Here is a 55652-nt window from a genome sequence, read left to right as displayed (position 1 = left end):
GGCCATGCTGGCGGTGCCGGCGCTGGGCGTACCCGTGCTGGCGGTGCCGTCCGTGCTGGTTCGGGCCGTGCTGGTCGGGGCGGAGGTGGTGGTGTCCCTGCGGGTGCTGCGTCCACCGCTCGTGCCCGTCGCGGTGGGGGCGGTCGGCGCGTCGGCTGCGGGACCATCTGTCGGGGTCGCGCGCCCGGCCGTGGTGCTGGTCGGGCTGCTGGCGGCGGGGGAGATCGGTGCGGACATCGCGGCGGTCTCCGCCGGAGAGGTGACGTCGTCCCGGCTCGCCGTGGGCGTCGGCCTCCCGGCGGTGAACTCACCTGTCGGATCGGTCAGCCAGGTCGCCGAGGTCGCCGGAGCGGCAGGCGTCGCACCGTGCTGGCCGCTCGCGGTGGTCGTCGGCCAGTCCCAGTGGGCCGGCACGGTGCGGACGCCGTCGGAGCCGTCTGCGGCACGCGGACCTGGGGTGGTGTCGGCCACCTTTCCGCCTACCAGTACCCCGCCGGCTGGCGACCCGCCGGCCGAGGGCGCGTCGGTCCGCTCGGCGGCGTCCGGGTCGTGCTCCCGACTCGGCGACGCGGCGTTGGGCAGGGCCGGGCCGGTGGGGAGCGGGCGCAGGATGGCGCTGGGTTCGATCGCCTGCGAATCCGGGGTGCGAGCGCGTGTCGGCCAGCGCAGCAGCGCGGCGGCGGCTGCGCCGAGCGCGCCGGCGAGGATCGCGATCAGCGAGCCGTAGTAGGGATTCACCTGGTAGCGGTCGACGGAGTCGCCGGGGCCGGCGGTCAGGTAGGCGAACGCCACCAGCACCGGACCGGCCACCCCGGTCGCCCCGCTGATCAGGGGCTCCTGCCCCCGCCAGCGAGCCAGCCCGGCGGTCGCGGCCCCGGCCAGCAGCGCCACGATGGGCAGCAGGAGCAGCGCCAGCCGCTGGGCGGCAGAGTCGCTCAGCCAGCTTGGCTCGAGCACACCGAGCCGGACGGTCGGCAGCGGGCCGGCCGTGCCGAGCGACGGCAGGACGGAGATCAGTGCCAGCAGCCAGACCACGCCGGCCACCGCCGTCATGTTCCAGCCCAGCTCGGGCCGGAGCAGCACCGCGATCGCGGCGCCCGCCCCGATCACCGCGCCCAGTACGGCGCAGATGCCCACCGCCCAGACCGGGTCGACGGAGATCAACTCCGCGGCGCGGGCGGGCTGCATGCAGAGCGGGGCGATGACGGTGGCGCCGAGCGCCGCCGCGCCGCCGATCGCCAACTGTCGGCCGGTGCTGGCCGCGGGTGCATCGCTGCGCGCGAGGCGTCCGGTCAGGACAGCACCGACGACGGCGGCGTTCGCGGCGAACCAGCCCACCCAGACGAGCTGGGCGGGCCACTGGTTGACGGTCGTACCGGTGAAGGCGCCGGTCAGCCGGACGATGCCGAAACCGTACGCGACGCCGAGCTGGCCGGCCCCGGCCAGCACGCTCACCCCGAGCGCCGTGAGCAGCAGTCTGCCCCAGGTCCGAAAGGCCATGTCCGGCACGTTACGCACCCCGTACACCCGACCGCCACCGGCGCGCCGCGCGGCGCGTCGGCTCGCCGCTCGGCGGGTCTACTTGAGTTCGACCAGTCGGGCCAGGTAAGTCGTGTCTCCGACATTGGTGAGCATGTGTACGGCTCCGGGGTCGCGGTAGACGACTCCACCGGTGGGCTCGTCGGCGTCGATGCGCGTGCCGTCGATGGTCTGCACGACGTTCTTCGCGCCCTCGATCGCCACCACCAGGTACGGGTGGTCATGCCTGTGCAGCGGTTGGCGCTCACCCGGCTCGAGCCGGATGTGCCAGACCCGGACCCGGTCGTTCTCGTACACGATCTCCTGGCCCACCGGCCCGAGTTCGGTTCCGTCGATCACGTCGGTCATCGTTCTCCGTCCAGTTGGGGGAGCACCTCGGCGGCGATCAGCTCAAGGTGGTCGAGGTCTGCGAAGTCGATCAGGCGCAGGTGGACGCGGGTGGCGCCGATCGCGGCGAACTCGCCGATCCGCTGCGCGAGTTGCGCGGGGGAGCCGACCACCGGGTCCTCCGGCGGCAGCGCGCTCTTCTCGTGCAGAGGCGCGGCCCGACGCTGGGCCTCGGCGTCGGTGCGGCCGATGGCCACGACGAGCCCGGCGGAGAGCACCAGCGGCGGACGACCGGACTCCGTCCGACCGGTGCGCTCGCACGCCTCACGTACCCGGTCGAACGCGGTGGCGGTGTCCGCCACGGACTTGAACGGCATGTTGAACTCGTCGGCGTACCGGGCGGCCAGCTCGGGGGTGCGCTTCGGGCCGCGTCCGCCCACGATGATCGGCGGTCCGGGCGCCTGCACCGGCTTGGGTAGGGCCGGCGCGTCCACCAGGCGGTAGTGGTCGCCGCTGAAGCTGTAGGTCTCCCCGGCCGGGGTCTGCCACAGCCCGGTGATCACCTCAAGTTGCTCGGCCAGCCGGTCGAAGCGCTCGCCGACCGGCGGGAACGGGATGCCGTACGAGGTGTGCTCGCGTTCGTACCAGCCGGCGCCGATGCCCAGGTCGACCCGGCCGCCGCTCATCTGGTCGACCTGCGCGACCATCACCGCGAGCGGGCCGGGCAGGCGGAAGGTGGCCGACGTCACCAGGGTGCCGAGCCGGATCCGCTCGGTCTCCCGGGCCAGCGCGGCGAGGGTCAGCCAGGCGTCCGTCGGGCCGGGCAGTCCCGGGTCGGCGCCCATCGACTGGTAGTGGTCGGCGCGGAGGAAGCCCTCGTACCCGCAGGCCTCGACCAGTCGGGCGAACCGGAGCTGCGTGTCGTAGCTGGCGCCACGGTTCGGCTCGGTGAAGACCGACACCCGCATGGTCATCGTCCTTCCGCGCCGGCCGTGGCCGGCTGGTCGCGTTCCATCAGCAGCTCGTGCAGGTCGGCGCTGACGCGTGCGACATCGGCCAGGTGGGCGTTGCGGCCCAGGGTGCGCGGCCGGGGGATGGTGACGTCCACCACCTTGCGGATCCGGCCGGGGCGGGGGCTCAGCACGACCACCCGGTCGGCGAGCAGCACCGCCTCGTCGATCGAGTGGGTGACGAAGACGATCGTCGGCTTGTTCTCCATGTGGACCCGCTGGAGTTCGCCGGAGAGTTCCTCGCGGGTGAGCGCGTCCAGCGCGGAGAACGGCTCGTCCATCAGCATCACCCGGGGCTCGCCGATCAACGAGCGGCACAGCGACACCCGCTGCTGCATGCCGCCGGAGAGTTCGTGCGGCAGCCGCTTCTCGAACCCGGCCAGCCCGGCCACGTCGAGCAGTTGCCGGGCGCGCTCGCGGTGCTTGGCGCGGCTCCAGCCGAAGATCTCCACCGGCAGCATGACGTTGTCCAGCACGGTGCGCCAGGGCAGCAGCGCCGGCTTCTGGAACAGCATGGCGATGTCCTGGCGGGGACGGGAGATCGGCGTGCCGGCCACGGTGATCTCACCGGCGGTCAGCGGGAGCAGCCCGGCGATCAGGCGCAGCAGTGTGGACTTACCGCAGCCGGAGCGGCCGAGCACGGCGACGAACTCACCCTCGGCGACGTCGAGGTCGATGCCACGCAGCGCTTCGACCCGGCCTGATCGGCCTTCGAAGGTACGGGACACCCCCGCCAGTTGGATCATCTCCGGCGTACCTCCGCTGAGTGGACGGTCAGGAATCCGGCAAAGGCTAGCTGGCCTGCCCTCGTATCGCACTGTCCGGGGTGGTCATGAGGTTGTTTCCGTTCCGCAACCCGATACGCCTGGCGTCGCAACTGTGGCTTTCTCGTACGCTGTGCCCGCGAAGAGTCCCCCCACGACGGCGGCGCCCGGCTTCCACCCCTCCCGCCGGCCCGTCATGACAACCCCCTCCGGCGGCCTGTCGGCCCCGGCTGGAAAGGACATGGTGCTACTGATGAGAAGGCTGACCCGTACGGTCGCGACGGCCGCGCTGGCCACTGCCCTCGCTCTCGTTTCCGCCTGCAGCAGCGGGTCGGACTCGTCTGACGCCAAGGGCGGCAAGGGTGGGGAGCTGGAGAAGGTGATCTACCTCACCTCCTTCGGCAACTTCGGCCGTGACTCCTACGCCTGGGTGGCGAAGGAGAAGGGCTTCTTCAAGGACGCCGGCTTCGACGTCGAGATCAAGCCTGGTCAGGGCACCGGTGGCGTGATCCAGACCATCGTCGGTGGCCAGGCCCAGTTCGGCCCGGTCGACCTCACCGGCAGTCTGCTCCAGGTCGGCAACGGCCAGGCGAAGGACTTCACCGTGGTGGCCGCGATCCAGCAGCGCACCATGGCCGGCATCGCCTCGGTCGAGGGCAAGAGCATCGCCACGCCGAAGGACCTGGAGGGCAAGAAGCTCGCCGACACGCCCGGGTCCGTGGTCCGCAACCTCTTCCCGACGTACGCCCGGCTCGCCGGTGTGGATGCGAGCAAGGTGACCTGGGTCAACGGTGAGGCGCAGGCCCTGATCGGCACGCTCGCCTCCGGCGCGGTGGACGGCATCGGCCAGTTCGTCGTCGGCCAGCCGACCATCGAGGTGGTGGCCAAGAAGAAGGCAGTCATGCTGCCGTACAGCAACGTGATGCAGGACCTCTACGGCAACGTGCTGATCACCTCCTCCAAGATCGCCAAGGAGAAGCCCGAGATGGTGAAGAAGTTCACCGCGGCGCTGCTCAAGGGCCTGGATTACAGCCTGGCCAACTCCAAGGAGGCCGGCGAGATCCTGAAGAAGAACGTCGACGCCGCCAACCCGGTCGCCGCCGCCGCCGAGCTGGAACTGATGGCCGCGTACGTCCGCTCCGGCAACACCGGTACCGCGATCGGCACCCTGGACAGCGGTCGGGTCGCCAAGAGCATCGCCATCCTGCAGGGCGCGGGCGCGCTCAAGCAGAACATCACCCCCGAGCAGATCATCGACTTCAGCCTCGCGCCGAAGGCCTGATCGTCCGGTCGTCACCAGGGGGTGCGTCCCGCCGGTCTCCGGTGGGGCGTACCCCCGTCGCTCGTCGGCCCCCGGGGGGCCGTGGGACTTCGAGGAGGACAAGATGACCGACGTCCGGTCGGTGGACCCGGCGGTGGCGACATCCCCACCCATGGGTGTCGGACCCGAGGCGGGGCGGGCGGGTCGAGGTGCCGGTCTCCGCGCCGGGGCCGGGGCGGCGCTGCTGCCCGCGGCCGGCCTCCTGGTCGCCCTGGCGGCGTGGTGGCTGATCGCCCGGCTGGAACTGGTCCATCCGGCGGCGCTGCCACCGCCTGGCGATGTGCTCACCGCGTTCGTCGACAAGCCCGCCCAGATGCTGGAGCACACCTGGGACACCCTGCTGGAGATCCTGATCGGCTTCGCGCTCTCGGCGGCGGCCGGCATCCTGATCGGACTATCCCTGGCCAGTTCCGGCACGGTGGAGCGGATGTTCACTCCGCTGCTGGTCGCGGTGAACGCGGTGCCGAAGATCACGTTGGGCCCGTTGCTGGTGGTGGCGCTCGGTTGGGGTCAGAAGCCGATCCTGACCATGGTGTTCCTGCTCTGCTTCTTTCCGATCGTGCTCTCGACCGCGACCGGGCTGACCACCACGCCCGCTGATCTGGCCGAACTGGTGCGTTCCTGGAACGCCTCCCGCTGGCAGGCGTTCCGCAAGGTGCGCTTCCCGGCCGCGCTGCCGCAGATCTTCGTGGGGCTCAAGGTGGCCATGCCGCTGGCCGCGATCGGCGCGGTGATCGGTGAGTTCCAGGCCGGCGAGAGTGGCCTCGGCTACGTCATCACGCAGTACGCCGGCGTCGGCGACACCGCCACCGCGTGGGCGGCGATCATGTTGGTGGCGTTGGTGAGCATTCTGCTCTACTCGGCGCTTCTGTTGATCGAACGGTTCGCGCTGCCCTGGGTGCGCGAAACCACGAGCAGCCGCTGACCCAGGCGACAAGATCAAGATTGGCAATGCGCAGGGCCGGCCTCCCGTCGGGGAGGCCGGCCCTTTTTGGTGGTCGACTCGGTTAGAGCGAGATTGATGACGCCGAGTTGATCATGCGTCAACCGGTGGCCCGGCGGTCGTCACCCGGCCAGGCGCCAACGGCCGTTACGAGCGACGAGCGTGGTGAGCGCCTGCGGCATCAGCCCGCTGTGGTTGTCCGGCGTCATTCGGATCGGGCCCGACAGGCCGTCCATCTGGGACGTTTCGAGCACGTTCCGAATGCCGTCACGGTCCACCTTCCCGATGTCACCACCGGCCCGAAGTTCCGCGTCGGCGATCAACTGGACGGCGTCCGCCGCAAAGGACGAGGACCCGTTGTAGCCACCGAAGCGCGCGGTGTAGTCCTGGAACCACTGCCGCCGCGCCGCCTTGGCCGGTGTGGTCGCGATGACGTCGTCGATCACCATCGTCTGGGTGTAGATCAGCGTGGCCCGTTCGGTCGCCCTGGCCGCCGCCCCGAGGAAGAGGTCGCCAGCCGCACCCGCGTCGAAGTAGAGCGACCCGCGGAAGGCGGTCTGCGAAGCGCTGGTGGCAGCCAGTGTCGCCTGCTCCGGCGGGGTCCAGAAGATCAGCGCGTCGGGCTTGCCCGAGGCGAGCTCTCGGATCTGCTGGCTGACGTCCGTGTCGGTGGTCTTGACCCGCTGTTCACGGAACGTGATGTTGGCCTTGTCCAACTCGCTCTTGAGCGCGGTCGCGCCCTCCTGGCCGTAGGCGTTGTCGCTGACGAGCACGCCCACCTTGCGCATGTTGTTGCGACGCAGTTCGGTGGTCAGTGCGGCCGCGCTGTCCGGGGCGTTGGGGCCGAGCTTGAACATGTAACGCCGTTCCGCGACCGGGCTGGTTATGGCGCCGGAAGCGGCGAGCGCAATGGTGGGAATCCTCTTCTCGTTGATGGTTCCGACCGCACCGACGGCGCATTCGTTGCAGCCACCCATGATGATGGCGCTGACCTTGGAATCGCTGCTGGCGTCGACGATGTTGCGAAGTGACTCGGCCGAGTCGGAACGGTTGTCCATCACTCGCAGTACGATCTTCCGGTTGTTCAGTGCTCCGGAAGAGTTCAACTGGTCCCTCTTGAGTTCCAGTGCGCGCTTGTACGCCTGCCCGACGGGGGCGGCGGCGCCGGAGAGTTCGAGGTCGGCGGCGATCACGATCGGACTCGTGTCCTGCTCCGCCCCGCCGAACTGGCAGCCGGTGAGCGTGGTGGCCACTACGGCCGATGCGAGCGCCGCGATGGTCGCGGAGCGGATGGGGCTCAACTCAGTCCTCCAGGTGCGGGCGCGGGCGCTGCCCGGTCACCGCCGCTAATCCGTCCTCAGTGGAAGACGGGATCTCCTCTGCCGTACGGTGTGCGCGAAGCCTGCAAAACCTTGCCAATGGCCGGCGCTGTGGTCAAGCGCGGACCCCGGTAGCATTTTCGGGACGGTCATCCCACATGCTGGGGTAACGCAATGTTTGCAAAAGCTCACTTTGCATACACGCGTGACCACTCAGGAGTTACATGCCCTGTTCAGGGGCTTGCGGAAATGAAGGTATCAGTTGCCCGGATCACGGGATGCGCTCCATCCGACCGTTTCCTACCTCACTGCGGCTTCCCAAACCCGATCTTCTCTGATGAAATCGCGGCCGTGCCGCGCGTGGTCCCCTCCGCTTACGGCATGGCTCGGTGGGTCAGGCGGGGAAGAAACGACGGAGGCGATGTCGTGAGCACCGGACCGACGACCCTGCCCGCGCTCGGTGACAGCGCTGGGCGTACGCCCCGGCGAGTGCCGAGGCTGCGGGACACCCGGATCCGGTCCAAACTGGCGATGATCCTGGTCGTCCCGGTGGCGGCCGTGATCGCGCTGGCCACGGTCCGGTTGGTCTCCGTCGGCGAGGGTGCCTTCGACGCCACCCGCGCCCGGGCACTGACGGCCCTCGCCGTCGACGTCAGCGCGCTGACCCAGGACCTCCAGGCCGAGCGAATGGCCGCGGCGGCCCACCTGGCCAATCCGCAGCAGCCGGCCGACGCGTACAACCTGCGGGTCCGCCAGACGCAGCAGCAGGTGGACGAGTACCGCGCCGAGCGGGGCCGGGTCGGCGGAGTGCCGGCGGCCCTGCGGGACCGGCTGACCGCCATCGACGACCACCTGACCACTCTGGACGTCACTCGGCAGAAGGTGCTGGACCGTCGGCAGATGGCGGTGGCCGAGGCCGTCCTCCGCTACGGCGTCATCCTCACCGACCTGGTCGGCTACGGCGACGGGCTGGCCCAGCTGCCCGGTGACGAGAGTCTGGCGGACAGCCGCCGCGCGGTCGCCGCCTTCGCCCGCGCCAAGGCTTCCGTCGCCGAGGAGGAGGCGGTCGCGTTCACCGCGCTGACGGCGGGCCAACTCGACTCGGAGCAGTTCTCCTCCTTCGTGGCCACGCTGACCAGCCAGCAGGAGGCCCTGGTCTCCTTCTCGCTGGCCGCCGACCCGGTGCAGCGTGCCCTGGTCGACAGCACCGTCTCCGGTGACGCGGTCGGCCTGGCCGACCGGGTCGCCAACGACATCACCCGGTCGGTGGGACAGCGCCCGCTGGTCACCGCACAGGACGCCACCGCCGCCATCGGCGCCGTGAACGACCTGATGCGCTGGGCCGAGATCCAACTGCAGGACCGACTGCTCCAGGAGGCCGACGAGGCACAGTCGGATGTCATCCGCCAGGCCGTGATCGAGTCGATCCTGGTGCTGCTGACCCTGATCATCGCCGTGTCGCTGGCCGTGGTGCTGGCCCGCTCGCTCAACCATTCGCTGCGCCGGCTGCGTGAGGGCGCCCTCTCGGTGGCCAACCACGACCTGCCCGACGCGGTGCGGCGGCTGCAGAACATGGGCAGCGTGGGCGACGGCGGGGTGGACGAGATCGTCCGCCAGGTTCGGGACCCGATCCAGCTCAACAGCCGCGACGAGGTCGGCCAGGTGGCGTTGGCCTTCAACGTCGTCCACCGGGAGGCGGTGCGCGTCGCCGCCGAGCAGGCCGCGCTGCGTACCAGCGTCTCGGCGATGTTCCTCAACCTGGCCCGCCGCAGTCAGACCCTGGTCGACCGGATGATCGGCGAGCTGGACGCGATCGAGCGCGGCGAGGAGGACCCGAAGCGGCTCGCGCAGCTCTTCGAGCTCGACCACCTGGCCACCCGAATGCGCCGCAACGACGAGAACCTGCTGGTCCTGGCCGGCGCCGACTCCGCCGTGCCGCGTCGCGACGACGCGCTGGTCGTGGACGTGCTGCGCGCCGCCCAGTCCGAGGTGGAGCTGTACAACCGCATCGAGTTCGGGACGGTGGACACCGACATCTCGGTCGCCGCCCACGCCGTCAACGACGTGGTCCGTCTCGTCGCCGAACTGCTCGACAACGCCACCCGCTTCTCACCGCCGAACACCACGGTGGTCGCCGACGGCCGCCGGATCCGCGACTACGTCCTGATCCAGATCGAGGACCGCGGGCTCGGCCTCACCGACGAGCAGCTCGACTCGCTCAACCGTCGGCTGGCCGCCCCGCCGAGCGTCGACGTCGCCGCGTTCCGGCTGATGGGTCTGGCCGTGGTCAGTCGGCTCGCCTCCCGCTACGGCATCCGGGTGGAGCTGCGCCGCAACGTCGAGGGTGGCACCGTCGCCCAGGTGACGTTGCCCGCCGCCACCGTGGTGCTGCCCAGCAACCGAGGCCGCGAGCAGGTGCTCACCCGGCCGCGTCAGCCCATGGCCGTGGAACAGACGCCGCTCACCCCGGCCGGTCACACCGAACAGTTCGCCGGTGCCGCGACCTCGGCGGCGACGCTGCCCGACCAGTGGCGCACCAGCACGCCGGCCCCCGCCCAGTGGCAGTCGCCGCTGGAGTCGCGGGACACCACCCCGGCCGTACAGGCGGGCGGCTACGGCGCTGCCCGCCCGACGGCGCCGCCCGCGCCCGCCCCGGCACCTGTCACCCCGGTCCCACCGGCGCGACCCGCGTACAGCACGAGCGCGGCCGCCTCGTCGGGCGGCCCGACGGTGGCCTACCCGACGATCGACCCGCTGCCCCGGCGCGGCTCGACCGCGGACGCCGCCGACGGCCGCAACGCACCGGGTCTGCCGGTCGGGCCGGTTGCCGGCGCCGGCGCGGTGGCACCGCCTCCCGCGCCGTCGGTGCCCGCCGCACCGGTCAGCACCCGGCCCGAGTTCCCCGCCGAGGCGCCGATCTTCCGGGAGATGGAGGCGGTCTGGTTCCGGTCGCACGGCGACGACGCCACCGCGATCTTCACCCGGCCCACGTTCGACGAGCCGCCACCGCCCGCCACCGCGCCTCCGGCCGACGCGGGACCGCGCGCTCAGCCGAGCGCCGCCCCCGCGCCGACCAGGGCACCGGCCCGACCGCCCCTGCCGACCCGCACGCCGGGCAGCTCCAACACCGACAGCGCCACCGCGCCGGGCTCCTCGGGCCGGGGTGGCGCGACCACCGGTGTGCCGGCGACGCCGCCGTCGTACACCTCGCCGCCGGCCGCCCGGCCGGCCCCTCCCGCACCTCCCGTCGCACCCGCCGCTCCGCCCGTGGACCCGAACGCCTGGCGGACGGCCGCGGACGAGGGCTGGTCCCGGGCCAGCCGGGCCGCCGAGCCGGCTCCGGCCGGGACCACCCGCTCCGGCCTGCCCAAGCGGGTGCCGCAGGCGCAGCTCGTGCCGGGTGGCATCGAACAAAAGAGCGGACGGGACCGCAGCCGGCGGACCCCCGATGAAGTACGCGGTCTGTTGTCGGCCTACCACCGCGGTGTACAACGTGGTCGGACGGCCGGAACGGACCTGAACAGCACCTCGACCAAGGAGAGCCGATGAACAGGCCAGCTGCCATGCAGGACATGGGTTGGCTGCTCACCAACTTCGCCGACAGCGTGGCGGGCATCGCCCACGTGGTGGCGGTGTCCGCCGACGGGCTCCTGCTCGCGTCCTCCCGGGATCTGCCGGGGGACCGGGCCGACCAGCTCGCCGCGATCACCTCCGGTGTGGTGAGCCTGACCGAGGGCGCTGCCCGGATGTTCAGCGCGGGTGGGGTGTTGCAGACAGTCATCGAGATGGACAGCGGGTACCTCTTCCTGATGTCGATCAGCGACGGTTCGTCGATGGCCGTGCTGGCCGCTCGCAGTTGCGACGTGGGCCAGGTCGGTTACGAGATGGCGCTGCTGGTCGAGCGGGTGGGTGCCGCGCTGGTGCCGCTGCCGCGGGACGCAGTCCGCTCGTAGCACCACGGGGCGGCGCTCGGACCAGGCGCCGAGTCAGGGACGGGAGGCGGCACACACCGGCTCCACCGGTAACGAGGAGGTGATCAGGGATGGACCAACGACGCGCTGACCCGCGCGGCGCACTGGTGCGTCCGTACGCGGTCACCCGTGGTCGGACCGAACCTCGTCAGGACATCGCCCTCGAGGCAGTCCTCACCGCGTCTCTCACTCAGGTCGCCGAGTCCCGCTTCGCCGGGCACGACAAGCACCGCATCGCCACGGTCTGTGAGGGCCGAGCACAGTCGCTGGCGGAGATCGCCGCGTACACCCGGATGCCGCTTGGCGTCGCCCGGGTGTTGGTCGCCGACATGGTGGCCGAGAGCCTGCTGACGTTACACACTGCTGCTCCCGCCGAGGGGTTCGAGGAGCGGATGGAACTGCTTGGAAGGGTGCTAAGTGGACTTCGCAGGCTATGACCCCGCTGGGGGGCGGCCAGGCCGGGGAATCGTCTCCGCGAAGATCGTCGTCGCGGGCGGCTTCGGCGTCGGCAAGACGACACTGGTCGGGGCGATCTCCGAGATCACACCGCTGACCACCGAGGCGTTGATGACCGCGGCAGGTGTCGGCATCGACGATCCGTCCAAGGTCCCGGGCAAGGAGACCACCACGGTCGCCATGGACTTCGGCCGGATCACGATGGCCCAGGACCTGATCCTGTACCTCTTCGGTACACCCGGTCAGACCCGGTTCTGGTTCATGTGGGACGAGATCATCCGAGGTGCGGTCGGTGCCGCCGTGCTCGTGGACACGCGCCGGATCACCGACGCCTTCGCCCCACTCGACTACTTCGAGAACCGCAACCTGCCGTACGTGGTGGCGCTGAACCGGTTCGACGGCGCTCCCCAGTACGAGCTGGAGGAGGTCCGCGAGGCGCTGGCCATCTCACCGCAGGTGCCGTTGGTGATGACCGACGCCCGGCACCGGGATTCGGTCAAGCAGGTGCTGGTGACGGTCGTCGAGCACGCGATGCTGCGGCTCCAGTCCGAGCACGGGCGGGGCTTCCCCACGCCGGTCGGCTGATGCGTCGTGTCACGGCCGGCGCACACCGGCCGGCCGTGACACACGCCCTAGTCGACCCGGAGCCGGTAGCCGCGCTTCACGATGGTCTGCACCACGCGCGGCGCGCGTAGGCCGGCCCGGAGGCGGGCCACCGCCATCTCCACCGCGTGTTCGTCCGCGCCCCGGGGCAGCGTCCGCAGCAGTGCCGTGCGGGACAGCACCCGGCCGGGAGACTGGGCGAGTGCCCGTAACACCGCCATCGGGGCGGGGGCGAGCGGCCGTAACTCGCCGTCGATCACGGCGGCGTGCCCGCGCAGGGTGAGCAGGTGCCCTCCGGCCTTGAACGTCATGGTCCTGCGGGGCAGCTCGTCGACGATGGTCCGCACCAGCGCGCCCAGCCGGGCCCGGGCCGGCGCGCTCACCGGCACTCCGTGGCGCAGCAGCGGCTCGGCGGTCACCGCGCCGACGCAACTGGCCAGGACGTCACCGCGCAACGCGGACAACACCGCGTCGCTACGGTCCCCGGCCGCCCGGAGGAGGGCCTCCACCGCGGGTGCCGAGGTGAAGGTCACCGCGTCCACCAACCGGCCGGTGATCAGGTCGATCAACCGGTGCAGCGGCGCCGGGTCGGTCGGCGGCGCCCACCGGTAGACCGGCACCTCGATCACCGTGGCGCCGGCCGCCTCCAACGCGAGCGTGCAGTCGGGCTGCCGCTCACCGTGCAGCTGCATGGCGATCACCTGCCCGGCCACGCCGCGCCGGCGCAGGTGGTCGACGACCTCGTCGCAGCTCTCCGAGACCGGCGACCACTGGTCGTGCAGCCCGGCCGCACGAATCGCACCGCGTGCCTTCGGGCCGCGGGCCACCACGTACGAGCTGGCCAGCACCGAGCGCAGCGGCTCGGCCAGCCCCCAGCCCTCGGCCGCCTCCAGCCACCCGCGCATGCCGATGCCGGTGTTGGCCATCAGAATGTCCGGCGGCTGGTTGAGGCAGGCGCGGGTCGCCTCGCGCAGCTCGGTGTCGTCGGACAGCGGCACGATCCGCAGCGCGGGGGCGAGCACCACCCGGGCGCCCCGCCGCTCGAGCAGCGCCGCCAACTCGTCGCGCCGCCGGTCGGCGGTCACCCCGATGGTGAAGCCCGCCAATTCTTCCCGCATCAACCCTCCTGTCGCAGCCGCACCTCGACCAGCCCGTCGCGGCAGCGCACGTCGTGCCGCCGCACGGTCACCTCCGGCAGGTCGAGACAGTCGCCGCTGCGCAGGTCGTACACCTGCTTGTGCAGGGGCGAGGCGACCGTCGGCACCCCGCCGCGGCTGCCCACGATGCCCCGCGACAGCACGTACGCCCCGGAGACCGGATCGCGGTTGTCGATCGCGAACAGCCCGTCCGTGGTTCGGAACAGGGCGACCTGCACCCCGTCGACCAGGGCGGCGACGCCCCGGTCCGGTTCCAACCGGTCGAGGAGACAGACGGGGGTCCAGGTCAGCGTGATGGTCTGGGTCATCGCCGTACCTCCGGTAGGCCGAGGGTGACCGGTTGCCGACGGCGACCGTTTGTCGGCTCGGATCCGGTCGGGGTTTGGTCGCGTACGGGCACCGGCTGGCCGCGTTCGCGACCGAAGGTGATCGACGGGTCGGGCACGTCGGGGGCGTTGACGAAGGAGGTGTAGCGGCGCAGCCGATCCGGGTCGTCGAGCACGTCGCGCCACTCGTCGGAGTACGTCGCCACGTGTCGGGCCATCGTCGCGTCCAGCTCGGCGCAGAGCCCCAGCGAGTCGTCCACGATCACCGCGCGCAGGTGGTCCAGGCCGCCGTCCATCGCCTCGATCCAGCCGGCGGTGCGTTGCAGTCGGTCGGCGGTGCGGATGTAGTAGATGAGGAACCTGTCGATCAGCGTGATCAGGGTTTCTGTCGACAGATCGGTGGCGAACAGGTCGGCGTGCCGGGGCCGGAAGCCGCCGTTGCCGCCGACGTAGAGGTTCCAGCCGGTCTCGGTGGCGATGATGCCGAAGTCCTTGCTGCGGGCCTCGGCGCACTCGCGGGCACAACCGGAGACCGCTGACTTGATCTTGTGGGGCGCGCGCAGGCCGCGATAGCGCAACTCCAGCGCCACGGCCAACCCCACCGAGTCCTGCACCCCGTACCGGCACCAGGTCTCGCCCACGCAGGACTTCACGGTTCGCAGCGCCTTGCCGTACGCGTGGCCGGACTCGAAGCCCGCGTCCACCAGCCGCTGCCAGATCTGCGGCAACTGCTCCACCCGCGCCCCGAACAGGTCGATCCGCTGCCCACCGGTGATCTTGGTGTAGAGCCGGAAGTCCCGGGCCACCTCACCGATCACGATCAGCTTCTCCGGGGTGATCTCACCGCCCGGAATCCGGGGCACCACCGAGTAGCTGCCGTCGCGTTGCAGGTTGGCCAGGAAGTGGTCGTTGGTGTCCTGCAACGACGCCTGCTCACCGTCGAGCACGTGCCCGCTGCCCAGCGACGCGAGGATCGACGCCACCACCGGCTTGCAGATGTCGCAGCCGCGCCCCCGGCCGTGCTCGGCGATGAGCTGGGAAAAGGTGCGGATGCCGCGTACGCGGACGATCTCGAACAGCTCTCGCCGGCTGACGTCGAAGTGCTCGCAGAGCGCAGTGGACTGCACCACCCCGGCCGCGTCCAGGAGCTGCTTGAGCATCGGCACGCAGGAGCCGCAACTGGTGCCGGCCCTGGTGCACGCCTTCAACGCCGGCACGTCAGCGCAGCCGTCGGCGATGGCGGCGTCCACGTCGCCCCGCGTCACCGCGTTGCAGGAGCAGACCTGGGCGGTGGCGGGCAACGCGCCGGCGTCCGCGCCGCCGCCCTCCGGCGCGAGCAACGCCAGGGGCGCGGCCGGCAGTGGACCACCCACGCTGGCCCGCAGCGTCGGGTACGCGCTGGCATCGCCGACCAGCACCCCGCCGAGCAGGGTGTGCGCGTCGTCGGAGAGGACCAGCTTCGCGTAGACGCGGGTGGCCGGGTCGGTGAACGTGACGTCCAGGCAGCCCGGGGTCGTGCCGTGCGCGTCACCGAACGAGGCCACGTCGACGCCGAGCAGCTTGAGTTTCGTGGCGGTGTCCGCGCCCGGGAACGTCGCCGCGCCGCCGACCAGCCGGTCGGCCACCACCTCGGCCGTCGCGTACCCGGGTGCGACCAGGCCGTGGCAGGTGCCGTCGACAGCCGCGCACTCACCGACCGCCCAGATCCGCTCGTCGGCGCTGCGGCACGTCTCGTCGACAAGCACCCCACCGCGCGGACCCACCGGCAGACCGGCCGTCCGGGCCAGCTCGTCGCGTGGCCGGATGCCGGCGGCCACCACCACCAGCTCGGCGTCGACCGCGTTGCCGTCGGACAGTTCCAGCGCGGCGACCGCGCCGTCCGGGCCGGACCGGATCGCCGTGGTGGCCACCCCGAGATGGGTACGGACGCCGAGGTCGTCGACGTAGCGGCGGAGCATCGCACCGCCGGCCTGGTCCACCTGCACCGGCATCAGCCGGGGCGCGAACTCGACCACGTCGGTGCTCAGGCCGAGCAGCCGCAGGGCGTTCGCCGCCTCCAAGCCGAGCAGCCCGCCGCCGATCACCGCGCCGACCCGCCGGCCCCGCGCGTACTCCCGGATCGCCGCCAGATCGTCCAGGGTGCGGTAGACGAAGACGCCGGGCAGGTCGGCGCCGGGCACCGGCGGCACGAACGGGTACGACCCGGTGGCCAGCACCAGCGCGTCGTAGTGGTACTCGCCCACGGCGGTGGTCACCACCTGCCGCTCCCGGTCGAGGGCGGTGACCGGCTCACCGAGGCGCAGCCGCACCCCCTCGTGTGGGGTGTGCACGTTGAGCTCGTCCTCGCTCACCCCGTCGAAGTACGCCGAGAGCCGCACCCGGTCGTACGCCGGACGCCCCTCCTCGGCCAGCACGGTCACCCGCCAGCACCCCTGCGGGTCGCGGGCGCGCAGCGCGTCGACGAAACGCTGCCCGACCATGCCGTTGCCGATGACGACCAGTTCGCCGCCGTTCATCGCGTCACCTCCACCGATTCCGCTTGGCTCAGCCAATCGACGATGCCGCCCACCGCGTCGCGGCAACCGCCACAACCGGTGCCGGCCCGGGTCGCGGCCACCACCGCGTCGACCGTTCGGGCCCCGGAGCGCCAACTGCGCACCAGCGCGCCCTTGCTCACCGAGTTGCACTGACAGACCGTGACCCCGTCCGGCATCAGTGCCGGTGACGCGGCCGGTGCCGCGGCAACCGTGCCGAGTGCCCGGCCCAGCAGGAGCGCCCGCCGGTCGGTGGGCACCGGGTGGCCGCGGTCGAAGAGCTGGATCACCGTGCCGACGGCCGGGTTGTCGCCGAGCAGGATCGCGCCGACCAGTCGCTCATCCTTGATCCGCAGCCGGGCGTACGTGCCCCGGCTCGGATCGGTGAAGGTCAGCTCCTCACCCGGCCCGCCGCCCACCGGGTCGCCCATCGAGGCCAGGTCGATCCCGGCGGCCTTGAGCCGGGTCACCACCGGCCGGGGCCGGTACCGGGCCAGCGGGTCCGTCCCGGTCAGCACGTCGGCGAGCACCCGGGCCTGGGCCCAGGCGGGGGCGACCAGCCCGGTGAGCACACCGTCGTGTTCGGCGCAGTCGCCGATCGCCGAGATGGCCCGGTCGCTGGTACGGAGCCGGTCGTCCACGATCACGCCACGGCCGACGCTCAGCCCGGCCGCCTGCGCGAGGGCGGTGTCCGGGCGTACACCGCAGGAGAGCACCAGCAGGTCGGCGTGCAGCGTCTGGCCGTCGGCCAGGTCGAGGCGTACGCCGGTGGCATCGGTGGCCACGCCGACCGCCGGCACCGCCAGGTGGCTGGTGACGCCGAGACCGGCGAGCGTGCCGGCGAGCACCGCACCGGCCGCCGGGTCGAGCTGCCGTTCCATCAGGTGCCCGCGTGGGTGCACCACGGTGGTGCTGAGCCCTCGGGTGGCAAGACCGCGGGCGGCCTCCAACCCGAGCAGGCCACCGCCGAGCACCAGCGCGCTGCGCGCTCCGTCGGCCGCGGCGAGGATCCGTCGACAGTCGTCCAGGGTCCGGAAGGGGACCACCCGCTCCGGCAGGTCGGCCGAGTCGAGGCCGGGCAGTGGCGGCACCACCGCCCGCGCCCCGGTGGCCAGCACCAGGTGGTCGTAGCCGATGCGTTCGCCGTCGGCGGTGTGGACCTCCCGGGCGGACCGGTCGACCCCGGTCACCGGTACGCCGGTGCGCAGGTCGATACCGTGCCCGGCGGCCTCGGTCAGCTCCACGTCCGGCTCGTCGACCCGGCCGGCCAGCAGGGTGGAGAGCATGATCCGGTTGTACGCCCGGTGCGGTTCCGCCCCGAGCACGGTGACCTTCCGGTCGCCCTCCCGGGCGTGCAGCTCGCCGGCGAGGCGAGCACCCGCCATCCCGTTGCCGACGATGACCACCCGGGCGGTCATGCCTTCTCCACCCGGACCGCGCAGATCTTGAACTCGGGCATCCCGGAGATCGGGTCCACCGCGTCGTTCGTCACCGAGTTGGCCCGCCCGGCCCCGGCGTAGTGGAACGGGGCGAACACCGTGTCCGGTCGGATCCCGGCGCTGAGCCGGGCCGGGGCGCACAACTCACCCCGGCGCGAGGTGACCCGCACCGGGTCTCCGTCATCCACGCCGAGCCGGGCGGCCAGGTCGGGGTGCAGCTCGACGAATGCCTCACCGGCAGCGCGGCGTAGCGCGGCCACCCGGCGGGTCTGGGTGCCGGACTGGTACTGAGCCAGCACCCGGCCGGTGGTGAAGTGCAGCGGGTACGCGGCGCTGACCTCCTCGGCGGCCGGCCGGTGGTCGACGGGGTGGAACCGGGCTCGGCCGTCCGGGGTGGCGAACCGGTCGGCGAAGAGCCGTGGGGTGTCCGGCCCGTCCTCGGTCGGGCAGGGCCAGTAGACGCCGTCGGCGGCGTCGATCCGGGCCCAGCTGATGCCGGCGTAGTCGGCGGCCCCGCCTGCCGAGGCGCGGCGCAACTCGGCGAACACGGCGGCCGGGTCGGCCGGGAATCGCGCCGCCGCACGGGCACTCGGTAGCGAGGTGTCCGGCTCGACTCCCGCTGGTTCGGTGCCGAACGCGCCGGTGGTGCCGGTGGCGGCGACGGCGGCGGTGACGGGTGCCTCGGCGGCGGCCAGCCTCGCCGCGAGGGCGGAGATGATGGCCAGGTCGGTCCGGACGTCCGCCGGGGGCGGGCGGAGCGCGCGCCGGCGCAGCACCCGACCCTCCAGGTTGGTCATGGTGCCGTCCTCCTCGGCCCACTGCGCCGTGGGCAGCACCACGTCCGCCAGCGCGGCCGTCTCGGAGAGCAGCAGGTCGGCGACGACCAGCAGGTCGAGGTCGCGCAGCCGGCTCTCGATCCGCGCCGCCCGGGGAGCGGAGATCACCGGGTTCGAACCGAACACCAGCAGGGCGCGGGGGCCGTCCGGTGTGCCGAGCGAGTCGAGCAGTTGGTAGGCCGGCACACCCGGGCCGGGCAACTCGTCGGCCGGCACCCCCCAGACACCGGCCACGTGTTCGCGGGCCACCGGGTCGTCGATCTTGCGATAGCCGGGGAGTTGGTCGGCCTTCTGCCCGTGCTCCCGACCGCCCTGGCCGTTGCCCTGGCCGGTGAGGCAGCCGTACCCCGAACCGTCGCGGCCGGGCAGGCCCAGGGCGAGGGCGAGATTGACGTACGCGGTGACCGTGTCCACTCCCTTGGCGTGCTGCTCGGCGCCACGAGCGGTAAGGATGATCACCCGACCGCCGGTGCCGAGCGCGCGGGCGGTCGCCTCCAGGTCGGCCACCGGCACTCCGGAGAGCTGCTCCGCGCGGGCCGGCCACCAGGCGGCGACGCTGCGGCGGACCGCCTCGAAGCCGGAGGTGCGGTCGGCCACGTACGCCCGGTCGACCCAACCCTCGGTGAGCGCGATGTGCAGCAGTGCGTTGGCCACCGCGAGGTCGGTGCCGGGCAGTGGTTGCAGGTGCAGGTCGGCCTGACGGGCGGTGGCGGTGACCCGGGGGTCGACGACGATCAGTTGGCCTCCGTTGCCGCGTTGCTCGGTGAGCCAGCGGACCAGCGGCGGCATGGTCTCCGCCGGGTTCGCGCCGACCAGCAGCAGCGTGTCGGCCCGGCCCAGGTCGGAGAGGGGGAACGGCAACCCTCGGTCGATGCCGAAGGCACGCATCCCGGCGGCGGCCGCCGAGGACATGCAGAACCGTCCGTTGTAGTCGATGTGTCGGGTGCGCAGCCCGATCCGGGCGAACTTCCCCAGCGCGTACGCCTTCTCGTTGGTCAGGCCGCCGCCACCGAAGACGGCGACCGCGTCCCGGCCGGCGTCGTCCTGGACGGCGCGGATGCCGTCGACGATCCGATCGAGGGCGACGTCCCAGCTCGCCGGGCGCAGCGCACCGGTGGCGGGGTCGCGCACCAGGGGAGTGGTCAGCCGCTCCGGGTGGTCGAGCAGTTCGGCGGCGGTCCAACCCTTCTGGCAGAGCCCGCCTCGGTTCGTGGGGAACTGGCGGGGGTGGACCGTCACCCCGGAGTCGTCCTCGCGTAGCACCATGCCGCACTGAAGCGCGCAGTACGGACAGTGCGTCGCCACCTGCCGGGGTGTGCGCCCCGGTCGAGTCGCGGACCATGCACCGTCTGTCATGTCGGCAAAGCGTGCCGCCGGGCAGTTTCCAGTCCGGGTCCCTTCTGTTTCGGTCCTGTCAAGTGGGGCTCACACCGCACGGGGGCAGTGGACGTGGCGGATGGGTGGTGTCGGCGCGGCGATGGCGGCCTTCACCTCACGGTCAGCGCACGTTGGCGCGGTGTGGTCGGCGGGTCAGGGACAGCCAGCCCAGGAACCGGGCGTGAAGTGCTCGTGGGTCAGGACGAACGCCGAGGGAGTACAGGTCGCCGACCGCGTCATGCATGTTCGCTGCCAGATAGAACGCCAGGGCGATCGAATGGCCGTAGAACTCGGTCGCGAGGTGAAGCTGAGCCGGTGCGCACGGCCAGGGGGCGGCGCAGTTACGGCAGAGCCACGCCGGACGCATCGGATGGTGTGGGCGAGGACGGCGGGTCATCCGACCCTCACCGAACCGCCCTTCACGCGCGTGCGCGTGGTTGGCCGACGACGGGCTGCCGGGGCGGGCGGGTCCGGCCAGATCAGGCCCGCGAGCATCACGAACAGGGACCGGCGTACGACCGCGTCGCCGTTCGCGGCCAGCTCGTAACCGTCAATCCACAACCAGCCGTCGTACGTCGGCCAGTCGAGGACCCGAATCACGCGGACGAAGATCGGGCGCAGGAACTGAACACTCGCGGCGCGGGTCAGGTGCAGGACGTCACCCGTGTGCGGCTTCCGTAGGTGGGGCGTCGACTGGGGTTTCCGATCGGGCAGCTCGTCCGGCACGGCGCTCTCTCCTCGTCGTCACGTGGGGAGGGACCGCCCCATGCGTGCTCGCTCGTGGAGATCTTGGACAGTTTCCGATCTCGCGTAACGGAAACTGTCCAAGATCTGTGGCAGGCCAAGGGCGGCCCCGATACGAACGCGTCCGCCGGGTTCCGTGCTCCCTACCGGCCGCGCCGTCTACAGCGCAGCCTCTCTCAGGGTTGTGGGACGCATACACTCCGTAGCAACATTCCTCTGGGACGTTCGGGACGTCGAGGAGGGATTAGGAGTGAATCAGGTACTCATCGCGGCTATGGCCGAGGTCGGGGAGACCGCTGAAAGTCTCGCTGGTCAGATCGGGGTCGATCCGAAGACTGCCGCGCGGTGGGCCAATCCAGGACGCATCCCGCGCAGCCGGCATCGCGTCGAGGTCGCCAGGCTGCTCGGCCGGGAGGTGGGCGACCTCTGGCCGGACGTCCTCACCCGACGGGAACCAGCATGGTTCCGGCCGTGGATCGACATCGAGCGCGAGGCGGTCGCGTTGCGGTGGTTCGAGCTGGCATGGGTGCCCGGCCTCCTTCAGACCGAGGCGTACGCGCGGGCGACGCTCGCCATGGAATCGCTGACCTCCGAAGAGATCGAGGACCGGGTGTCCGCGCGGATGCTGCGACACGCGATCCTGCACCGCCCTCGCCCGCCGCTGGTCGTCGCCGTGCTCGACGAGGCAGTGCTACGGCGACGGGCCGGGCGCAGCGCCGCGCTGATGCGCGAGCAGTGCGAACACATCGCGACGTGCGCCGCATTGCCGCATGTGCAGGTGCACGTCGTACCGGCTGACACGCCGATGTATCTCGGCCTCGGCGGGCCGTTCACCATGGCCGAGATGCCTGACGGCGCGCAGGTTGCGCATGTGGACGGCCAGGTCAGAGCTCAGATCATCGACGAAACGACGGAAATTGCTACCCTTGGACGAAGGTGGGCGCGCATAGTTGGCGATGCCCTACCCAGGGCGCAGTCTCTCGATCTCGTCAGGAAAGCGGCGGCAGCATGGACATGACCGGCGTGCAGTGGCGCAAGAGCACCCGCAGCGGCAGCAACGGCGGTAACTGCGTCGAGGTTGCCGGCAACCTCCCCGGCGTCGTGCTCGTCCGTGACACCAAAGACCGCGACGGCGGGACGCTGACCTTCGGACCGGCGGCATGGGCTGGCTTCGTCGACCTGGCGAAGGCGATCGGCCCCGTCGGCTAACCAACGCAGCACGAACGGCCCCCGGCTCCTGGAATCCAAGGAAATCGCCGGGGGCCTCTCGCGTGTCCGCGGTCGACCACCCCGCCAGGCAGCGCAGGCGTAGCCAGACCGACCACCTGGACCGCCCGCAGCGCCGGTTCCACTGCTGCGGAAGCCGCGGTGACCTCGCGTGCAGCGGGAGGTGAGCCGAACGCCCCTGGAGCTGAATCGCTGACGACATCAGCGTCGCTGTCTGATGCGGCGCGCCTATAATATGGGATATCTGTCTCAAAGCATGGGAGCGCTCGATGAGTGTGACGGACGTCTTCGACGCTGTGGCCGGCACCTACGACGAGGAGCGTCGGCGGCTGATCCCCTGCTTCGACGCCTTCTACGGCACCGCCGTGCAGGTGGCCACACCGCCGCTGCGCGCGGCGCTGGCGGCCGGTCGTACTCCCGAGGTGTTGGATCTCGGGGCGGGCACCGGCCTGCTCTCGCTGCTGTTGGCCACGGCGGTGCCCGGAGTCCGGCTGACCCTTGTCGACGGGGCGCCGGCGATGCTCGCCCGCGCCACCGAGCAACTGCGCGACCGGTCCGTGCCGCACCGGTCGGTGCGGGCCGACCTGTCCGACGAGCTGCCGCCCGGCCGGTACGACGCGGTGGTCAGCGCACTGGCCATCCACCACCTGGACGACGCCGGCAAGCGGGCGCTCTACCGGCGGGCCGCCGCCGCGCTGGCGCCGGGCGGGGTGTTCGTCAACGCCGAGCAGGTCGCCGGGCCGACCCCGGAGCTGGAGCGGCGCTATGACGAGGTGTGGATGGAGCGGATCACCGAGCTGGGCGCGTCCCCCGAGGAGATCGCCGGCTCCCGGGGCCGGATGCGGCACGACCGGCCGGCGACCGTGGCCGACCAGTGTCGCTGGCTCGCCGAGGCCGGCCTGGTCGACGTCGACTGTTACTTCAAGGAGTGGCGCTTCGCGGTGTTCGGTGGTCGGGTTCGGTGACAGTCGCCGGAATGGGCGTTTCGACGCCGGTACGCGAGCCGGTCGCCGCCGGGATGACTGGTGGTCATACCGCTGGGTAGTCTCAGCGACATGACTGCCAAGGTGACTCTGTCGTTTACCGACGAGACGATCGAGGAGGCGCGGCGGTTCGCCAAGCGCGAGGGGTTGTCGCTCTCCGCGTGGATGGACCAGGCCGCCCGCGAGAAGGCGCTGCGCGAGGTCTTCACCGCGCACGCCGCCGCCGTGGGCCGCGCCGGCCTGGACCTGGAGTCCGCCGCTCTCGCCGACGCCCGCGAGGTGGGCATGGTCAACGACCTGCTCTCCGGCGGACGACCGCGTGCTGCGTAGGGGAGAGGTCTGGCGCATCGAGGGCGCCCGGGAACGCCTCGGTCTGGTGGTCAGCTCGGACGTCTACAACTCCACCGACGTGCCCATCGTGATCGTGGTCGAGGTGGTCGAGGAGTCACTGCTGCGCGACTCGCCGCTCGCCGTGTCGATGGGCCGGTACGTGGTGATGCCCGACCGCATCTCCTCGCCGATGAAGAAGTGGTTCACCGGCTGCGTGGACGTCGCCGACACCGACACGATGCTCCGGGTCGGCCGCGCGCTGCGCATCCTGCAACAGCTCTGAGCACCGACCTCACCACCGCCGCCGGCCCGTGGTGCGATCCCCGTTTCCCGGCCGACCCAGGACGGGCACTGCCAGGTAATCAGGCGTTCCTAGCGTTTCTCCTCGTCACACCGACGAGAAGGAGCCGCCGTGAGCACGCTCACCAGCACCGCAGTCACCGCCGCGAAGCCGGCCGCCACCGCGCGTGGGCGCCGGCTCGACGACTGGCGTCCCGAGGACCCCGACTTCTGGGAGGCGACGGGCGCGCCGATCGCCCGGCGCAACCTCTGGGTCTCGATCTTCGCCGAGCACGTCGGCTTCTCGGTGTGGAGCCTCTGGTCGGTGACCGTGCTCTTCCTCGGCCCCGCGTACGGCATCGACCCGGCCGGGAAGTTCCTGCTCACCGCCGTACCGGCGGCGCTGGGAGCGGTCCTGCGGCTGCCGTACACGCTGGCGGTGGCCCGGTTCGGCGGGCGACGCTGGACGATCATCAGCGCCCTGCTGCTGCTGGTGCCCACGGTGCCGATGACGGTGTTGCTGGAACCCGGGGTCTCCTACTCCACCCTGATGGTGCTCGCCTGCCTCACCGGCGTCGGTGGCGGCAACTTCGCCTCCTCGATGGCGAACATCAACCTGTTCTACCCGCAGCGGCTCAAGGGACGGGCCCTCGGGCTCAACGCCGGCGGCGGCAACCTCGGCGTACCCGCGGTGCAGCTGGTCGGGCTGGCGGTCCTCGCCACCGCCGGTGCCGCGTACCCCCGGTTGGTCCCGGCGGTCTACCTGCCGCTGATCGTGCTGGCCGCGCTGGCCGCGGCCCGCTGGTTGGACACCGTGCCCGGGGCGCGCAACGAGCCGGGAGCGCTGCGTGAGGCGGCCCGCGACCCGCACACCTGGGTCATGTCGCTGCTCTACATCGGCACCTTCGGGTCGTTCATCGGGTTCGGGTTCGCCTTCGGTCAGGTGCTCCAACTCCAGTTCGCCGAGCGGTTCCCCACCCCGGTCGACGCCGCCTGGCTGACCTTCCTCGGCCCGCTTGTCGGCTCGCTGATCCGGCCGCTGGGCGGGCACCTCGCCGACCGGCTGGGCGGATCCCGGGTGACCTTCTGGAACTTCGTCGCGATGGCGGCCGGCGCGGGCATCGTGCTGTACGCGGCCCGGGAGCGCTCGTTCGGGCTCTACCTGGCCGGGTTCATCGCCCTCTTCGTGTTCTCCGGCATCGGCAACGGCTCCACGTACAAGATGATCCCGGCGATCTTCCGGGCCCGGGCGGCGGACGCGGTGGCCGACGGTCGCCGCGATCCGGAGGCCGCCGCCCGCTGGGCGCGGCGGATGACCGGCGCGTTGATCGGCATCGCGGGCGCGATCGGCGCCTCCGGTGGGGTGCTGGTCAACGTCGCGTTCCGCCAGTCGTTCCTCAGCTCCGGTAACGCCGACGCCGCCTACCTGGCCTTCATCGGCTGGTACGCCCTCTGCTTCGCGGTCACCTGGGTGGTCTACCGCCGTCCGGGCGCCGCCGATCGGCTCGCCGGCGTGTGAGCTGGGCCACCCCCGGCGCGTCGCCGTGCGGAACGGCACCCCCGTTTTGACCTGCGGACACCGCGCCGGGTATCGTTGCCTGCTGTTGTACGACATCCAGAGGCGTGCCCTATCAGGTACGCTTGGTCGTTCGTGCGCGCTGGTCCGGCCTGCTAGATCTGGTCACCTCGGCGCGCGACCCCAGACCGACGACGAGACAAGGTAGACCTGTGCGTACGTACAGCCCGAAGCCGGGTGAGATCGAGCGTCAGTGGCACGTCATCGACGCCTCTGATGTCGTGCTGGGCCGCCTGGCCACCCACGCCGCCACGTTGCTGCGTGGTAAGCACAAGCCGACTTTCGCGCCGCACGTCGACACGGGCGACTTTGTCGTCATCGTGAACGCGGGCAAGGTTGCGTTGACCGGCAACAAGCGTCAGACCAAGGTTGCTTACCGCCACTCCGGTTACCCGGGTGGTCTGAAGCAGATCGGCTATGACGAGCTGCTGACCAAGCGCCCCGAGCGGGCCATCGAGCTGGCTGTGAAGGGGATGCTCCCGCACAACAAGCTCGGCCGTCAGCTGATCAAGAAGCTGAAGGTGTACGCCGGTGCCGAGCACCCGCACCTCGCGCAGCAGCCGGTGCCGTTCGAGATCAAGCAGATCGCGCAGTGAGCGCGGGCGAAGGAAGCAGCATGACCGACATCATCGAGACCGAGGTCGCCGTCGCCCCGGAAACCCCCGAGGCCACCGAGGCACCGGCGCCCGTCGCCCGCGCGCCTCGTGGTGACCGGCCGATCCAGACCGTGGGCCGCCGCAAGGAGGCCATCGTCCGGGTCCGCATCGTCCCGGGCACCGGCAAGATCACCTGCAACGGCCAGGACCTCGAGGCGTACTTCCCGAGCAAGGTGCACCAGCAGCTCATCAAGGACCCGCTGGTCACCGCCGAGAAGCTTGAGGCGTTCGACGTCATCGCCAACCTGCGTGGCGGCGGCACCACCGGCCAGGCCGGTGCGCTCCGGCTGGGCATCGCCCGCGCGTTGATCATCAACGAGCCGGACGACCGCCCGGCCCTGAAGAAGGCCGGCTTCCTCACCCGGGACGCCCGGGTCAAGGAGAGCAAGAAGTACGGCCTCAAGAAGGCCCGTAAGGCTCCCCAGTACTCGAAGCGCTGATCTTTTCCAGCGCGTTGTACTTCTGACGGACGGCCGGTTCGCCTCCCCCGACTCGGGGGAGGCGGCCGGCCGTTTCGCTTTCTCCACATCGGCAGCGCACCACGGAGGTTGGCGGGTATGGGTCGGTTGTTCGGCACGGACGGCGTACGCGGGCGGGCAAACGCGGATCTCACCCCGGAACTGGCACTGGCGCTCGCGGTGGCCGCCGCGCACACGCTCGCCGAGACGGACCGCAGCCACCCGCCGCTGGCCGTCGTCGGCCGGGACACCCGGGCCAGTGGCGAGATGCTGGAGGCCGCCGTGGTCGCCGGCCTGACCAGCGCCGGTGCCAACGTGGTGCGGGTCGGCGTGCTGCCCACCCCCGCGGTGGCGTTCCTCACCGCCGAGGCCAAGGCCGACCTCGGCGTGGTGCTCTCCGCGTCGCACAACCCGATGCCCGACAACGGCATCAAGCTCTTCGCCGCCGGCGGGCACAAGCTGCCCGACGAGATCGAGATGAAGATCGAGGCCGCCGTGGAGGCCAACGCCACCACCGCCTGGGACCGGCCGACCGGCGCCGGCATCGGCCGGGTGCACGACCTGCTCGACGGTGCCGACCACTACGTCCAGCACCTGGTCGGAGCCGTGCCGCACCGGCTGGACGGGATCAAGGTCGTGGTCGACTGCGCCAACGGCGCTGCCGCCGAGGTCGCCCCGGTCGCCTACCGGGAAGCCGGCGCGGAGGTCGTCGCGATCCACGCCGAACCGAACGGCCTGAACATCAACGACGAGTGCGGCTCCAACCACATCGAGGCGCTGCGCGAGGCCGTGGTCCAGCACGGCGCCCACCTGGGCATCGCCCACGACGGCGACGCCGACCGGATCGTGGCGGTCAGCGCCGACGGCGACGAGGTCGACGGCGACCAGGTGATGGCGATCCTCGCGCTGGCCATGAGGGATGCCGGCACGCTCACCCAGGACACCCTGGTCGCGACCGTGATGAGCAACCTCGGCCTACGGTTGGCCATGTCCGCACAGGGCATCCGGCTGATCGAGACCAAGGTCGGCGACCGGTACGTCCTGGAGGCCCTGCGCGCCTCCGGGCTGGCGCTCGGCGGTGAGCAGAGCGGTCACATCGTCATGCCGGCGCATGCCACCACCGGCGACGGAGTGCTCACCGGCCTGCACCTGATGGCCCGGATGGCCGCCACCGGCCAGTCCCTCGCCGAGCTGGCCTCGGTGGTCACCAAACTGCCCCAGGTGCTGATCAACGTGCCGGTCGGCGACCGGACCGTCGGCGCCGCCGCACCGGCCGTCCGCGCCGAGGTCGAGCGGGCCGAGGCGGAGCTGGGTGAGACCGGGCGGGTGCTGCTGCGCCCGTCGGGCACCGAGCCGCTGGTCCGGGTGATGGTCGAGGCCGCCACCGAGCAGACCGCGCGCGACGTCGCCGAGCGGATCGCCGAACTGGTCCGCACCGCCAGCCCCGCCGCGTCGTAGGTCAGTCGGACGCTGTGGAGCTGAATCGTTCACGACAGCAGCTCCACAGCCTCCGGCACAGCCGGGGCCGCCGGATCAGCGCAGAGCGCGCAGCCGGTTGACCGCCTCGGTCAGCACCTCTGGGCGCTTGCAGAACGCGAACCGGACCAACCGTCGGCCCGCCTCGACGTCGTCGTAGAAGACCTGCGTCGGCACGGCCACCACGCCGCAACGCTCCGGCAGCGAGCGGCAGAACTCCACCCCGTCGGAGCCGCCGAGGGCGGTGATGTCGGCGGTGACGAAGTATGTCCCCTCCGAGTCGAGCACCTCGAACCCAGCGTCGGTGAGACCGCCGACGAGCTGGTCCCGCCGCTGCTGGAGGCCGTCCCGGAAGCCGGTGTAGTAGTCGTCCGGCAGGGCCAGCGCCACGGCGACCGCCGGTTGCAGCGGGGCCGCGTTGACGTAGGTGAGGAACTGCTTCACCCGCAGCACCGCCGAGACCAGCGCCGCCGGGCCGCTCGCCCAGCCGATCTTCCAACCCGTGCAGGAGAACGTCTTGCCGGCCGACGAGATGCGCAGCGTCCGCTCCCACATCCCGGGCAGGGTGGCCAGTGGCACGTGCGGATTCGCCGCGTCGGTGAAGACCAGGTGCTCGTACACCTCGTCGGTGACCGCGTACGTGTCGTACTCCTGGCACAGCTCGGCGATCAGCGCCAGTTCGGCCGGGGTGAAGACCTTGCCGGTCGGGTTGTGCGGCGAGTTGAGCAGCACCAGCCGGGTCCGTGGGCCGAACGCCGCGCGGAGCGCCGTCGGGTCGAAGGCGTACCGGCCCTCGGCCGCGGGGCGCAGCGTCACCGGCCGCCGGATCGCGCCGGCAAGCGCGATCGAGGCGGCGTACGAGTCGTAGTACGGCTCGAAGCAGACCACCTCGTCGCCCGGTTCGCAGAGGGCGAGGATGCTCGCCGCGACCGCCTCCGTCGCGCCGGCGGTGATGACGATCTCGCCGTCCGGGTCGTACGTCAGGTCGTGGAACCGCAGTTGGTGGGCCGCGACCGCCGCGCGCAGAGCGGGAATCCCCGGGCCGGGCGGGTACTGGTTCTGCCCCCCGCGAAGCGCCTCGGCGGCGGCGGCCAGCATCTCCGGAGGGCCGTCGGTGTCGGGGAAGCCCTGGCCGAGGTTGACCGCGCCGGTCCGCACGGCGAGGGCGGACATCTCGGCGAAGATCGTCGTGCCGAACGGCCGCATCCGGGCCACCAGCGGGTCGATATCGGTGCTCGTCACCTGCGCCAGCCTACGGGTGCCGGTGGCTGAACCCCAGCCTCACGTGAGCGCACCGTGCTCCATGATCAAACCAGGCAGGTCACTCGGGAGTGGGTGGTCCGGCGGTGGGTGCGGTCCAGTCGTCGTCGGGATTGACGTACGGGCCCTCGACCGCTGGGTCGGAACCGTTCGTGTCGACCAGCAGACCAGCCACGCAGAGGCAGCCACAAACGAGCAGGAACAGCGCCACGACGACAGCGACGGCGATCCCGATGACCCGGCCGTTGTTCCTCGGTGAGCTACCGCCGGCCGGTGGATAGCCGGGGTAGGCGTACGGCGGCGGATACCCCGGCGGCGGCCAGCCCGGGTACTGCGGCTGGCCCGGCTGCTGGGGCCACCCCGCTGGCGGCGATCCGGCCGGCGTGGGCCACCCCGGCGGCGGTGATCCGGCCGGCGGCGCGCCGGAGGCGTCGGCCGGAGCCGGCGACCAGGGGGACGTCTGTGCGTCGGGCGTCCACGGCGCCGCGGGCGGCTGGGGCGTCCACCGGGTGTCGGGCGGGGTCGGCGCCCAGGGCTCGGTCGGCGGAGATGGCGACCACGGCGACGGTGTCCATGGGGCCTGGGGCGCCCACGGCTGAACCGGAGCCAGCGGGTCGGGGGCCGGGATCGGCGCCGAGGAGGGCGACGCCGTCGGCTCGGGCGGGGGCGCGGAGGGGGTCGGCTCCGATGCGGGTGAGGGCGACGGGTCGGGCGAGGGCGCGTCGGTCATGGCTGCTCCGGGCGGGAGTGGGTAGGACGTACGGGCCGTGGACGGGAGCACCAAACCCGTCGAGAGACTTTCGCACCCGCTGGCGCGCCGCAACCCTGCCCTCCGGGGTGGGGCACGAACGGGCCTGCGACGCTCGTCCCGTTGTGGCCGCCCAGACCCCGATCGCTCAGATTCCGTGATTGATAACCCGACTTTCGAGCACCCATCATGAGTGAAACTGGGTTAGGCTGCGGGCCATGTGTGGAATCGTGGGATACGCGGGCGCGCGCCCCGCTCTCGGCATCGTCCTCGACGGGCTGCGGCGGCTGGAATACCGCGGCTACGACTCGGCGGGCGTGGCAATCGTCTGCGACGACCAGCTGCTGACCGAGAAGAAGGCCGGCAAGCTGGCCAACCTGGAGAAGATGCTCTCCGAGCGGGCCGCCGAGGACCCGGCCTCCTGCGCGGCCAGCCCGATCGGGATCGGTGACGGCACCACCGGCATCGGGCACACGCGGTGGGCCACCCACGGTGGCCCGACCGACCGCAACGCCCACCCGCACGTCGCCGGCGACGGACGGGTCGCGGTCATCCACAACGGCATCATCGAAAACTTCGCCAGGCTCCGCGCCGAGCTGGAGGCCGACGGCGTCCAGTTCGCCAGCGACACCGACACCGAGTGCGCCGCGCACCTGCTCGCCGCCGCGCTTGCCGACCTGCGTGCCGCCGGCCAGCCGGACGGCCCGCAGTTGCTCGCCGCCGGCATGCGCGTCGTCTGCCAGCGGCTGGAAGGCGCCTTCACGCTGCTCGCCGTCGACGCCTCGGTGCCCGGCGCGGTCGTCGGCGCCCGGCGCAACTCGCCGCTCGTCGTCGGCCGGGGCGACGGCGAGAACTACCTGGCCAGCGACGTGGCCGCGTTCATCGAGCACACCCGGGAAGCAGTCGAGCTGGGCCAGGACCAGATCGTGCTGATCACCGCCGACAGCATCGAGATCACCGACTTCGACGGTCAGCCCGCCACCGGCAAGGACTTCCACATCGACTGGGACTCCTCGTCGGCCGAGAAGGGCGGCTACGACTGGTTCATGCTCAAGGAGATCGAGGAGCAGCCGCAGGCCATCGCCGACACGCTGCTCGGCCGGCTCACCGAGACCGGTGAGATCGCCCTCGACGAGGTCCGCCTCAGCGACCAGGACCTGCGCGACGTCGACAAGATCTTCATCGTGGCCTGCGGCACGGCGTACCACGCCGGCATGGTCGCCAAGTACGCCATCGAGCACTGGACGCGGATCCCCTGCGAGGTGGAGCTGGCCAGCGAGTTCCGCTATCGCGACCCGGTGCTCGACCGGTCCACGCTGATCGTGGTGATCTCCCAGTCCGGCGAGACGATGGACACCCTGATGGCGCTGCGCCACGCCAAGGAGCAGAAGGCCCGGGTGCTGGCCATCTGCAACACCAACGGCTCGACGATCCCCCGCGAGTCGGACGCGGTGCTCTACACCCACGGCGGGCCGGAGATCGCCGTCGCGTCCACCAAGGCGTTCCTCACCCAGGTCGTCGCCTGCTACCTGATCGGCCTGCACCTGGCCCAGGTGCGCGGGATCAAGTTCGCCGACGAGGTGGGCGCGGTGGTCGCGCAGTTGCAGGAGATCCCGGGCAAGTTGCGGGAGCTGCTCGACCGGATCGAGCCCGTCCGTGAGCTGGCCCGGGAGTTGAAGTCCGAGCCAACCGTGCTGTTCATCGGCCGGCACGTGGGCTACCCGGTGGCCCTGGAGGGCGCGCTGAAGCTCAAGGAGTTGGCGTACATGCACGCCGAGGGCTTCGCGGCCGGCGAGCTGAAGCACGGCCCGATCGCCCTGATCGACAAGGGCACACCGGTGATCTGCGTGGTGCCCTCGCCGGTCGGCCGGGGCATGCTGCACGACAAGGTCGTCTCCAACATCCAGGAGGTCCGGGCCCGTGGCGCGCGGACCATTGTGATCGCCGAAGAGGGCGACGAGGCCGTCGTCCGGTACGCCGACCACCTGATCTACGTGCCGCGTACGCCGACGCTGCTGGCCCCGCTCGTCACCACGGTGCCGTTGCAGGTGCTCGCCGCCGAGATCGCCGACGCCCGTGGGCACGACGTGGACCAGCCCCGCAACCTGGCCAAGTCGGTCACCGTCGAATAGGCCTCAACGCCCCAGCACGACCCGGGCCATCCCGTCCAGCGCGGGATTGCCCGGGTCCCAGTAACCGGTGTGCCCGCCTCGCCCGCTGCCGAAGACCCGACCGCCGAACCCCGGATCCGACGGGTCGTGACCGAACCACAGCTCGTGCCCGCTCCGGTCGGGCCAGCCCAGCACCGCGGCCAGTGAAGCCGGGCCGAGCAGGGCGCGCCGGGCGAACTCGTCAACCGGGCGGGCGACGCGGATCACGTCGTCCGGGGCGCGGCTGGCCCAGACCTCACCGGGTGGCACGCCCAGCTCGGCGGCGTGCGACGCGCCGACCCCGGGCGAACCGACGAAGACCAGCGCGTCGGCGGCCAGCCCGTGCTCCCGCGCGGCCGTCCCCACCACCAGTGACCCGTAGCTGTGCCCGAGCACGGTCTGCCGGGCCGGTGGCCCCTCGTGGCTGGCCCGCAGCCCCTCCTGGAAGCGGTGCAGCGCCGGGCCGGCGTCGTTTGCCTGGCCCGCCGACGCCGCTGCGGTCACGAAGTCCGGAGCGTCGTAGTCCAACCAGAGCACGGCCGCGCTGCGCTCACCCGGGGCGAGGGTGGCGCACCGGTCCAGCACCCGCGCCGCCCTGCCCAACTCACCGGGAGCGTCGTCCAGCCCGGAACCCATCCCCGGCACGTAGGTGAGCACCCGGTCGGCCTGGTCCGGGTTGCCGAGCGTCAGCACCACCCGGCCCTCACCGGCCGTGTCCAGCCGCAGCAGGTACGCCCGCGGCTCCCCGTCCGCCGCCAGCCGCCCGGCCAACGCGTCCAGGCCGGCCAACCGCCCGGCCACCCCGTGCAGGCGGAGCGTCGTGAGCGGCCCCGGCGGCACCCGGGTCAGCAACCGCTGCCGTTCAGCCAGCAACTCCGCGCGCCAGACCCCGAGCCGCAGCCGGTTGGCCTGGTCCCGGGCGGCGACCGGCACCCCGTCCAAACGGCCGACCAGCGCACTCTCGTGCCCGATCAGCCACCGTCGCTGCGTCGGGGTCAACCCTGCCCACCAGGCGCGCACAAGCGTTGGTGCGGCACCGGCCGCCGGCCGACCCGGCGGTGGCGGGGACGCCCACCCCGAGCCGGCGGCCCGGGTCAGCTCGTCCAGCCGGTCCGCGGCGACCCGATCCGCCGCCCCGGCTCCGTCGAGCGCGTCGCGCAGGGCCGCCGCCACCGAAGCGGCCACGACGCTGGTCCGTTCGGTGGGCCGAACCCGGGTGGGATCGACGTGCACCCCGCCCGCGCGGTCCACCACCAGCCCGGCCGCGTCCGCCCGGTTGACCGCCTCCGCGAGCCGGGCCTTCGCGACCGTCAGCCGGCCCGCCAGCTCGGCCAGCACCTGGTCGACCTCGATCAGTGCGGGTGTGACCGAGGCCAGCTCGGCACCGAGACCGGCGAGCCGGGCATCCGCCGCGGTGGCTGCCGCACCGGACCAACCGCTGCGCAGGCGCGTGCCGGCCGCCCCCAACTCGCCGACCTGTCGGTCGACCGGCCCGGTCAGCCCGGCCCAGGCCACCCCGGCGGTCCGCCAGCCGCCCGGATCGGCCGCCCACAGCTGCCGGTAGCCGACGCCGCTCACCGGGGGAGCGCGGCGAACCGGCCGGCGGCCCGGTCGTCGACCGTCTCGTACGCCTCGGCCGCCGCCCGGACTCCACCGGAGGTCGCCGCGACCCGAGCACCCAGCCGGCAGAACCAGGCGTGCCCGGCCGCCTCCAGCCCGGCCAGAGCCGCGCCGGCCCTCCACTCGGGCGCGACCACCAGCAGCTCCGGCACCCTTGCGAGGCCCAACGCCAGCCGGTACGCCTCGTCGTCGAGCGTGCCGGCGACCGCCCGCAGCTCCTCGGGCCGGACGGCGAACAGCTCATCGGTCATGACCACACCCCCGTGGACGATCGGCATCGACGCGCTGACGCTAGGCGGGCGTGGAGGGCACCGGAGTGCCCTGTGGACAGCGGGCGGTGGGTCGTACCCCGGCCTGTCCACAGGCGTTGCCCACCGTGGCCCCGACGGCTAATCTCCGGCCCCGGCCGCCGGTAGGGTGTGATCGTGATCGTCGCTGTCGGCATCGACGTGGTCCTGGTCGACCGGTTCGCCCGGGCCCTGGCACGGACGCCGCTGCTCGCCGACCGACTCTTCACCAGCGCCGAGCGGCACACCCGCTCCGGCGGCCCGCGCCCGCCGGAGTCGCTCGCCGCCCGGTTCGCCGCCAAGGAGGCCGTGGCCAAGGCGCTCGGCGCCCCGGCCGGGCTGAGCTGGCACGACTGCGAGATCAGGGCCGACCCGGACGGCCGTCCCTGGCTGGCTGTCGCCGGCACCGTCGCGGCGGCGGCCGAGGCGCGCGGGGTCAACCACTGGCATCTCTCGTTGTCGCACGACGGGGGGATCGCGTCGGCGATGGTGGTCGCGGAACGGTGACGTCGACCGGGCGGGCCGGTCGGGTCCACCCGTGAACTGATGGGGAGACGGTGGCATGAGAGCGGTGTGGCGGGTGGCCGACGTGCGGGCGGCCGAGGCGGGGCTGATGGGCACGCTGCCGGAGGGGACGCTCATGCAGCGCGCCGCCGCCGGGCTGGCCCGCCGGGCCGCACTGCTGCTCGCCGAGCGCGGCGGCGTCTACGGCGGCCGGGTGCTGCTGCTCGTCGGTTCCGGCGACAACGGCGGCGACGCGTTGTACGCGGGGGAGCGACTGGCCCGCCGGGGTGTCCAGGTGTCCGTCCTGCTCCTCACTCCCGGGCGGGCGCACGAGGCGGGACTGGCCGCGCTGCGAGCGGCCGGCGGTCGGCTGGTCGACCAGCCCACCGGCCCGGTCGACCTGGTACTCGACGGCATCGTCGGCATCGGTGGCACCGGGGGGCTGCGGACCGGCGCGGACTCGGTGGCGCAACGGCTCGGTGAGCTGCGCGGACGTGACGGTGACCGGGCCACCGTGCTGGCGGTGGACGTGCCGAGCGGCGTCGCGGTGGACACCGGGGACGTGCCGCTGGCCCCGTCCGGCCGACCGAACGCGGTGCACGCCGACGTGACGGTGGCGTTCGGCGCGTTGAAGCCCGCCCTGGTGGTCGGGCCGGCCGCCTCCCTGGCCGGCCAGGTGGAGCTCGTCGACATCGGGCTGCGGCCCTGGTTGCGGGGCACCCCGGCGCTGCGGGTCACCGAGTGGTCCGACGTCATCGACTGGTGGCCGGAGCTGGGTCCGGCGTCGGAGAAGTACACGCGGGGTGTGGTCGGGGTGGCGACCGGCTCGGCGACCTACCCGGGTGCGGCGGTGCTCTCCGTGGGCGGTGCGCTGGCCGGGCCGACCGGCCTGGTCCGCTACGCCGGCAGCGCCCGCGCCGAGGTGCTGCACCAGCACCCCTCGGTGATCGCCAGTGGGCGGGTCGCCGACGCGGGTCGGGTGCAGGCCTGGGTCTGTGGCTCCGGGCTGGGCACCGGTGCCGACGCGGCGGCCGAGCTGCGCGCCGTGCTGGCCGCCCCGGTGCCCGTGGTGCTCGACGCCGACGCGTTGACCCTGCTGGTGGACGGGTCGCTCGCCGACCAGCTCCGCGGTCGGGACGCGCCGATCGTGGTCACCCCGCACGACCGCGAGTTCACCCGACTCTGCGGTGAGGACCCCGGCGCCGACCGGGTCGGCGCCGCGCTGCGGCTGGCCGCCTGGATGAAGGCGGTGGTGCTGCTCAAGGGCGACCGCACGGTGATCGGCACACCTGACGGTCGGGCGTACGTCAACCCGACCGGTTCCCCGGCACTGGCCACCGGCGGCACCGGCGATGTGCTGGCCGGGCTGCTGGGCTCACTCCTGGCGGCCGGTGTGCCCGCCGATCGGGCCGCGGCCGCGGCCGCGTACCTGCACGGGCTCGCCGGCCGGGAGGCGGCCCGGAGCGGGCCGGTGACCGCGCCCGACGTGGTGACCGCGCTGCGCCCGGTCGTCGCCCGCCTGGGCTGATCGGGCCGGTTCCGGGCGGAACGACCGGATCGGCCGTGCGGGGCGTGCGTCGCCGCCCGCGCTGATCTCCACGGAAAGTAGGCTGGGCGCATGTGGCAGGCCGAGGTACGCGTCGATCTTGACGCGATCCGCGAGAACGTGAGCAGGCTCCGCTCCGGCACCACCGCCGAGTTGATGGCGGTGGTCAAGGGCGACGGGTACGGCCACGGGATGCTCCCGGCCGCTCGCGCGGCGCTCGACGCCGGCGCGGACTGGCTCGGTGTCTGCACCCTCGACGAGGCGCTCACCCTGCGGCGGGCCGGAGTGACCGAGCCGGTGCTGGCCTGGCTGCTCGCGCCCGGCCTACCGCTGCACGAGGGGGTCGGCGCCGGGGTGGACCTGAGCGCGGCCAGCCTGTCCCAACTGGACGAGATGATCGAGGCGAGCCGGCTCGCCGGGCGCCCCGTCCGCCTGCACCTGAAGATCGACACTGGGTTGTCCCGGGGCGGGGCGACCGTCGCCGACTGGCCGGCGCTGCTGGACGCCGCCGCGAAGGCGCAGGCCGACGGCCTGGTCGAGGTGGTCGGCGTGTGGAGCCACTTCGTCTACGCGGACCTGCCCGGCCACCCCACCATCGACCGTCAACTGGCCGTCTTCCACGAGGGGCTGGCCATGGTCGAGCGGGCCGGTCTGCGACCGCGCTGGCGGCACCTCGCCAACTCGGCGGCCACCCTGACCCGCCCGGACACCCACTTCGACCTGGTCCGCCCCGGTCTGGCCATCTACGGGCTCTCCCCGGTGGCCGGCGAGACGTACGGTCTGCGACCGGCGATGACCGCGCGCGCCCGGGTGATGCTCACCAAGCGGGTTCCCGCCGGCACCGGAGTCTCCTACGGGCACACCTACACCACGGAATCCGACGCGAATCTCGCCGTGGTCCCACTCGGGTACGCCGACGGGGTTCCCCGGCACGCCTCCAACGCCGGTCCGGTGCAGCTCGGTGGCGTCCGGCGGACGATCTCGGGGCGGGTCTGCATGGACCAGTTCGTGCTCGACTGCGGCGACGACCGGGTGGCGGACGGCGACGTGGCGACGCTCTTCGGCAGCGGCGCGGACGGCGAGCCGACAGCCGACGACTGGGCCGAGGCCGCCGGCACGATCAACTACGAGATCGTGACCCGGTTCGGCAGCACGCGGGTGCCGCGGGTCTACGACGGCGAGCGGCCGTGAGCGCGAGGAGTGAGCCGGGGTTGCGAGCCCCGCAGTCGCGAACCGAGGTGACGCCGTGAGCTACCGCATTCCGCGTCCGCGGACCGCGGTGGGCCGGGTCGCGGGGATCGTCGGCGCCGCGGTGGGCGTTGCCGCCGCGGGCCTGGCGGCCGGGGTCGCGACCGAGCGCACCCTGGTCCGCCGGCTCAAGGCCGACCCGGCCGACCGCTACGCGCACGAGATGTTCGGCGAGCAACGGTACGACGAGGCGTTCCGCCTGGAGTTGCCGGACGGCACCGACATCCACGTCGAGGTGGTCGAGCCGACCAGGCCGGTGCCGGGGCACCCCACGGTGGTGCTGGTGCACGGCTTCTGCCTGGACATGGGTACGTTCCACTTCCAGCGCCAGATGCTCGCCGCCCGCGGTGACTACCGCGTCGTCGCGTACGACCAACCCGGGCACGGTCGGTCCGGCCGGCTGGAGACCGGCGAGTACGACCTCACGGTGCTCGGCCGGACGTTGCGCCAGGTGATCGACCGCACCGCCCCGGACGGGCCACTGGTGCTGGTCGGCCACTCGATGGGCGGCATGACCATCATGGCGTTCGCCGAACTGTTTCCGGAGCTGTTCGGTGACCGGGTGGTGGGCACCGTCCTGATGGCCACCTCGGGCGGGCTCGTCGCGGAGACCAAGCTGGTCGCGCCCGCGCTGCTCGGCCGGGTTGGCGGCCCGGTGCTCTACATGGTCAGCAACGCCACCCGCTACGGCGGGCCGGTGATCGACAAGGCCCGCAAGTCGACGTCGAACGTGGCCTGGCTGCTGACCCGCAAGTACGGCTTCGGCACCCGCAAGCCCAGCCCCACTCTGGTCTCGTACGTCGAGATGATGAACTCCCGGACGTCGGCCGACACGGTGACCCGCTACCTGCGGACCCTGGCCACGCACTCCCGCTTCCCGGCCCTCGCGGCGTTGGCCGCGACGCCGGTGCTGGTGGTGGTCGGCGACAAGGACATGATCACCCCGGTGGTCCATTCCGAGGAGATCGTCCGGCGGCTGCCACACGCCGAGTTCGTCAAGATCAAGGACAGCGGTCACGTGGTGATGTTGGAGCATGCTGACGAGGTCAACGCCGCGCTCGCGCGGTTCCTCGAATCACTTGGAAAGTCGGAGGAACGGTGAGTCACGTCGTCAAGCTGCCGACCGTCGAGGACACCCGGGAGTTCGGCCGGCGCCTGGCCGGGCTGCTGCGGGCCGGTGACCTGGTGCTGTTGACCGGTCCGCTGGGCGCCGGTAAGACCGCGCTCACGCAGGGCGTCGGCGCCGGGCTCGGTGTGGTCGGCGACATCACCTCGCCGACCTTCGTGATCGCCCGGGTGCACCGCCCCGATCCGGCCCGAGGTGGCCGGGTCGCCCTGGTGCACGCGGACGCGTACCGGTTGGGTGACGCCACCGATCCGCGCGCCGAGATCGACGACCTGGACCTCGACGCCTCGGTGGACGACTCGGTGACGGTGGTGGAGTGGGGCGAGGGACTGGTGGAGCAGTTGGTCGACGCGCACCTACGGGTCCGCATCGACCGCCGCGACGACGACACCCGGATCGTCGAGCTGGACCCGATCGGTGGCGACTGGGCCCGGCGGCTCGCCGACCTGGGTTAGGCCGGCCGCTGTCGTACCGGATGCCTAGAGTGCGGGGGACCGACCCGAGCTGTGAGAGGTTCCTGATGCCCGACGATGCCCCCGCCCTTGACCTGCTGGCCCTGTTGCCGGAGCAGTGGCGTGCCGTGCTCACCCCGCACCTGGACGCGGCCCGCACCGCCGCGTTGGCCGAGTTCGTCGCCCGGGAATACGCCACGCAGACCGTCTTCCCGCCTCTCGAGGACCTGTTCTCGGCGTACCGGCTCTGCCCGCCGCAGGGCACCCGGGTGCTGACCCTCGGGCAGGACCCGTACCACCGGGCCGGGCAGGCACACGGGTTGAGCTTCAGCGTCCGGGACGGGGTGACAGTGCCCCCGTCGTTGCGCAACGTCTTCAAGGAGTTGGGCGAGGACGTCGGCGTCCCCAAGCCGCGCAGCGGCAACCTCGACGGGTGGGCCGCCCAGGGTGTGCTGCTGCTCAACGCGGTGCTGACCGTCCGCCAGGCCACCCCGGGCTCGCACGCCAACGCCGGCTGGGAGGAGTTCACCGACGCGACCATCCGGGCGCTGGACGCCTCGCCGGACCGGGTGGTCTTCCTGCTCTGGGGTGGCTACGCCCGCAAGAAGGCGGCGCTGGTCACCAATCCGCAGCACGTGGTGCTGGAGGCCGGCCACCCCAGCCCGATGAACCCGCGTGGCTTCCTCGGCAGCCGTCCGTTCAGCGCGGCCAACAAGGCGCTCGCCGACGCCGGCCTGCCCACCATCGACTGGGAGCGCACCGCAGGCTGAGCTGGCACCAGGCCGCGCGCGCTGCCCGCAGGTCGGCCGGCGGTTGGTTCAGCCGCCGCTGGCCGATTGCCGGTCCCGGTAACGGCGTAGCAGATCGGCGGCGCGCGGCTCGGTCAGCTCCAGCTCGACAAGCGGCACCACCTGGTAACTCCGGTCGCCGTGGCGCACCTCGATCGTCTCGGGGAGCTCGTCGCACATCGTGGCCCTGATCTCCCCGTACCGGGTCGACCAGCGGTGTTCGCCGGGCTCCTCGGGCTCCAACCACACCCCGCCGAACTCGCCCCAGCGAGCGTTCCACCGCTGGCTGTAGTTCCTCTCCAGCCAGCGGGTCAACACCTTCGAGTCCTGCCATCGCACGGCGATCTCCAGCGCCTCCACCGGCACCGGCGCGCCCTGCAACAGCGCAGCCGTACTCCCGGTGAGCACCTGGGGTAGATCGCTGAGCCGGTCCAGCAACCGATCCAGGTCCAGCTCGTCGATCCGCTCAGCGATCGGCTGAGCAGCCAGGGCGTCCATCCGGGCGTCAAGGTGCGCGTCCAGCGGCTCCACCCCGACGGTCAGCTGCACATCCATCGCAGCGAGCATCCGTTCCAGCACCGGGATGGTCGGCGCACGCTCGCCACGTTCGATCCTGGCCACCGCAGCCTGGCTGACCCCGGCCAGCGCGGCCAACTGACGCTGGCTCAGCTCGCGCAGGTGTCGTTGCTGCCGCACGGTAGCGCCGAGAAGGGTGACAAGGCGAGTGGATGGCATCCCGGCATGGTGGACCAAGGCCGAATGCCGGCGATACCTCTGCGGCATATTGACGACTCGCCGCTGATCCGGCCGAGGACCGCCCCGGTCGATGGCCTGGCGGCGGGCGGTGGGCCTCATCGCAGTGAGCGTGATGCCTGTGAGTCATCAAGATGACTCACAGGCATCACGCTCAAAAGGAGATGTGGCGTTGTCCCTCCCGGCCGCTTCGCTCCCCGGCCGCTTCCGGCCGCTCCCGGCCGCTTCGCCGCCCGGCGGGGCCGCGGGGTGCGGGTGGACGGGGCGTCCCGAGGACCGTGGCGGGGCGGGGCGTGACCGGGGGCGGTGGCGGGGCGGCTAGGCTGGCTTACCGTGCTCGTACTCGTGGTGGACAGCTCGACCCCCGCGGTGACCGCGGCGCTGGTGGAGGTCTCGGCGGATGGCGTGGCGTCGCGGGCGTACCGGTGCACGGTCGACGCCCGCGCGCACGGCGAACTGCTCGCGCCCCAGGTGGACGCGGTCCTCGCCGATGTCGACGCGCGCCCGCGTGACCTGGCCGCCATCGTTGCCGGGCTCGGCCCGGGGCCGTTCACCGGGTTGCGGGTCGGCCTCGTCACGGCCGCGACGATGGGCCAGGTGCTCGGCATCCCCACGTACGGCGTGTGCTCGCTCGACGGCATCGGCTACCCGGCGGCGTCCGGTGAGCCGGTGTTGGCCGCCAGCGACGCCCGGCGCAAGGAGCTGTACTGGGCCGTCTACGACGGTGCCGGGGAGCGGATCGTCGGCCCCGAGGTGTCCACGCCGGCGGTCGCCGCCGCGCGCGCCCGGGAGTTGGGCGCGACGATCGCGGTGGGCGATGGGGCGCACCGGTACGCCGAGGCCCTGGAGTTGCCCGTCCGGGTCGAGCCGCGGTACCCGGACGCCACCGTGCTGGCGCTGCTTGCCGCCGAACGGATCCGAGCAGGTGCGGCCAGTGAGCGGCTCACCCCGCTCTACCTGCGCCGGCCCGACGCGGTGGTGGCGACCGGCCGCAAACCGGTCCTGCCATGACGGCGGTACGACTCGAACCGTTCCGCTGGTGGCACATCGACGACGTGCTACCGATCGAGGCTGACCTCTTCGGCGCCGAGCAGTGGTCGCCGGCCATGTTCTGGAACGAGTTGGCAAACGGGCACCACTACCGGGTCGCCGTCGACGCGGACGGCGCGGTGCTCGGTTACGCCGGGCTCGCCGGTGTTCCGCCGGGTGAGGTGTGGGTCCAGAACATCGCCGTCCGCCGGGACGCCCAGCGGCGCGGTGTGGGCCGCGCCCTGCTGGAGGAACTGCTCGCCGAGGCGGCCCGACGTGACGCCCGCAGCACCCTGTTGGAGGTCGCCGTGGACAACGCCGCAGCCCAGCGGCTCTACGCGACGTACGGGTTCGAGCCGGTCGGGGTGCGGCGCGGCTACTACCAACCGAGCAACACCGACGCGCTGGTGATGCGGCGCGACGCCGAGCCGACCGGGGACGGACCACACCACCATGGCTGACGAACCGCTGATCCTGGGAATCGAGACCTCCTGCGACGAGACCGGCGTCGGCATCGTGCGGGGGCACACCCTGCTGGCCGACGCGCTCGCCTCCAGCGTCGAGGAGCACGCCCGGTTCGGGGGTGTGGTGCCCGAGGTGGCCAGTCGGGCACACCTGGAGGCCATCGTGCCGACCATGGACCGGGCCCTGACCGAGGCCGGCGTGACCCTTGCCGACATCGACGCGATCGCGGTCACCTCCGGGCCGGGGCTGGCCGGCGCGCTCCTGGTCGGTGTCGCCGCCGCCAAGGGGTACGCGCTCGCCGCCGAGAAGCCCGTGTACGGCGTGAACCATCTCGCCGCCCACGTCGCGGTGGACACCCTCGAACACGGTCCGCTGCCCGAACCCGCCATCGCGCTGCTGGTGTCCGGCGGACACTCGTCCCTGCTGCTCGTCGACGACCTGGCCCGGGGTGTCACCCCGCTGGGCGCCACCATCGACGACGCGGCCGGCGAGGCGTTCGACAAGGTCGCCCGGCTGCTCGGGCTGCCGTTTCCGGGCGGCCCACCGATCGACCGGGAGGCTCGGGCCGGCGACGCCGCCGCGATCGCGTTCCCGCGCGGCCTGACCGCCGCGAAGGATCTCGCCGCCCACCGGTACGACTTCTCGTTCTCCGGGCTGAAGACGGCGGTGGCCCGGTGGGTCGAGGCGCGCGAGCGGGCCGGCGAGCCGGTGCCGGTGGCCGACGTGTCCGCGTCCTTCCAGGAGGCGGTCTGCGACGTCCTGACCAGCAAGGCGCTCGCCGCCTGCCGCGCGCAGGGCATCGACACGTTGGTGATCGGCGGGGGAGTGGCGGCCAATTCGCGGCTGCGGGCGATGGCCGAGCAGCGAGCCGAGAAGTACGGCATCCAGGTCCGGGTGCCCCGGCCGAAGCTGTGCACCGACAACGGCGCGATGGTGGCGGCGCTCGGGTCGCACCTGGTGGCCGCCGGGGTCGCGCCCAGCCGACTGGATCTGCCGGCCGACTCGGCACTGCCGTTGACCACGGTCAGCGTGTGACGGGAGCGCCGGACATGATCGTACGGATGTGGGAGGCACGCGCCGAGGCGTACGGCGTCGCCGACCTGATCACCTGGGTGTGCGAGACCGCACTGCCCGAGTTGGAGCACGACCCGCTCCACGTCTCCAGCGAGGTCTTCTCCTCCACCGACCACCGGGTGGTGGTCATCTCCAAGTGGCGCAGTACCCCGCGCCCGCTGCCCGATCCGCCCGCCCTGCTGGTGGCCCGCGCTCCGCACTCCTGGGACTTCACCCAGGTCGACCGCTGACGCGAGCCACCAACGAGCGGTGCTCAGCTGCGGCGCAGCATCCGGTAGGTGGCGATTCCGCCGGTGCCCAGCGCGGCGAGGAAGACCAGCCAGACGACGGTGCTGCTGACCCCGACCTGCGGACCGGCGTTCGCGGCGGCGGCAGCCAACAGGCCGTCCTCACCGGGGGCGGGCAGCGCGGCCGGCGGCAGCTCCGGCCAGCGGACCAGCCCGGTGCTCTCCAGCATCTGCATGTGGTGCTGGACGAACGTGTTGGCGTCCTCGCAGAGCTTGCGGACGGTGGCGTCCCGGGTGCTGGCCCGGACCGCGCCGATCACCGGGAAGATCTTGCCGTGGGCGACCCGGAGCCGGGTGACGAAGATCTGGTCGAAGCGGGCGCCGGAGGCCTTCTGCATCTCGGCCAGCCAGCCCTTCTGCTCGGCTGTCGGCTCGCTGGGGATGCTCGCGCCCAACTTGTTCGCCGCGTCCACCGTGAGCTGGTCGAGCCGCTGGTGCTCGCTGGCGATGCCGGCGCCGATCTCCCGGACCTTTGCCGACTGGCCCTTCTCGGCGGCCATCTGGCCGGCGGGCATCTCCCACAGCCCGGCCAACCGGACCCCGTTGAGCAGTGTCATGTCGGCGGCGTTGAGCTGCTGACCACCGGCGGGCGCGGCAATGGCCACGCCGGGCAGGACACCGACCGCCGCGACGATCGCGATGAGCAGCAGCGCCGCTCGGTGGGTCCGGTTGCCCAGTCGGCGATGGGCGGATCTCAGCGGTGCCATGTCTGTGGGGCCTCCTCGGTCCGGACCGAAACGCGTCTGGACCGGGCAGCCAGATCCTGCCGGCTGCCCGTCCGACCACTGGTACGGACTGATCACGCGATCAGTTCATCGGAGGGCGAGGCGGATCAGCGGGAAGCGGGTCAGGCGGATCCGCGGGTGACGGCGAGGAAGCCGCCGAGCAGCAGCAGGGTGAGAGCGGCGGCGGCGAAGAGCATCAGCAGCTCCCGACGCCCCTGCCCGACGGGCTCGCTGTCGACTGTCGGGTCGGGCAGGACCGGCAGGTCGCGGGTCAGGGCGGCCAGGTCACCGAGGGTGCGCGCCGTCCACACCGCACCGCACCGATCGGAGAACTCGTCGAGGGTCAGCCGGCCCGCCGCGGTGTGCCGGTGCAGCTCGGCGACCACCCGGTTGCGGTCGTCGTCGGAAGCGCGCAGCTCGACATCCACGCTGGACAGCGTACGCGGGTCAGCCCACGTCGAGGGGATCGGCGAGGAGTCGTTCGAAGGCCAACTCGGCGGCCCCGATCAGGGGGGCGTCCTCGCCCAACTTCGGCGTACGCAACCGGACGTGCTCCAGGCAGGCGGCGAGCGCGTTGGAGTTGAGCCGGCTGCGAACCTGGGCCGCCGACGCGAGGTAGAGGTCGCGCATGGTGCCGCCGAAGATGACCATCTCCGGGTTGAAGACGTTCACCAGGTTGGCCAGCCCGAAGCCGAGCCAGTCACCGGCCTGGCGGACCGCGGTCTGGGCGCGGGCGTCACCGCGGTCGGCGGCGTCGAACACGGCCAGCAGCGCGTCGTGACCTCGGGCGTCGGAGCGTCCCGCGGCACGGAGCAGACCGTGCTCGCCGATCTCGGTCTCCCAGCAGCCCCGGGAGCCACACTCACAGGGCCTGCCGTCGAGGACCACCTTCATGTGGCCGACCTCGCCGCCGTACCCACCGTGCCCGGTCAGCCGCCGGCCACCGGCGATGATGCCGGCGCCCACGCCGACGTCGCCGTACAGATAGAGGACGTTGTCGCAGCCGGCCGCCACCCCGCGCGCGTGCTCGGCGAACGCCGCGACGTCCGCCACGTTGCCCACCGTGACCGGCACCTCGATGCCCAGCTCGGCGGCGAGCGCCGCGCCGATCGGCTCGTCCACCCAGCCGGTGGTCGGGCCGAGCCGCACCAGGCCGTCGTTGCGGCGGACCATGCCGCAGACCGCGACGCCGGCACCGACGCAGATCGCGTCGCGCGGCACCGTCTGCTGCATCTCCTTGAGCGCGCCGGCCAGCAGCGGCGCGGCCTCCGCGGCCAGCAGGCCGCGGGGCCGGTCCAGCTCCCGGCGGTCCAGGACCGCGCCACCCAGCCCGATCCGGGCCGCGCGCAACCGGTCCACCTCCACGGAGTACGCGTACGCGTACACCCGGGCCGACGCGGGCCGGACGACAAGTGACGGTCGGCCGGCCCGGCCGGTTTCCTTTGGCGCTCCCTCGCTGACCAGTCCCACTGCGGACAGGTCGGCGGTGAGCGCGCCGATGGTGCTGCGGTTGAGGCCCAGCGTGGTGGTCAGTTCGGCGCGCGTCGTCGGCCCGTGGACGTGTACGTGTCGCAGCAGGGCACCGAGGTTCTGCCGTCGCACGTCGTCCTGACTCGGTCCTGGGCGCATCGTGGTGCTACCTCCCGCGCGGTCAGCGGGTGCCGGTGGCTGCCGCGCGGCGGCGGGAGAGCGCGTCGACACTGGCGGCGAGGAGCAGCACGACGCCGGTCACCACGTACTTGACTCCCGCGCTGTAACCCATCAGGCCCATTCCGTTTTCGATGACCGCGACCACCGCGCCGCCGAGTACGGCGTCGAGGACACGGCCCTTGCCACCGAAGAGGCTGGTGCCTCCGATCACCGCCGCGCCGACCGCGTAGAGCAGTACGTTACTGCCCCCGGTGTTCGGGTCGACGGAGTTGGCCCGGCTGGCCGCCACGATGCCACCGATGGCGGCCATGGAGGAGCAGATCACGAAGACCGAGATCCGGATCCGGTCGACGCCGATACCGGCCCTGCGAGCCGCTTCCCGGTTGCCGCCCACGGCGTAGATGTGCCGGCCGTAGCTGGTGCGTTGCAGCACGAAGGTCCAGATGACCAGCAGCACCGCGATGATCGGCACCACGATCGGCACACCCTTGAGCGAGACGATCAGCACGTTGCGGCTGCGCTCGAGGTTGAGGACGTACATCGCCGTGCCGAGGATGACGGCGAGCCCGCCGATCCGCAACGCGACCACCGCGATCGGGTCGGTGGTCAGACCACGGGCCGCGCGGTTGCGGTAACGCAGCAGTTGCACCGCCGCGTAGCCGACGACCGCGAGAGCGGTGAGCGCCCAGCCCAGCGCGGGAGCGAGGTTACGGTTGGCGATGGCGACCAGCACCTCGTCGCGGACGGAGATGTTGGTGCCCTCCTGCACGAGCAGCAGCACGACGCCCTGGAAGGCGAGGAAGCCGGCGAGAGTGACCACGAAGGACGGAATGCCGATCTTCGCGACCAGCAACCCGAGCGTGGTGCCGATGACCACGCCGGTGGCGACCGCGGCGAGCACGGCGACCCACCAGGGGTAGCCGAGCACGGTGACCACGTTGGCCAGTACCGCCGCGCAGACGCCGCTGGCGAAGCCGGCGGAGAGGTCGATCTCGCCGAGCAGCAGTACGAAGACCAGGCCCATCGCGATGAGCGTGACCGCCGCGCCCTGGGTGAAGAGGTTGGCGAAGTTGCCGGCCGACAGGAACGACGACGGCCGCATGATCGCGAAGACGGTGCAGAGCACGATCAGGCCGAGCACGGCCGGTAGTGCGCCGACGTCGCCACCGCGTACCCGACTCAGGTAGTTGCGGACGTGGCCCCCGACGGTCGGCGGCGGTGTGACGGCCGCGGGGCCGTCCTTCCGCACGGCGGTGGTGGTCATCGGGCGCCTCCTGAGATCGAGTCGGCCGGCTGCGGGCCGTCGCCGTTGCTGCCCGGGTCGGTGGCGAGGCCGAGCCCGCCCGAGCGCCCGGCGGTGATCAGCTCGACCACCTGGGCATGCGTGATGTCGGTGGTCTTCACCTGGGCGACCATCTGGCCGAGGTACAGCGCGGCGATCCGGTCGGAGACGGCGAAGACGTCGTTCATGTTGTGCGAGATGAGCACCACGGCCAGGCCGTTGTCGGCGAGGCGGCGGACCAGTTCGAGCACCTGGGCGGTCTGTGCCACGCCCAGTGCGGCGGTCGGCTCGTCCAGGATGACCAGCTTGCTGTTCCACAGCACCGCCTTGGCGATGGCCACGGTCTGGCGCTGGCCGCCGGAGAGGCTCGACACGTGCTGGCGCAGTGAGGTGACGGTGCGGATGGAGAGCCCGGCCAGGGTTTCGGCGGCGAGCTGTTCCATCGTCGGCTCGTCCAGGACGATGCCGCTGCGCCGCTCGCGGCCGAGGAACATGTTCTGCACGATGTCCAGGTTGTCGCAGAGCGCGAGGTCCTGGTAGACGACCTCGATGCCGAGCGTGGCGGCGTCGCGGGGGCTGCCGATGTGCACCGGTTCACCGTTGAACAGGAACTCACCGGCGTCGGTGGGGTGGATGCCGCTGATGCACTTCACCAGGGTTGACTTGCCGGCGCCGTTGTCGCCGACCAGAGCTGTCACTTCACCCGGGTGGACGGTCAGGGCGACGTCGCGGAGCACCTGGACGGGACCGAAGCTCTTGTCGATCCCGCGGAGTTCCAGCAGGGGGGTCGCGGACACGGGGGTCTCCTTAGGGGAGGGTCGGGGCCCGTCCGGCGGGCGCCGCCCGGCACGGGAGGGTGCTCCCGTGCCGGGCGGCGATTGTCGTCCCGGCGGGTACTGCGGCGTCCGTCAGCTGATGCCGGCGTCGGCGCAGAGCGCGGCGTACGTCCCGGTGCAGAGCTGCTCCTTGGTCACGTAGCCGTCGGCGACGACGTCCTTGACGTTGTCCTTGTAGATGGCCTTCGGGGTGAGCAGCACCGAGGGGACGTCCCGGTCACCGTCCTTCACCGACTGGCCGGTGTCCTTCTTCTCGCCCTTGGCCAGTGCGATGGCCAGGTCCGCGGCGGCCTTGGCCTCTTCCCGGACGGCCTTGTAGACGGTCATGCACTGGTCACCGGCGAGGATGTTCTGCAGGCCCTCGACGCTGGCGTCCTGGCCGGTCACCGGCACCTTGCCGTTGATCTTGTTCTTCTTCAGGATCGAGATGGCGGCGTTGCCGAGAGTGTCGTTGGCGGCCAGCACGCCGTCGATCTTGCCCTTGGTCGCGGTGAGCTGCTGCTCGAAGATGGTCGCGGCGGTGGGGCCGTCCCAGCCCGGCACGGCGTCGTCCGGGCCCTTGGTGTATTCCTTCGAGTCGAACTTCGGCTTGAGCACCGAGTCGTAGCCGGCCTTGAACAGGGTGGCGTTGTTGTCGGTGGGGGAGCCGTTCAGGTACGCCACGACCGGGTTCTTGGCACCCTTGTCGGTCAGGCACTTCGCCAGGCCCTCGCCCTGGAGCTTGCCGACGGTCTCGTTGTCGAAGCTGACGTAGTACTGGGCGGAGCCGCCGAGGGTGAGCCGGTCGTAGTCGATGGTGGCGACGCCCTGCGACTTGGCCTTGTCGAGCACGGCCTTGCCGGTGCCGGAGTCCAGGTTGACGATCATGAGGGCGGTGACGCCACTGGTGATCATCTGGTCGGCGATGGTCTGGAAGGCGGCCTTGTCGTTCTGGGCGTTTTGAATGTCGTACTGGACGCCGGCGGTCTTGAACGCCTCTTCCAGGAATCGACGGTCCGCAGTCTCCCACCGTGGCGAGGACTTGCTGTCCGGGAGGATCACGCCGATCTTGGGAGTCTTTGCGGAGGCGGCCTTGTCGCCGGAGTCGTCGCCACAGGCGGTCAAGCCGCCGGTCGTGAGCAGGCCCACGGCGGCGATGGTGAGGATCCCCTTACGCATGTGCAGGGTCCTTTCGGGGGTGGGGGAGGTGTTGTTTTTGTTGTGTCCGGCAACGTATTGCGCGTCACACCGCCTCCACAAGACCGCGCAGGTACCCAGTTTGTTGGCAGCGATAACAATTCAGCAACGCGACTGTTACTCCACGGGTATCCCACGGTGGAGTCGACGTAACGAGAGTCGTCAGCGGGTCTGCAACGGCGCGGTGCGGGCGTCGGTGAGCGCCACCAGATCCGGCGCGGCCAGTTCGAGTTGCAGGCCGCGCCGACCAGCCGAGACGTAGATCGTCGGAAGGTCCAACGCGGATTCGTCGAGCACGGTGGGCAGTCGCTTGCGCTGCCCGAGCGGACTGATCCCACCGCGTACGTAGCCGGTGGCCCGCTCGGCGACCGCCCGGTCGGCGAGCGCCGCCCGCTTGCCACCGACCGCCGCCGCGAGCGCCTTCAGATCCAACTCGCCGGTGACCGGTACGACCGCCACGGTGAGCGCGCCGTCGACCTCGGTCACCAACGACTTGAAGACCCGCTCCGGTGCCACGCCCAGCGCCGCCGCCACCAGCGCACCGTAGTTGGGGGCGTCCGGCGACACCCGGTACGGGTGCGTGCGATGCGCGACCCCGCGCCTGACCAACAGTGCCGTCGCCGGCGTGCCCTGTCCTGCCACACCGGCGACGCTAGTCCACCGGCCGACCGATCAGCACGGTCGGCGCCCCGGCGACCCGGGTGAGTACCAGGCTCGCCGCGACGTCGCCGGTCAGCCGCAGATCCCGCCGGAGTTGCTCCGGGGTGAGCGCCGAACCCCGCTTGAGGATCTCCACCCGACCCACCCGGCGCTCGCGTAGCAGTGCCCGCAGCCGCTTGAGCGAGAACGGCAGCACGTCGGTGATCACCAGGCAGCGCGCGTACGGGGTGCGGGTCGGGCGGTCGGCGTAGAGGTAGGCGATGCTCGGGTCGCCGAGGGTGGCGTCCAGTTCGCCGGCCAGTTCGGCGACGAGGTGCGCGCGGACCACCGCCGGGTCCGGGTCGTACAGGAAGCGCCGGGGCGGCCCGACCGGCGCCTCGTCGGCACCCGAGCCGGTCAGCTGGTGGCGGCGAGCCTCGACGCCCTGCTGCCGGTAGAGCGTGGCGCGGCGGGGCACCTCCGCCAGCTCACCGCACCAGAGCGCGGCCTCGACCAGGTCGCCGTCCACGCCGACCCACTCTGCCTCCGCCCTGGCCGGGATGAGCGCGTGGTCCAGCCCCGGCGCCACCTTGACCACGGTGCGCGGCACCCGCTCGGCCAGCCCGGTCACGAAATCCCAGGGTGGCGAGTAGGCGCGCGGGTCGAAGATCCGTCGTCCGGTGCCGCTGGTGCGGCGGGCCGGGTCGCAGAAGACCCCGTCGACGCGGGAGACGTCGAACGCGGTGGCGTCACCGCACTCGACGGTGAACAGCTCGTCCAGTCCGGCCGCCGCGGCGTTTGCGGCGGCCATCGCGGCGGTCACCGGGTCGGCCTCCACGCCGTACACCCGGATGCCGGCGCGGGCGGCGGCCAGCGCGTCCGCGCCGAGGCCGCAGCCCAGGTCGGCCAGGGTGCGGACGCCGGCCGCGTGCAGCCGTGCGGCCCGGCGATCGGCGACCACCCGACGGGTGGCCTGCTCCAGCCCGGGGCGGGTGAGGAACATCCCGGCGGCGTCCGGACCGAACTTGCCGACCGCCCGGTGACGCAGCTCGGCCTGGGTGAGCGCCGCCGCGGCCAGCGTCGGCGGCACCCCGGCCGCGCGCAGGGCCGACGCCGCGGCCAGCGGATCACCGCCGGCCAGCCCGGCCGCCGCCGTGAGCGCGGCCGACCCCTCGGGGGTACGCAGCGCCGCCAGCTGATCGAGATCCACCCCGTCATTGTCCGGGTGGACCCGGAAATCGGGCTGGCGGGGCGCGACTCGCTGGCACTCTCCTTGACGGAGTGCTAGCCACGGAATAACCTGCGATTAGCACTCTCACCCTGAGGGTGCCAGCTTCCGGGTCTCACGACCCGGGTGCGCACGCCAGGCGGACCGGCACCCGCGACGACGGCCCCGCCCGGTGGCATGAGGCAGATTGACGCTGGTTGGCCCCGCCGACCAGCAACGAAACCAGTACCCCAGGAGGGTATGCCCGTGACTACCGCGACCAAGGTTGCGATCAAGCCGCTCGAGGACCGCATCGTGGTCCAGGCGAACGAGGCTGAGACCACCACGGCGTCGGGCATCGTGATCCCCGACACCGCCAAGGAGAAGCCGCAGGAGGGCACTGTCCTCGCTGTGGGTCCGGGGCGCGTCGACGACAACGGCAACCGGGTTCCGGTTGACGTGCAGGTCGGCGACACCGTCCTCTACTCGAAGTACGGCGGCACCGAGGTCAAGTACGCCGGCGAGGAGTACCTGGTGCTCTCCGCCCGCGACGTCCTCGCGGTCATCGAGAAGTAAGCAACCGATCAGTGCCACTGCCCCGGTCCGGCTCGCCGGGCCGGGGCAATGGCGCTTCGAAGGGACATTTATGGCGAAGATCCTGAGCTTCTCGGACGACGCCCGGCACCTGCTGGAGCACGGTGTCAACGCCCTCGCGGACGCGGTCAAGGTCACCCTCGGCCCGCGCGGGCGCAACGTCGTCCTGGACAAGAAATTCGGTGCGCCGACGATCACCAACGATGGTGTGACCATCGCCAAGGAGATCGAGCTCACCAACCCGTACGAGAACCTTGGCGCGCAGCTCGTCAAGGAGGTGGCGACCAAGACCAACGACGTCGCCGGTGACGGCACCACCACCGCGACCGTGCTCGCCCAGGCGATGGTTCGCGAGGGTCTGCGCAACGTGACCGCCGGCACCAACCCGGCCGGCCTCAAGCGGGGCATCGACGCGGCGGCCACCAAGGTCTCCGAGGCGCTGCTCGGCCGTGCCGCAGAGGTCACCAGCAAGGAGTCGATCGCGAACGTGGCGACGATCTCCGCGCAGGACGCCACGATCGGCGACCTGATCGCCGAGGCGATGGAGCGGGTCGGCCGCGACGGTGTCATCACCGTCGAGGAAGGCTCCATGCTCACCACCGAGCTGGACGTGACCGAGGGTCTCCAGTTCGACAAGGGCTTCATCTCGCCGAACTTCGTCACCGACCTGGAGAGCCAGGAGTCCGTCCTCGAGGACGCGTACATCCTGGTCACCACCCAGAAGATCTCGGCGATCGAGGAGCTTCTGCCGCTGCTGGAGAAGGTCCTGCAGAACAGCAAGCCCCTGCTGATCATCGCCGAGGACGTGGACGGCCAGGCGCTCTCCACCCTGGTGGTCAACTCGCTGCGCAAGACCCTCAAGGTCTGCGCGGTCAAGGCCCCGGGCTTCGGTGACCGGCGCAAGGCGATGCTCCAGGACATCGCGATCTCCACGGGCGCCGAGCTGGTCGCCCCGGAGCTGGGCTACAAGATCGACCAGGTCGGCCTGGAGGTGCTCGGCACCGCCCGGCGCGTCGTGGTCGACAAGGAGAACACCACGATCGTCGACGGCGGTGGCCAGAAGGCCGACGTCGCCGACCGGGTCTCCCAGATCCGCAAGGAGATCGAGGCCTCCGACTCCGACTGGGACCGGGAGAAGCTGGCCGAGCGGCTGGCCAAGCTCTCCGGTGGCATCGCCGTCATCAAGGCTGGCGCCGCCACCGAGGTCGAGATGAAGGAGCGCAAGCACCGCATCGAGGACGCCATCGCGGCGACCAAGGCTGCGGTCGAGGAGGGCACCGTGCCCGGCGGCGGCGCCGCCCTGGTGCAGATCCGCTCGGTCCTCGACGACGACCTGGGCTTCACCGGTGACGAGAAGGTCGGTGTCTCGGTCGTGCGCAAGGCGCTCGTCGAGCCGCTGCGCTGGATCGCCCAGAACGCCGGTCACGACGGTTACGTCGTGACGCAGAAGGTCGCCGACCTGGACTGGGGCAACGGCCTCGACGCCGCCAAGGGCGAGTACGTCGACCTGGTCAAGGCCGGCATCATCGACCCGGTGAAGGTGACCCGCAACGCGGTCACCAACGCCGCCTCGATCGCCGGTCTGCTGCTCACCACGGAGAGCCTCGTGGTGGAGAAGCCGGAGCAGGCCGAGCCGGCCGCCGGCGGCGGCCACGGCCACGGTCACGGCCACCAGCACGGCCCGGGCTTCTGACCCGGTAGCGACACCTGTCGCGGGGCGCACCGTCGTACGGCGGTGCGCCCCGTTCGTCTGCTCAGGTCATTACCGAACGCTGACGTTGCTGGCTACCGGGCCGGATGATCACGCACACTGGGCCGATGAGCACCACGTCGCGGCGGTACGCCGCGCTGGCTGGAGTAACCGCCGCCGCCGTCGCGATCGGAATCGCCGAACCGGTGGCAGTGCTGACCGGCCCCCGGTCGGCGCCCCTGGTCGCGGTCGGCGGGGTGGTCGTCGACGCCGTTCCCGAGTCGCTGAAGCAACTCGCCATCGACCTTTTCGGCACCGCTGACAAGATCGCACTGCTGGTCGGCACCGGCCTGCTGCTCGCAGCGTTCGCCGCACTGTTCGGCATGCTGGCGATCCGGCGACTGGCATTCGGACTTGCCGGCATCGCCGCGTTCGGTGTCATCGGCGTGGCCGCCGCCGTGACCCGCTCCGGTGCCGACGCGGCCGATGCGCTGCCGTCGCTTGTCGGTGCCGGGCTCGGCGCCCTGGTGCTCTGGTTGTTCATCGCCGGCCCGTTCGAGCTGGACCCCTGGCCCTGGTCACCACCCACACCGACCGTGCCGCCTGCCGCGCCGGTGTCGCCCGCCGCGCCGGTGCCTCCGGGCGGGCAATCCGTATCGGCGAAGGAGCCGGTCGGGCCTGCCGACGTGGACCCGGACTCGCGGCGACGGTTCCTCGCCGGGAGCGGGGCGCTGCTCGGCACGGCCGTGGTGGCCGGTCTCGGTGGGCGCTGGCTTGCCGGGCGGCGCGGGGTGTCCGCCGCCCGGGAGGCGATCCGACTGCCCGCGCCCGTGGCCCCCGCACCGGCCGTGCCGGCCGGCGCGGACCTCGCACTGACACAACTCGCGCCGTACGTCACCTCGAACTTCGAGTTCTACCGGATCGACACCGCACTGGTGGTGCCCCAGGTGGATCCGGACACCTGGCGGCTGCGTATCCACGGGCGGGTCGGCACCGAGCGGACCTACAGCTACGCGGATCTGCTGGCCCGTCCACTGGTCGAGCGGTACGTCACGCTGGCCTGCGTCTCCAACGAGGTGGGCGGGGACCTGATCGGCAACGCCCGCTGGCTCGGCGTACCCCTTCGGGAGTTGCTGGACGAGGTCGACCCGGACGACGATGCCGACCAGGTCGTCGGCCGGTCGGTCGACGGCTGGACCTGCGGCACCCCCACCGCCGCCTTGCGCGACGGGCGGGACGCGCTGTTGGCGGTCGGCATGAACGGTGAGCCACTGCCGGTCGAGCACGGCTTCCCGGTCCGGATGGTGGTGCCCGGCCTCTACGGTTACGTGTCAGCCTGCAAATGGGTGACCGAGCTGGAACTGACCCGGTTCGCCGACTTCGACGCGTACTGGGTGCCGCGCGGCTGGTCCGCCCAGGGGCCGATCAAGACCCAGTCGCGGATCGACGCGCCCCGGAGTCGTAACCGGCTGACCACCGGCCCGATCACCGTCGCCGGTGTGGCCTGGGCGCAGCACCGGGGCATCAGCCGAGTCGAGGTACGCGTCGACGGCGGCGACTGGCAGCAGGCGGAGTTGGCCCCGACGGTGTCGGTGGACACCTGGGTGCAGTGGTCCTGGCGTTGGGACGCCACGCCGGGTGAGCACCGGCTCCAGGTCCGTGCGACGGACGCGACAGGCGAAACCCAGACCGAGCGTACGCAGGGCGTCGTCCCGGACGGCGCCACCGGCTGGCACACCGTCACCGTCAACGTCCGCTGACCGGCCGTCGCGGCAACCGTCCACGATCCGTGACCGGCGTACGCAGCCTGCCGTATCCCCGATGACGCCACCTGGCGGACGCGGACCGGACCGTGTCGGGACAGGGTGAAGCCATGACTGTTACCGCACGAACGTTCACCATCGCCGGCCTCGTCGTGGGTGCCACGGGCATCGGCGTGCTGTGGGCGGCCGGGGTCGATTTCCCCATCGCCGTACCGCCCGGGATGATCATCCTGTTGGCCGGTGCCCTGTTCGTCGCGCTCGCGCCCTGGCGCTGGTCACCTGTGGTGGGCGCGCTGTTGGGTCTGTTCGTGGCCGTCGGGTTCCTGATCAGCCCGACCGGGGTGGACAACCTGCTCGGGCGGCACGGGGCCGACGTGGCGACCGGACAGGCGATCCAACTGGTCGGGGTGCTGACCGCGCTCGTCGCCGGGGCGCTCGCCACCCGCGCCGCCCGTCGGGTGCCGCAGCGTCACCGGTCCGAGCGGCTCGGGGTCCCTCGCTGAGGTCATCGGTGCGGAGATCCCTGGGCGGGGCATCGTGGGCGGGTCGACGACCTTCGGTGTCACCGTTGCCTCCCCCGTGCCGGCGCCTTCGCCGGCGGCGAGATCTTGGACAGTTTCCGTTCTCGCGTAACGGAAACTGTCCAAGATCTCCGAGCGTCCGCCCTCTGGCAGGGGTGGTCGCGCAGCGGGCGGCGCGTCGCGTCGTGACCCCCACACGCCGGCCAGACCCAGAAACGCCGCTGGCCGGCACCCGGGTTGCGGGTGCCGGCCAGCGGTCAGTGTCATGCGGTGGTGCGGTGGTGTCAGCTGTTCCAGTACTGGGCGACCAGGTCGGTGGCCTGCTGCTCCCACTGGGCGTACGCGTCGGGGTAAGCCGACACCTGGACGGTCTGCGCGGCCTCGGTCAGGGGCATGTCCTGCCAACCATCAACCTGGCGCAGGCCCTTGAGGAACGCCGTGGTCGAGTAGGCGGGGTCGGTGATCTGCTCCGGCGTACCCCAACCACTGGACGGGCGCTGCTGGAACAGGCCCAGCGAGTCGTGGTCGTTCATGTCGCCCAGGTGGCCGAGGTTGTCCAGCTTCGACTCCTGCAGGCTCGT

At 71.9% G+C, this 55652-nt stretch carries 57 protein-coding genes and 1 pseudogene (1 of these 58 running past the window's edge); 31 read left to right on the top strand and 27 right to left on the bottom strand.

Translation table 11 applies throughout. From position 1 onward, the window contains the following. The 4 genes from AB0A90_RS27290 to AB0A90_RS27275 form a co-directional block, all read right to left on the bottom strand. On the bottom strand, positions 1-1500 hold the beginning of the coding sequence (locus AB0A90_RS27290; RefSeq protein WP_357253536.1) for a hypothetical protein. The gene continues 1743 nt to the left of window position 1, outside the view; only the first 1500 of its 3243 coding nucleotides appear in the window; its start codon is at positions 1498-1500; its stop codon lies off the left edge, out of view. Positions 1501-1578: 78 nt separating this feature from the next. Next, positions 1579-1887, bottom strand: coding sequence for a cupin (locus tag AB0A90_RS27285; RefSeq protein ID WP_007465195.1), 309 nt, complete (start codon positions 1885-1887; stop codon positions 1579-1581). After that, positions 1884-2834 carry an LLM class F420-dependent oxidoreductase gene (locus AB0A90_RS27280; RefSeq protein WP_357253702.1) on the bottom strand — a complete coding sequence of 317 codons (951 nt, stop codon included), beginning with the start codon at positions 2832-2834 and terminating at the stop codon, positions 1884-1886. The genes AB0A90_RS27285 and AB0A90_RS27280 overlap by 4 nt, the downstream gene beginning before the upstream one ends. A gap of 2 nt (positions 2835-2836) precedes the next feature. Then, positions 2837-3622, bottom strand: coding sequence for an ABC transporter ATP-binding protein (locus AB0A90_RS27275; RefSeq protein WP_357253534.1), 786 nt, complete (start codon positions 3620-3622; stop codon positions 2837-2839). Positions 3623-3893: 271 nt separating this feature from the next. On the opposite strand from AB0A90_RS27275, the gene AB0A90_RS27270 reads away from it, so the two are divergent. Together AB0A90_RS27270 and AB0A90_RS27265 are read left to right on the top strand one after the other, a co-directional pair. Beyond that, on the top strand, positions 3894-4922 hold the full coding sequence (locus AB0A90_RS27270) for an ABC transporter substrate-binding protein (RefSeq protein WP_357253532.1): 1029 nt from the start codon (positions 3894-3896) through the stop codon (positions 4920-4922). Between the two features lie 151 nt (positions 4923-5073). Next, positions 5074-5886: an ABC transporter permease gene (locus AB0A90_RS27265; protein WP_357253701.1), complete on the top strand. Its 813-nt coding sequence runs from the start codon at positions 5074-5076 to the stop codon at positions 5884-5886. 140 nt (positions 5887-6026) lie between these two features. Here the strand turns inward: AB0A90_RS27265 and AB0A90_RS27260 are convergent, their stop codons facing one another. Then, positions 6027-7157 carry an ABC transporter substrate-binding protein gene (locus AB0A90_RS27260; protein ID WP_357253699.1) on the bottom strand — a complete coding sequence of 377 codons (1131 nt, stop codon included), beginning with the start codon at positions 7155-7157 and terminating at the stop codon, positions 6027-6029. Here AB0A90_RS27260 and AB0A90_RS27255 point away from each other — a divergent pair. The 5 genes from AB0A90_RS27255 (at position 7108) to AB0A90_RS27235 (ending at position 12235) form a co-directional block, all read left to right on the top strand. Beyond that, positions 7108-7254 carry a hypothetical protein gene (locus tag AB0A90_RS27255; RefSeq protein ID WP_357253710.1) on the top strand — a complete coding sequence of 49 codons (147 nt, stop codon included), beginning with the start codon at positions 7108-7110 and terminating at the stop codon, positions 7252-7254. The genes AB0A90_RS27260 and AB0A90_RS27255 overlap by 50 nt on opposite strands. 395 nt (positions 7255-7649) lie before the next feature. Next, entirely contained in the window at positions 7650-10772 is a 3123-nt protein-coding gene (locus AB0A90_RS27250; RefSeq protein ID WP_357253530.1) for a sensor histidine kinase, read from the top strand. Further along, positions 10769-11176, top strand: coding sequence for a roadblock/LC7 domain-containing protein (locus tag AB0A90_RS27245; RefSeq protein WP_007465177.1), 408 nt, complete (start codon positions 10769-10771; stop codon positions 11174-11176). Before AB0A90_RS27250 ends, AB0A90_RS27245 begins: the two co-directional genes overlap by 4 nt. 89 nt (positions 11177-11265) lie before the next feature. Continuing rightward, a complete protein-coding gene (locus tag AB0A90_RS27240; RefSeq protein WP_124778091.1) occupies positions 11266-11631 on the top strand; it encodes a DUF742 domain-containing protein in 366 nt (121 codons plus the stop codon). Next, complete coding sequence (locus AB0A90_RS27235; RefSeq protein ID WP_357112465.1) at positions 11612-12235, top strand: ATP/GTP-binding protein; 624 nt, start codon at positions 11612-11614, stop codon at positions 12233-12235. Before AB0A90_RS27240 ends, AB0A90_RS27235 begins: the two co-directional genes overlap by 20 nt. Positions 12236-12282: 47 nt before the next feature. On the opposite strand, the gene AB0A90_RS27230 is transcribed toward AB0A90_RS27235, so the two are convergent. The 7 genes from AB0A90_RS27230 to AB0A90_RS27200 all read right to left on the bottom strand — a co-directional run bounded on the left by AB0A90_RS27230 (position 12283) and on the right by AB0A90_RS27200 (position 20636). Beyond that, on the bottom strand, positions 12283-13371 hold the full coding sequence (locus AB0A90_RS27230) for a uroporphyrinogen-III synthase (RefSeq protein ID WP_357253527.1): 1089 nt from the start codon (positions 13369-13371) through the stop codon (positions 12283-12285). Continuing rightward, positions 13371-13718, bottom strand: a complete 348-nt coding sequence (gene nirD / locus AB0A90_RS27225) for a nitrite reductase small subunit NirD (protein WP_357253525.1) — start codon at positions 13716-13718, stop codon at positions 13371-13373. The genes AB0A90_RS27230 and nirD overlap by 1 nt, the downstream gene beginning before the upstream one ends. Next, positions 13715-16252 (bottom strand): nitrite reductase large subunit NirB, encoded by a 2538-nt coding sequence (gene nirB, locus AB0A90_RS27220; RefSeq protein ID WP_357253523.1) that lies wholly within the window; start codon positions 16250-16252, stop codon positions 13715-13717. The genes nirD and nirB overlap by 4 nt, the downstream gene beginning before the upstream one ends. Then, positions 16249-17688 (bottom strand): FAD-dependent oxidoreductase, encoded by a 1440-nt coding sequence (locus AB0A90_RS27215; RefSeq protein WP_357253520.1) that lies wholly within the window; start codon positions 17686-17688, stop codon positions 16249-16251. Before AB0A90_RS27215 ends, nirB begins: the two co-directional genes overlap by 4 nt. Next, a complete protein-coding gene (locus AB0A90_RS27210) occupies positions 17685-19901 on the bottom strand; it encodes a molybdopterin oxidoreductase family protein (RefSeq protein ID WP_357253518.1) in 2217 nt (738 codons plus the stop codon). Before AB0A90_RS27210 ends, AB0A90_RS27215 begins: the two co-directional genes overlap by 4 nt. A 142-nt stretch (positions 19902-20043) precedes the next feature. Next, a complete protein-coding gene (locus tag AB0A90_RS27205; RefSeq protein WP_357253516.1) occupies positions 20044-20319 on the bottom strand; it encodes a hypothetical protein in 276 nt (91 codons plus the stop codon). After that, a complete protein-coding gene (locus tag AB0A90_RS27200) occupies positions 20316-20636 on the bottom strand; it encodes a hypothetical protein (RefSeq protein WP_357253697.1) in 321 nt (106 codons plus the stop codon). Before AB0A90_RS27200 ends, AB0A90_RS27205 begins: the two co-directional genes overlap by 4 nt. Before the next feature lie 280 nt (positions 20637-20916). Between AB0A90_RS27200 and AB0A90_RS27195 the strand changes: the two genes are divergently transcribed. The 9 genes from AB0A90_RS27195 (at position 20917) to glmM (ending at position 27633) form a co-directional block, all read left to right on the top strand. Next, the gene (locus tag AB0A90_RS27195; RefSeq protein WP_357253514.1) at positions 20917-21684 is read left to right on the top strand and encodes a DUF5753 domain-containing protein; all 768 of its coding nucleotides are present in this window, start codon (positions 20917-20919) and stop codon (positions 21682-21684) included. Further along, on the top strand, positions 21681-21875 hold the full coding sequence (locus tag AB0A90_RS27190) for a DUF397 domain-containing protein (protein WP_357253695.1): 195 nt from the start codon (positions 21681-21683) through the stop codon (positions 21873-21875). The genes AB0A90_RS27195 and AB0A90_RS27190 overlap by 4 nt, the downstream gene beginning before the upstream one ends. 287 nt (positions 21876-22162) lie before the next feature. Beyond that, positions 22163-22858 carry a class I SAM-dependent methyltransferase gene (locus tag AB0A90_RS27185; RefSeq protein ID WP_357253512.1) on the top strand — a complete coding sequence of 232 codons (696 nt, stop codon included), beginning with the start codon at positions 22163-22165 and terminating at the stop codon, positions 22856-22858. 90 nt (positions 22859-22948) lie between these two features. Then, positions 22949-23206, top strand: a complete 258-nt coding sequence (locus AB0A90_RS27180) for a DUF6364 family protein (protein WP_088950199.1) — start codon at positions 22949-22951, stop codon at positions 23204-23206. Then, a complete protein-coding gene (locus tag AB0A90_RS27175) occupies positions 23196-23489 on the top strand; it encodes a hypothetical protein (RefSeq protein WP_357253510.1) in 294 nt (97 codons plus the stop codon). The genes AB0A90_RS27180 and AB0A90_RS27175 overlap by 11 nt, the downstream gene beginning before the upstream one ends. A gap of 129 nt (positions 23490-23618) precedes the next feature. Further along, positions 23619-25004 (top strand): nitrate/nitrite transporter, encoded by a 1386-nt coding sequence (locus AB0A90_RS27170; protein WP_357253508.1) that lies wholly within the window; start codon positions 23619-23621, stop codon positions 25002-25004. A gap of 209 nt (positions 25005-25213) precedes the next feature. Continuing rightward, entirely contained in the window at positions 25214-25657 is a 444-nt protein-coding gene (gene rplM / locus AB0A90_RS27165) for a 50S ribosomal protein L13 (protein WP_053653864.1), read from the top strand. 20 nt (positions 25658-25677) lie between these two features. After that, positions 25678-26157: a 30S ribosomal protein S9 gene (gene rpsI, locus AB0A90_RS27160; protein WP_357253505.1), complete on the top strand. Its 480-nt coding sequence runs from the start codon at positions 25678-25680 to the stop codon at positions 26155-26157. 117 nt (positions 26158-26274) lie between these two features. After that, complete coding sequence (gene glmM, locus AB0A90_RS27155; RefSeq protein WP_357253503.1) at positions 26275-27633, top strand: phosphoglucosamine mutase; 1359 nt, start codon at positions 26275-26277, stop codon at positions 27631-27633. A 75-nt stretch (positions 27634-27708) separates the two neighbouring features. On the opposite strand, the gene AB0A90_RS27150 is transcribed toward glmM, so the two are convergent. From AB0A90_RS27150 to AB0A90_RS27140, 3 genes are all read right to left on the bottom strand, one after another. Continuing rightward, positions 27709-28893: a pyridoxal phosphate-dependent aminotransferase gene (locus tag AB0A90_RS27150; RefSeq protein ID WP_357253501.1), complete on the bottom strand. Its 1185-nt coding sequence runs from the start codon at positions 28891-28893 to the stop codon at positions 27709-27711. 79 nt (positions 28894-28972) lie between these two features. Further along, positions 28973-29122, bottom strand: a complete 150-nt coding sequence (locus tag AB0A90_RS27145) for a hypothetical protein (RefSeq protein ID WP_357253499.1) — start codon at positions 29120-29122, stop codon at positions 28973-28975. A gap of 49 nt (positions 29123-29171) precedes the next feature. Beyond that, the gene (locus AB0A90_RS27140; protein ID WP_357253497.1) at positions 29172-29504 is read right to left on the bottom strand and encodes a hypothetical protein; all 333 of its coding nucleotides are present in this window, start codon (positions 29502-29504) and stop codon (positions 29172-29174) included. A 373-nt stretch (positions 29505-29877) separates the two neighbouring features. Here AB0A90_RS27140 and glmS point away from each other — a divergent pair, with 373 nt between their 5' ends. After that, the gene (gene glmS, locus AB0A90_RS27135; protein ID WP_357253495.1) at positions 29878-31791 is read left to right on the top strand and encodes a glutamine--fructose-6-phosphate transaminase (isomerizing); all 1914 of its coding nucleotides are present in this window, start codon (positions 29878-29880) and stop codon (positions 31789-31791) included. Positions 31792-31794: 3 nt separating this feature from the next. On the opposite strand, the gene AB0A90_RS27130 is transcribed toward glmS, so the two are convergent. Next, positions 31795-33387, bottom strand: coding sequence for an alpha/beta hydrolase (locus tag AB0A90_RS27130; protein WP_357253493.1), 1593 nt, complete (start codon positions 33385-33387; stop codon positions 31795-31797). Then, entirely contained in the window at positions 33384-33680 is a 297-nt protein-coding gene (locus tag AB0A90_RS27125; RefSeq protein ID WP_357253492.1) for a hypothetical protein, read from the bottom strand. Before AB0A90_RS27125 ends, AB0A90_RS27130 begins: the two co-directional genes overlap by 4 nt. Positions 33681-33854: 174 nt before the next feature. Between AB0A90_RS27125 and AB0A90_RS27120 the strand changes: the two genes are divergently transcribed. The 6 genes from AB0A90_RS27120 (at position 33855) to ung (ending at position 39362) form a co-directional block, all read left to right on the top strand. Beyond that, complete coding sequence (locus tag AB0A90_RS27120; protein ID WP_357253490.1) at positions 33855-34223, top strand: holo-ACP synthase; 369 nt, start codon at positions 33855-33857, stop codon at positions 34221-34223. 55 nt (positions 34224-34278) lie between these two features. Then, positions 34279-35748: an NAD(P)H-hydrate dehydratase gene (locus AB0A90_RS27115; protein WP_357253488.1), complete on the top strand. Its 1470-nt coding sequence runs from the start codon at positions 34279-34281 to the stop codon at positions 35746-35748. A gap of 90 nt (positions 35749-35838) precedes the next feature. Beyond that, complete coding sequence (gene alr, locus AB0A90_RS27110) at positions 35839-36957, top strand: alanine racemase (protein WP_357253486.1); 1119 nt, start codon at positions 35839-35841, stop codon at positions 36955-36957. Between the two features lie 55 nt (positions 36958-37012). After that, positions 37013-38116 carry an alpha/beta hydrolase gene (locus AB0A90_RS27105; RefSeq protein WP_357253485.1) on the top strand — a complete coding sequence of 368 codons (1104 nt, stop codon included), beginning with the start codon at positions 37013-37015 and terminating at the stop codon, positions 38114-38116. Continuing rightward, positions 38113-38595 (top strand): tRNA (adenosine(37)-N6)-threonylcarbamoyltransferase complex ATPase subunit type 1 TsaE, encoded by a 483-nt coding sequence (gene tsaE, locus AB0A90_RS27100; RefSeq protein ID WP_184178621.1) that lies wholly within the window; start codon positions 38113-38115, stop codon positions 38593-38595. Before AB0A90_RS27105 ends, tsaE begins: the two co-directional genes overlap by 4 nt. A gap of 65 nt (positions 38596-38660) precedes the next feature. Continuing rightward, complete coding sequence (gene ung / locus AB0A90_RS27095; protein WP_357253483.1) at positions 38661-39362, top strand: uracil-DNA glycosylase; 702 nt, start codon at positions 38661-38663, stop codon at positions 39360-39362. 48 nt (positions 39363-39410) lie between these two features. Here the strand turns inward: ung and AB0A90_RS27090 are convergent, their stop codons facing one another. Beyond that, positions 39411-40115, bottom strand: a complete 705-nt coding sequence (locus tag AB0A90_RS27090; protein ID WP_357253481.1) for a helix-turn-helix transcriptional regulator — start codon at positions 40113-40115, stop codon at positions 39411-39413. A 351-nt stretch (positions 40116-40466) separates the two neighbouring features. Here AB0A90_RS27090 and tsaB point away from each other — a divergent pair, with 351 nt between their 5' ends. The 4 genes from tsaB to AB0A90_RS27070 are packed head-to-tail and all read left to right on the top strand — an operon-like array spanning position 40467 to position 42931. After that, a complete protein-coding gene (tsaB, locus tag AB0A90_RS27085; RefSeq protein WP_357253479.1) occupies positions 40467-41144 on the top strand; it encodes a tRNA (adenosine(37)-N6)-threonylcarbamoyltransferase complex dimerization subunit type 1 TsaB in 678 nt (225 codons plus the stop codon). Beyond that, positions 41141-41623, top strand: a complete 483-nt coding sequence (gene rimI, locus AB0A90_RS27080) for a ribosomal protein S18-alanine N-acetyltransferase (RefSeq protein WP_357253478.1) — start codon at positions 41141-41143, stop codon at positions 41621-41623. The genes tsaB and rimI overlap by 4 nt, the downstream gene beginning before the upstream one ends. Further along, positions 41616-42662, top strand: a complete 1047-nt coding sequence (gene tsaD / locus AB0A90_RS27075; RefSeq protein WP_357253476.1) for a tRNA (adenosine(37)-N6)-threonylcarbamoyltransferase complex transferase subunit TsaD — start codon at positions 41616-41618, stop codon at positions 42660-42662. The genes rimI and tsaD overlap by 8 nt, the downstream gene beginning before the upstream one ends. Before the next feature lie 14 nt (positions 42663-42676). Next, positions 42677-42931 (top strand): hypothetical protein, encoded by a 255-nt coding sequence (locus AB0A90_RS27070; protein ID WP_357253474.1) that lies wholly within the window; start codon positions 42677-42679, stop codon positions 42929-42931. A 23-nt stretch (positions 42932-42954) separates the two neighbouring features. On the opposite strand, the gene AB0A90_RS27065 is transcribed toward AB0A90_RS27070, so the two are convergent. From AB0A90_RS27065 to AB0A90_RS27030, 8 genes are all read right to left on the bottom strand, one after another. Then, positions 42955-43695 (bottom strand): DUF4142 domain-containing protein, encoded by a 741-nt coding sequence (locus AB0A90_RS27065; protein ID WP_357253472.1) that lies wholly within the window; start codon positions 43693-43695, stop codon positions 42955-42957. A gap of 140 nt (positions 43696-43835) precedes the next feature. Continuing rightward, complete coding sequence (locus AB0A90_RS27060) at positions 43836-44141, bottom strand: DUF1707 domain-containing protein (RefSeq protein WP_357253471.1); 306 nt, start codon at positions 44139-44141, stop codon at positions 43836-43838. A 19-nt stretch (positions 44142-44160) separates the two neighbouring features. Continuing rightward, positions 44161-45342, bottom strand: a complete 1182-nt coding sequence (locus AB0A90_RS27055; protein ID WP_357253469.1) for an ROK family protein — start codon at positions 45340-45342, stop codon at positions 44161-44163. 22 nt (positions 45343-45364) lie between these two features. After that, positions 45365-46627: an ABC transporter permease gene (locus AB0A90_RS27050; protein WP_357253467.1), complete on the bottom strand. Its 1263-nt coding sequence runs from the start codon at positions 46625-46627 to the stop codon at positions 45365-45367. Then, a complete protein-coding gene (locus tag AB0A90_RS27045) occupies positions 46624-47442 on the bottom strand; it encodes an ATP-binding cassette domain-containing protein (protein ID WP_357112382.1) in 819 nt (272 codons plus the stop codon). The genes AB0A90_RS27050 and AB0A90_RS27045 overlap by 4 nt, the downstream gene beginning before the upstream one ends. Before the next feature lie 111 nt (positions 47443-47553). Then, positions 47554-48639 (bottom strand): substrate-binding domain-containing protein, encoded by a 1086-nt coding sequence (locus AB0A90_RS27040; RefSeq protein ID WP_357253464.1) that lies wholly within the window; start codon positions 48637-48639, stop codon positions 47554-47556. A 180-nt stretch (positions 48640-48819) separates the two neighbouring features. Beyond that, positions 48820-49299 carry a Cys-tRNA(Pro) deacylase gene (gene ybaK, locus AB0A90_RS27035; RefSeq protein ID WP_357253462.1) on the bottom strand — a complete coding sequence of 160 codons (480 nt, stop codon included), beginning with the start codon at positions 49297-49299 and terminating at the stop codon, positions 48820-48822. A 10-nt stretch (positions 49300-49309) separates the two neighbouring features. After that, positions 49310-50506 carry a methyltransferase domain-containing protein gene (locus tag AB0A90_RS27030; RefSeq protein ID WP_357253460.1) on the bottom strand — a complete coding sequence of 399 codons (1197 nt, stop codon included), beginning with the start codon at positions 50504-50506 and terminating at the stop codon, positions 49310-49312. 258 nt (positions 50507-50764) lie between these two features. Here AB0A90_RS27030 and groES point away from each other — a divergent pair, with 258 nt between their 5' ends. The 4 genes from groES to AB0A90_RS27010 all read left to right on the top strand — a co-directional run bounded on the left by groES (position 50765) and on the right by AB0A90_RS27010 (position 55053). Then, complete coding sequence (gene groES, locus AB0A90_RS27025; RefSeq protein WP_030330046.1) at positions 50765-51079, top strand: co-chaperone GroES; 315 nt, start codon at positions 50765-50767, stop codon at positions 51077-51079. 70 nt (positions 51080-51149) lie between these two features. Next, positions 51150-52790: a chaperonin GroEL gene (groL, locus tag AB0A90_RS27020; protein ID WP_357253458.1), complete on the top strand. Its 1641-nt coding sequence runs from the start codon at positions 51150-51152 to the stop codon at positions 52788-52790. Positions 52791-52915: 125 nt separating this feature from the next. Beyond that, the gene (locus tag AB0A90_RS27015) at positions 52916-54547 is read left to right on the top strand and encodes a molybdopterin-dependent oxidoreductase (protein WP_357253456.1); all 1632 of its coding nucleotides are present in this window, start codon (positions 52916-52918) and stop codon (positions 54545-54547) included. A 113-nt stretch (positions 54548-54660) separates the two neighbouring features. Further along, complete coding sequence (locus AB0A90_RS27010; RefSeq protein ID WP_357253454.1) at positions 54661-55053, top strand: hypothetical protein; 393 nt, start codon at positions 54661-54663, stop codon at positions 55051-55053. Between the two features lie 302 nt (positions 55054-55355). Here the strand turns inward: AB0A90_RS27010 and AB0A90_RS27005 are convergent. Beyond that, positions 55356-55652 (bottom strand): annotated as a pseudogene (locus AB0A90_RS27005) (hypothetical protein); the annotation flags it as partial.

It is taken from the genome of Micromonospora sp. NPDC049204 (assembly GCF_040647935.1).
GTDB lineage: Bacteria > Actinomycetota > Actinomycetes > Mycobacteriales > Micromonosporaceae > Micromonospora.
This window is presented reverse-complemented; position numbering and strand designations above follow the sequence as displayed.

Bases quoted from the DNA above. Each gene is read 5' to 3' on its own strand.
- AB0A90_RS27275 (WP_357253534.1), bottom strand. From the start codon at position 3,622: ATGATCCAACTGGCGGGGGTGTCCCGTACCTTCGAAGGCCGATCAGGC.
- alr (WP_357253486.1), top strand. From the start codon at position 35,839: ATGTGGCAGGCCGAGGTACGCGTCGATCTTGACGCGATCCGCGAGAAC.
- AB0A90_RS27180 (WP_088950199.1), top strand. From the start codon at position 22,949: ATGACTGCCAAGGTGACTCTGTCGTTTACCGACGAGACGATCGAGGAG.
- AB0A90_RS27280 (WP_357253702.1), bottom strand. From the start codon at position 2,834: ATGCGGGTGTCGGTCTTCACCGAGCCGAACCGTGGCGCCAGCTACGAC.
- groES (WP_030330046.1), top strand. From the start codon at position 50,765: ATGCCCGTGACTACCGCGACCAAGGTTGCGATCAAGCCGCTCGAGGAC.
- AB0A90_RS27230 (WP_357253527.1), bottom strand. From the start codon at position 13,371: ATGCGGGAAGAATTGGCGGGCTTCACCATCGGGGTGACCGCCGACCGG.
- AB0A90_RS27050 (WP_357253467.1), bottom strand. From the start codon at position 46,627: ATGACCACCACCGCCGTGCGGAAGGACGGCCCCGCGGCCGTCACACCG.
- AB0A90_RS27125 (WP_357253492.1), bottom strand. From the start codon at position 33,680: ATGACCGATGAGCTGTTCGCCGTCCGGCCCGAGGAGCTGCGGGCGGTC.
- nirD (WP_357253525.1), bottom strand. From the start codon at position 13,718: ATGACCCAGACCATCACGCTGACCTGGACCCCCGTCTGTCTCCTCGAC.
- AB0A90_RS27240 (WP_124778091.1), top strand. From the start codon at position 11,266: ATGGACCAACGACGCGCTGACCCGCGCGGCGCACTGGTGCGTCCGTAC.
- AB0A90_RS27285 (WP_007465195.1), bottom strand. From the start codon at position 1,887: ATGACCGACGTGATCGACGGAACCGAACTCGGGCCGGTGGGCCAGGAG.
- AB0A90_RS27210 (WP_357253518.1), bottom strand. From the start codon at position 19,901: ATGACAGACGGTGCATGGTCCGCGACTCGACCGGGGCGCACACCCCGG.
- AB0A90_RS27190 (WP_357253695.1), top strand. From the start codon at position 21,681: ATGACCGGCGTGCAGTGGCGCAAGAGCACCCGCAGCGGCAGCAACGGC.
- glmS (WP_357253495.1), top strand. From the start codon at position 29,878: ATGTGTGGAATCGTGGGATACGCGGGCGCGCGCCCCGCTCTCGGCATC.
- glmM (WP_357253503.1), top strand. From the start codon at position 26,275: ATGGGTCGGTTGTTCGGCACGGACGGCGTACGCGGGCGGGCAAACGCG.
- AB0A90_RS27245 (WP_007465177.1), top strand. From the start codon at position 10,769: ATGAACAGGCCAGCTGCCATGCAGGACATGGGTTGGCTGCTCACCAAC.
- AB0A90_RS27070 (WP_357253474.1), top strand. From the start codon at position 42,677: ATGATCGTACGGATGTGGGAGGCACGCGCCGAGGCGTACGGCGTCGCC.
- AB0A90_RS27010 (WP_357253454.1), top strand. From the start codon at position 54,661: ATGACTGTTACCGCACGAACGTTCACCATCGCCGGCCTCGTCGTGGGT.
- AB0A90_RS27270 (WP_357253532.1), top strand. From the start codon at position 3,894: ATGAGAAGGCTGACCCGTACGGTCGCGACGGCCGCGCTGGCCACTGCC.
- AB0A90_RS27185 (WP_357253512.1), top strand. From the start codon at position 22,163: ATGAGTGTGACGGACGTCTTCGACGCTGTGGCCGGCACCTACGACGAG.
- AB0A90_RS27065 (WP_357253472.1), bottom strand. From the start codon at position 43,695: ATGGCACCGCTGAGATCCGCCCATCGCCGACTGGGCAACCGGACCCAC.
- AB0A90_RS27040 (WP_357253464.1), bottom strand. From the start codon at position 48,639: ATGCGTAAGGGGATCCTCACCATCGCCGCCGTGGGCCTGCTCACGACC.
- AB0A90_RS27015 (WP_357253456.1), top strand. From the start codon at position 52,916: ATGAGCACCACGTCGCGGCGGTACGCCGCGCTGGCTGGAGTAACCGCC.
- AB0A90_RS27115 (WP_357253488.1), top strand. From the start codon at position 34,279: ATGAGAGCGGTGTGGCGGGTGGCCGACGTGCGGGCGGCCGAGGCGGGG.
- AB0A90_RS27090 (WP_357253481.1), bottom strand. From the start codon at position 40,115: ATGCCATCCACTCGCCTTGTCACCCTTCTCGGCGCTACCGTGCGGCAG.
- groL (WP_357253458.1), top strand. From the start codon at position 51,150: ATGGCGAAGATCCTGAGCTTCTCGGACGACGCCCGGCACCTGCTGGAG.
- AB0A90_RS27055 (WP_357253469.1), bottom strand. From the start codon at position 45,342: ATGCGCCCAGGACCGAGTCAGGACGACGTGCGACGGCAGAACCTCGGT.
- tsaD (WP_357253476.1), top strand. From the start codon at position 41,616: ATGGCTGACGAACCGCTGATCCTGGGAATCGAGACCTCCTGCGACGAG.
- rimI (WP_357253478.1), top strand. From the start codon at position 41,141: ATGACGGCGGTACGACTCGAACCGTTCCGCTGGTGGCACATCGACGAC.
- rpsI (WP_357253505.1), top strand. From the start codon at position 25,678: ATGACCGACATCATCGAGACCGAGGTCGCCGTCGCCCCGGAAACCCCC.
- AB0A90_RS27215 (WP_357253520.1), bottom strand. From the start codon at position 17,688: ATGACCGCCCGGGTGGTCATCGTCGGCAACGGGATGGCGGGTGCTCGC.
- AB0A90_RS27265 (WP_357253701.1), top strand. From the start codon at position 5,074: ATGGGTGTCGGACCCGAGGCGGGGCGGGCGGGTCGAGGTGCCGGTCTC.
- AB0A90_RS27205 (WP_357253516.1), bottom strand. From the start codon at position 20,319: ATGACCCGCCGTCCTCGCCCACACCATCCGATGCGTCCGGCGTGGCTC.
- ung (WP_357253483.1), top strand. From the start codon at position 38,661: ATGCCCGACGATGCCCCCGCCCTTGACCTGCTGGCCCTGTTGCCGGAG.
- nirB (WP_357253523.1), bottom strand. From the start codon at position 16,252: ATGAACGGCGGCGAACTGGTCGTCATCGGCAACGGCATGGTCGGGCAG.